At 53.3% G+C, this 42,823-nt stretch carries 31 protein-coding genes; 12 read left to right on the top strand and 19 right to left on the bottom strand.

Features of this window, described 5'->3' with window-relative positions:
• Positions 1–292: 292 nt before the first annotated feature.
• Positions 293–1,321, top strand: a complete 1,029-nt coding sequence (locus H6F91_RS11865; RefSeq protein WP_199307774.1) for a GNAT family N-acetyltransferase — start codon at positions 293–295, stop codon at positions 1,319–1,321.
• Between the two features lie 87 nt (positions 1,322–1,408).
• Here H6F91_RS11865 and H6F91_RS11860 read toward each other — a convergent pair whose 3' ends face one another.
• Positions 1,409–4,648 (bottom strand): glycoside hydrolase family 15 protein, encoded by a 3,240-nt coding sequence (locus H6F91_RS11860; protein WP_190772356.1) that lies wholly within the window; start codon positions 4,646–4,648, stop codon positions 1,409–1,411.
• An 827-nt stretch (positions 4,649–5,475) separates the two neighbouring features.
• Here H6F91_RS11860 and H6F91_RS11855 point away from each other — a divergent pair.
• Together H6F91_RS11855 and H6F91_RS11850 are read left to right on the top strand one after the other, a co-directional pair.
• Positions 5,476–7,455 (top strand): hypothetical protein, encoded by a 1,980-nt coding sequence (locus H6F91_RS11855; protein WP_190772348.1) that lies wholly within the window; start codon positions 5,476–5,478, stop codon positions 7,453–7,455.
• Positions 7,456–7,644: 189 nt separating this feature from the next.
• A complete protein-coding gene (locus tag H6F91_RS11850) occupies positions 7,645–8,487 on the top strand; it encodes a prohibitin family protein (protein WP_190772347.1) in 843 nt (280 codons plus the stop codon).
• A 220-nt stretch (positions 8,488–8,707) separates the two neighbouring features.
• Here H6F91_RS11850 and H6F91_RS11845 read toward each other — a convergent pair whose 3' ends face one another.
• Positions 8,708–9,343 (bottom strand): HAD hydrolase-like protein, encoded by a 636-nt coding sequence (locus H6F91_RS11845; RefSeq protein WP_190772346.1) that lies wholly within the window; start codon positions 9,341–9,343, stop codon positions 8,708–8,710.
• 222 nt (positions 9,344–9,565) lie between these two features.
• On the opposite strand from H6F91_RS11845, the gene H6F91_RS11840 reads away from it, so the two are divergent.
• The 3 genes from H6F91_RS11840 to H6F91_RS11830 all read left to right on the top strand — a co-directional run bounded on the left by H6F91_RS11840 (position 9,566) and on the right by H6F91_RS11830 (position 11,439).
• Positions 9,566–10,687, top strand: coding sequence for a site-2 protease family protein (locus tag H6F91_RS11840; RefSeq protein WP_190772345.1), 1,122 nt, complete (start codon positions 9,566–9,568; stop codon positions 10,685–10,687).
• 150 nt (positions 10,688–10,837) lie between these two features.
• Complete coding sequence (gene moaD / locus H6F91_RS11835) at positions 10,838–11,095, top strand: molybdopterin converting factor subunit 1 (RefSeq protein ID WP_190772344.1); 258 nt, start codon at positions 10,838–10,840, stop codon at positions 11,093–11,095.
• A gap of 2 nt (positions 11,096–11,097) precedes the next feature.
• Positions 11,098–11,439 carry a hypothetical protein gene (locus H6F91_RS11830; protein ID WP_190772343.1) on the top strand — a complete coding sequence of 114 codons (342 nt, stop codon included), beginning with the start codon at positions 11,098–11,100 and terminating at the stop codon, positions 11,437–11,439.
• Positions 11,440–11,509: 70 nt separating this feature from the next.
• Here the strand turns inward: H6F91_RS11830 and H6F91_RS11825 are convergent, their stop codons facing one another.
• From H6F91_RS11825 to rpsF, 3 genes are all read right to left on the bottom strand, one after another.
• Complete coding sequence (locus tag H6F91_RS11825) at positions 11,510–12,037, bottom strand: Npun_F5560 family protein (protein WP_190772355.1); 528 nt, start codon at positions 12,035–12,037, stop codon at positions 11,510–11,512.
• A gap of 14 nt (positions 12,038–12,051) precedes the next feature.
• Positions 12,052–13,065, bottom strand: a complete 1,014-nt coding sequence (locus H6F91_RS11820) for an NAD(P)/FAD-dependent oxidoreductase (RefSeq protein WP_190772342.1) — start codon at positions 13,063–13,065, stop codon at positions 12,052–12,054.
• Between the two features lie 182 nt (positions 13,066–13,247).
• Positions 13,248–13,562: a 30S ribosomal protein S6 gene (gene rpsF, locus H6F91_RS11815; RefSeq protein WP_190772341.1), complete on the bottom strand. Its 315-nt coding sequence runs from the start codon at positions 13,560–13,562 to the stop codon at positions 13,248–13,250.
• Between the two features lie 95 nt (positions 13,563–13,657).
• Here rpsF and H6F91_RS11810 point away from each other — a divergent pair, with 95 nt between their 5' ends.
• Complete coding sequence (locus tag H6F91_RS11810; protein ID WP_190772340.1) at positions 13,658–14,458, top strand: fumarylacetoacetate hydrolase family protein; 801 nt, start codon at positions 13,658–13,660, stop codon at positions 14,456–14,458.
• 326 nt (positions 14,459–14,784) lie between these two features.
• Here H6F91_RS11810 and H6F91_RS11805 read toward each other — a convergent pair whose 3' ends face one another.
• The 6 genes from H6F91_RS11805 to H6F91_RS11780 all read right to left on the bottom strand — a co-directional run bounded on the left by H6F91_RS11805 (position 14,785) and on the right by H6F91_RS11780 (position 21,893).
• On the bottom strand, positions 14,785–14,955 hold the full coding sequence (locus H6F91_RS11805) for a hypothetical protein (RefSeq protein ID WP_190772339.1): 171 nt from the start codon (positions 14,953–14,955) through the stop codon (positions 14,785–14,787).
• Positions 14,956–15,477: 522 nt separating this feature from the next.
• The gene (locus H6F91_RS11800) at positions 15,478–16,011 is read right to left on the bottom strand and encodes a GAF domain-containing protein (protein WP_190772338.1); all 534 of its coding nucleotides are present in this window, start codon (positions 16,009–16,011) and stop codon (positions 15,478–15,480) included.
• Between the two features lie 85 nt (positions 16,012–16,096).
• Positions 16,097–16,732: a pentapeptide repeat-containing protein gene (locus H6F91_RS11795; RefSeq protein ID WP_190772337.1), complete on the bottom strand. Its 636-nt coding sequence runs from the start codon at positions 16,730–16,732 to the stop codon at positions 16,097–16,099.
• Positions 16,733–16,793: 61 nt separating this feature from the next.
• Complete coding sequence (locus H6F91_RS11790; protein ID WP_190772336.1) at positions 16,794–18,257, bottom strand: DICT sensory domain-containing protein; 1,464 nt, start codon at positions 18,255–18,257, stop codon at positions 16,794–16,796.
• 181 nt (positions 18,258–18,438) lie between these two features.
• Positions 18,439–20,964 (bottom strand): type I secretion system permease/ATPase, encoded by a 2,526-nt coding sequence (locus H6F91_RS11785; protein ID WP_190772335.1) that lies wholly within the window; start codon positions 20,962–20,964, stop codon positions 18,439–18,441.
• A gap of 143 nt (positions 20,965–21,107) precedes the next feature.
• Positions 21,108–21,893 carry a peptidylprolyl isomerase gene (locus H6F91_RS11780; RefSeq protein ID WP_190772334.1) on the bottom strand — a complete coding sequence of 262 codons (786 nt, stop codon included), beginning with the start codon at positions 21,891–21,893 and terminating at the stop codon, positions 21,108–21,110.
• Between the two features lie 258 nt (positions 21,894–22,151).
• Between H6F91_RS11780 and H6F91_RS11775 the strand changes: the two genes are divergently transcribed.
• On the top strand, positions 22,152–23,561 hold the full coding sequence (locus H6F91_RS11775; RefSeq protein ID WP_190772354.1) for an amidase: 1,410 nt from the start codon (positions 22,152–22,154) through the stop codon (positions 23,559–23,561).
• Between the two features lie 136 nt (positions 23,562–23,697).
• On the opposite strand, the gene H6F91_RS11770 is transcribed toward H6F91_RS11775, so the two are convergent.
• The 3 genes from H6F91_RS11770 to H6F91_RS11760 form a co-directional block, all read right to left on the bottom strand.
• The gene (locus H6F91_RS11770) at positions 23,698–24,579 is read right to left on the bottom strand and encodes a tetratricopeptide repeat protein (RefSeq protein WP_190772333.1); all 882 of its coding nucleotides are present in this window, start codon (positions 24,577–24,579) and stop codon (positions 23,698–23,700) included.
• 224 nt (positions 24,580–24,803) lie between these two features.
• Positions 24,804–25,370, bottom strand: coding sequence for a GNAT family N-acetyltransferase (locus tag H6F91_RS11765; RefSeq protein WP_190772332.1), 567 nt, complete (start codon positions 25,368–25,370; stop codon positions 24,804–24,806).
• A 150-nt stretch (positions 25,371–25,520) separates the two neighbouring features.
• Positions 25,521–27,332: an aspartate kinase gene (locus H6F91_RS11760; RefSeq protein WP_190772331.1), complete on the bottom strand. Its 1,812-nt coding sequence runs from the start codon at positions 27,330–27,332 to the stop codon at positions 25,521–25,523.
• Between the two features lie 453 nt (positions 27,333–27,785).
• Here H6F91_RS11760 and H6F91_RS11755 point away from each other — a divergent pair, with 453 nt between their 5' ends.
• Complete coding sequence (locus H6F91_RS11755) at positions 27,786–28,112, top strand: hypothetical protein (RefSeq protein ID WP_190772330.1); 327 nt, start codon at positions 27,786–27,788, stop codon at positions 28,110–28,112.
• 324 nt (positions 28,113–28,436) lie between these two features.
• Here H6F91_RS11755 and H6F91_RS11750 read toward each other — a convergent pair whose 3' ends face one another.
• A complete protein-coding gene (locus H6F91_RS11750; RefSeq protein ID WP_190772329.1) occupies positions 28,437–28,751 on the bottom strand; it encodes a hypothetical protein in 315 nt (104 codons plus the stop codon).
• 239 nt (positions 28,752–28,990) lie between these two features.
• Between H6F91_RS11750 and H6F91_RS11745 the strand changes: the two genes are divergently transcribed.
• Together H6F91_RS11745 and H6F91_RS11740 are read left to right on the top strand one after the other, a co-directional pair.
• Entirely contained in the window at positions 28,991–35,704 is a 6,714-nt protein-coding gene (locus tag H6F91_RS11745) for a HAMP domain-containing protein (RefSeq protein ID WP_190772353.1), read from the top strand.
• Between the two features lie 97 nt (positions 35,705–35,801).
• Positions 35,802–37,496, top strand: coding sequence for a response regulator (locus H6F91_RS11740; RefSeq protein ID WP_190772328.1), 1,695 nt, complete (start codon positions 35,802–35,804; stop codon positions 37,494–37,496).
• A gap of 252 nt (positions 37,497–37,748) precedes the next feature.
• Here H6F91_RS11740 and H6F91_RS11735 read toward each other — a convergent pair whose 3' ends face one another.
• Both H6F91_RS11735 and H6F91_RS11730 read right to left on the bottom strand, forming a co-directional pair.
• On the bottom strand, positions 37,749–39,164 hold the full coding sequence (locus H6F91_RS11735) for a HAMP domain-containing sensor histidine kinase (protein WP_190772352.1): 1,416 nt from the start codon (positions 39,162–39,164) through the stop codon (positions 37,749–37,751).
• Between the two features lies 1 nt (position 39,165).
• Positions 39,166–39,540: a response regulator gene (locus tag H6F91_RS11730; RefSeq protein WP_190772327.1), complete on the bottom strand. Its 375-nt coding sequence runs from the start codon at positions 39,538–39,540 to the stop codon at positions 39,166–39,168.
• Positions 39,541–39,902: 362 nt separating this feature from the next.
• On the opposite strand from H6F91_RS11730, the gene H6F91_RS11725 reads away from it, so the two are divergent.
• On the top strand, positions 39,903–40,541 hold the full coding sequence (locus tag H6F91_RS11725) for a histidine phosphatase family protein (protein WP_190772326.1): 639 nt from the start codon (positions 39,903–39,905) through the stop codon (positions 40,539–40,541).
• Between the two features lie 179 nt (positions 40,542–40,720).
• On the opposite strand, the gene H6F91_RS11720 is transcribed toward H6F91_RS11725, so the two are convergent.
• Together H6F91_RS11720 and thrC are read right to left on the bottom strand one after the other, a co-directional pair.
• The gene (locus H6F91_RS11720; protein WP_190772325.1) at positions 40,721–40,996 is read right to left on the bottom strand and encodes a MoaD/ThiS family protein; all 276 of its coding nucleotides are present in this window, start codon (positions 40,994–40,996) and stop codon (positions 40,721–40,723) included.
• 307 nt (positions 40,997–41,303) lie between these two features.
• Positions 41,304–42,620 (bottom strand): threonine synthase, encoded by a 1,317-nt coding sequence (gene thrC / locus H6F91_RS11715; RefSeq protein ID WP_190772324.1) that lies wholly within the window; start codon positions 42,618–42,620, stop codon positions 41,304–41,306.
• Positions 42,621–42,823: the final 203 nt, after the last annotated feature.

Below are 42,823 nucleotides of genomic sequence, written 5' to 3'. Positions count from 1 at the left end.
AATGGTGTGTGGGACGCGTAGCGTCCCACACACCATTCTGCGCAGCTTTATATAGAAACGGTATCAGTCAGGTTTGAGACTCAGTAAGTGGGTGTAATCAAATATAAAAAAAACAGCGCTGATTTTTTATATTTGATTGAGTTGAGCGATTGATATGCCCTGTTTTGAACGTATGGTTAGTGTAGTGAAAAGGGCAAGGTGCATCCCACTTTTGTAAGTGATGCGGGCGAAGCCCGCATCACTTACAAAAGTGGGTTTCTAAATCTGCAAAAGTGGGATGCACCCAAAGGGCATGACGTATCCTGCCATCACATCCAAGAGCTACATGATGCTAAGCCAGATTGAAACACTGGAGCAACTGACGGAGTTGCAACCGTTTGAGGGAGTTGAACCATTGGCGATCGCCCCCTTTCAACACCATGCTCCTGATGCCCACTGGGTCGTTCATACCCAACATCGGATGCAAGCTCGTGCATCCCTCTGGTGGCAACAGACCCCACACTATCCCGAGCACCGTTTAGGGGTCATCGGTCACTATGCCGCCTGTGATGAAGCCACAGGGGTGCTCGTGTTGCAGAAGGCGATCGCTGAACTTCAGGCTCAGGGCTGCACTCTCATCGTCGGCCCGATGGATGGTAATACCTGGCGGCGATATCGATGGGTGAGCGATCGCGGGACTGAACCCCCCTTTTTTCTAGAGCCCGATAACCCCGACGAATGGAACCAGCATTTTCTTGCCGCTGGCTTCCAAGCCTTTGCTACCTACAGTTCCGCCCTCAATGCTGATCTGACCCAGCGAGATGAACGAATGGTAGCTGTCGGAGACCGGTTGAAGCAGCAAGGGGTCAGGGTACGATCGCTCGACCTCAATCACTTTGAAATTGAGCTTCAGCGCATCTTTCACCTTTCTCTTACCAGCTTTCAACAAAACCTGCTCTACAGCCCCATTTCAGAGGCCGAATTCCTGGCTCAATACACCCCCATCAAACCCTACATACAGCCGGATTTAGTCTTGCTAGCTGAACAGGACGATGCTCTCATCGGCTACCTATTCGCTATTCCTGACCTCGCACAAGCGAAACGGGGAGAAGCGATCACCACGGCCATTATTAAAACGGTTGCGGTACTGCCAGGGCGAACTCGTGCCGGGTTAGGGGGGTATCTGGTAGATCAGGGGCAGGCGATCGCGCAAAGCTTGGGCTACACTCGCGTCATTCACGCCCTCATGCACGACAGCAACACCTCCCGCAATATCAGTGGGCGCTTTGCGCAAACGATTCGTCGCTATACCCTATACGGCTTCCACGAACAACACAGCTAAATGGAGCAGGATTGACGCATGCTTTTTGTGAGAGGGCGCTTAGCGCCCTCTCACAAAAAGCAACTGCGGAGAGCGCCCTGCAATGCGTCAGGTCGCTTCTGCTGGTTGCGGTTGTTGGGCTAAAGCGCCCTCATCCTCCGATTGATTAAGCTCCGTCAAGAAGCGTAGGGCTTCGGCCATAAAGCGGGCGCAATCGTAAGGAGAAACTTCATAGAAAGCACTCCAGGCATTGGCTTTACGCTCATCGTAGCGATCGCCATCCTCGGGATGCTGATCCAACCAGGCTAGGCGCACCGCATGACCGATAAACACATCCAGCACAATCGATTGCTCAATCTGGAAGTCAGGGTTTTGCTCAAATAGCGCTGCCAGCTCCATCAGAGCTTCAATATTGATCTGGCGGTATTCCGGAGCCTGAATTTTGTTCAGCAGGTGTTCCACGCGCAGGGCAAATTTCTTCTCACCGGGGGTCATTTCCAGGGTAAGTTCCTGTTCCAATCGGTTGCGGCGATCGAGTTTATCCCCAATCACCAGGCCACCACAATGCTTCAGGACTTGCCATACTTTTGGATAAAAGTTCTTGGGAACCCGGTTGAGGGAGCCTTCCCGCTGGCGCTTTTGTCGCCAACTGCTGATGTCTGTAGGAATAGTCGCCTCCGCCTCGGAGGTCACAACCCATTGAACATCCTGCTGCTGTCGCGCCGTCAGGGATTCTTGTTGTACCAGCATTTGGTTTATGGTTTCGTATCCTGCCAGCACCTTGTAAAGGCGAGACTTCACCTCGAAGGGGCTGAGTTGCATCAGGTGCTCGTAGGCCTCGTCCTGGGTAACGTTAAGTTCCTGGGCCAGGTCGCTGGTGATGAGCAGAATCAGGTAGCCGACGCGCAGCGTCAGGAAACCGCGGAAGAGGTGGGGGTCGGTCTTAATCAGGATGCTCAGGTAAACGAGGATTTCCTGGGTGAGGGGGCGATCGCGGATATCCTGCCGCACGAACTCCTCAATCTTGTTGACGATTTCCACCGTGGACATGGGATCGGTGATCAGCGAATTCTCGCTGTAAGACTTGCCCACAGCAATCTGTTTCTGCCGCACCAGAATATCCGTAACAGCATCGGACAAGTTCACATCGACTTTGCGCAGCAAACCGGCCGCCCGCCGAATCACAGCCCACAGACGCAACTGGCTGGCTTTGAGGTAAACCTCCTGCAATAGGTTGCCAACTGTCACCTTTTTGCCCGGTCCACCAAAGCCCGTGTCAAAGGAGAGGCTTTCCAGACGCAGCAACGCTTCTAACACTTCGATTTGTTCGTACAGGTTGACCGATCGCCGCAACCGCTCCAGCAAAGAAGCGGGGTCGGTTTCCAGCTCCAGCGTAAATTCCTGAGAAAGGGTTAGTTGCTGAGTGGAATCTGGGAAGAAGGGTAGGTAATAGGGCTGCTTACGGGCATCGGAGAGGGGAGATTGGGGGAACTCGAAATCGTGGATAAAGTCAATACGCTCCATCCCCGACATCAGGAGCAATTCCTGCAAACGGCCCAGACGTACCGGCACATTGCCACACTTGCCACCCTGCATCTCCTTAAACAGTTCCAGCAGCGAAGACTGGTCCTGCATCATGTCGTGGGTGAGCAGCAGGGTCATAGTAGGACGGCCTAACTGATTCCAATGTCGCCAAATGTAGGCCAACTCGCCTCGAATTTGATCCACTAAGAAGTGGTAATCGAAGGTGAGGTAGAACTGAGACTGATCCAGAAAAGAGGGAAGGACGGCGATGGTTTCGCCCCGCACCCGGAAGATACGCGACGTGGTGAGGCCACGTAAACGCCGGATCGGGCGACCGCTAAGATTTAACTTGTCGTTGCGCCCAATCTGTTCGTAGACCTGCGATAGCTCCTTGGAGCGACGGATTTGCACAGGAGCGACCTGGCTGGGCGTTTGGGTCGCAATCCCAAAGGCTGCCAGTTGAGCCTGAAGTTCCTCATCTTCTGCCAGCAGGCATACTTGCACCTGGGGCCGGGGAGACTGGCCTAACTTCAAATGTCGGCTTAGGGGATCAAGGTCACCCGGCGCGATCCAGCCATCCTGCAATAAGCGTCCCAGCAAATAGAGGCTCTGTGCCCACACCAGGGGGATGTTGTCATTGGGGAGCCGGGTTTGACTGTGAGGGGTAGCCCGTTCAGCGGCGATCGCCTCTTCCGGCACATAGTACAACTCAGGCAACAACTTGTGCCCCCCCTGCTCAACGCGCAAGGCATCCAGGCGCAGACGATAATCTTCAGCTTGGGTGCGATCGCCTCGAAACAATGAATTCAGCAGCAAATAGGTGAAAAATAGCGGCCACTCACACTCGATGTGCTCAAACTTTTTGAGTTCTGTTGGCTCATAGTGCAGCCGTGTGATGTCTTCCAGTACGGTCTGGTGCCCATCCCGCAAGAACCGCTTGCAGCCATAATGGCCCTGAAGCTTGCTAACAATTTGCTGATGGGTGCGTTCTACCAGGGTTAAGTCTTCTACCGCAAAGGCCGGAAAGCCAATCACGCTCAGTACCGCCGCATCCACTTCTTTAGAAGCCGATTCCCTGGGGAGCAGAGATTCCAACGTCATCCGGGCTCGGGCGATTTCATCTGGCAGCACATGGATGACGGACGCCTGGCTACCCCGTACACCAAATAAATCCAACCCACTGATGGCTTCTAGTGCCGCTTTTGCCATACCAACAGAACTGGCGTTCAGCTCCGGGTTGCCGTGGTTAATTTTCTCGCCTCGCTCCCAAATGCCGTAATCCGGTGTCCGGTAAGCCCGGCCGATATAATAGACAAGGTTTTGAATAAAGTTGACCTCGTCCAGGGTATAGACGATGGGCAAGCCCGATGCCGTCATTTGGGCCAGGATCAGAATATAGATAGATGTGGCATCCAGTTGCAGATGCCCCCATTCGGTATCATCTACCACGGTGTCGCCTGTTTTCAGGTCATACTTTGCGTGGAGCGCATCCAGGGGGTGTTGTGTCTGCTTAAATTTTTCGACCTTGGGGGCCTGTCGCATCATGGCAAACAGCAAGCCCCGCATCAACTTTACGACGCTGTGCTCCAGTTCATAGGCTCGGCCATCATCGATCCCTGCTTTGCGATAGGCCAGAGCCAATCCCCATACTGCCAAAATGCTATAGACGTTATCCCGCACCCAAGCGTCCGTGTAGTTGCCATGGACGGTAACAGCGGTACTGGCTGGGATCAACCCAGAAATTGGGTTCTGGCGCGCCAGAATAATGTCTTTAATTTCCTGGTAGTAATGGTTTAGCGGCTCAGGGGTCAGCGTAGGGAGCATAGAGATTGCCTTAGCAGTTGATTGCGATAATAGCGTGTTCAGCTGTACCAGCCCAATGGCTGGGGCCGATTTTTGAGCAGGACCTTTTTCATGGAGCTGAGCCATGCTCAGGACAGCTCTGAGACGAATACAGAGCTACATTCCTCGCTCTGCATCCGGAAGTTCTGAGAATTTCAGGTATTCCTCATATCCAGAGTTCCCTGTTGAGCTTTACGAGGATAAGTCCAATCTCTCATGCTGCTGAGGGTCTACCTTCTCGCACCTGCTCTAAACCTGATGGCTTAAAGCAACCTCAGTTCGGGATAAGCTGAAGTGCTCATTTTGGCGTGCGCAAAGCGCACTCGAAAACGCCCTTAACCCGAACTCAGGTTAAAGCATTTCATTGGGAGAGGTACAGATTAGCCATACCTTCTACAAAATCTGAGTTTTATTTTGTACGAGATATTAAAACTAAACAGATGGAATACATAGCGTATTTAAGGGAATTTGCTCTTTCGCAAGACTGCTTGGAGTGCTGAGGGATACAGAATGCTAGTTTTCACGGTTTACAAATTTATCCCGGTCCTTGAGGGTGTGAGTTGGAACAATACAATACAGCTCCAAAGGGCTGAAATTGCTCGTTGAAGCTATCGCAGAAATAGAATTAGGCCGTAGGATTACAGTAGACAACCGTTGCATTTTCAGCAGTATCGCCACATGCTTAGCTGGCAGGGCAATAACGGCTCAACTTGCTCTTCGTTTCACCGTTTTATCTTCATCGCGACATCGTATAGCGGTTGGCAATCAGATATGTATCTGCCAGTTGTGTGAGTAGGGTAGGCAGACCGATGGGAAGACCAGACAATCAACATGAATTGGCACTGGGGCAGGCAGGTGCAGGTGCCCCCGTGCCGGCAGTAGAAAATACTGTGGCGATAGGATCTGGGGCTATGCGCTCCAAATCCTGGAAATGGATATTGGTGGGGCTGAACCTTTGTGCCCTACTGAGTGGAGTGGCGGCCGCCGCCTTTCTCTGGTTGATGGCCTTGCCTCCTGCTCCGGAGTGCGACAAGCTATCATCTCTTTCCCCAGACATTGATCGGCTTTCCTGTGCAGAGGTTGCGGTGCAATCGGGAGAGCTGGATGATTTGCTGAGCGGGTTGGCTTTACTCGAAGCCTGGACGCCCGATCGCCCTTTATATCAAGAGGCCCAACGGCTCAAAAACGACTGGTCACAGCAGTTGCTCTACCGGGCCCGGCGGCACATGAGTGAAGGTCGACTGGATGATGCCCGCCGTTTGGTGAAGCAGATTCCTCGCTCTACCCCGGCCTATGCTGAAGGCCAGGAAATCGTTGGCCAGTGGGAAAACCTTTGGAAGAAAGGCCAGACCATTGCCACCCAAATTCAAGCAGATCTCAAAGCCCAAAATTGGGGGGCAGCTTCCGCTGGAATTCGTGAGTTAGAGCAGATTCCTCATCCTTATTGGCGATCGCAACAATCTATCCAGTTCTCTCAACGCGTCTGGCAGGAGCGCAAAGACCGTAAGCTGCAGCAGGATGTGCTAAAGCAAGCCCGCTCTGGCCGACCTGAAGATCTGGCAAAGGCGATGACCGTGGCCAGCCAGATGCACTCCAATAGCTTTGCTCAACAGGAAATTCAACCTCTGCTGAACGAGTGGAGCATTGTCTTGCTGGAGACGGGGCGGCAGCACTGGAAGGATGGCACGATGGATCAGGCGATCGCTCTGGCCCAACAGGCTAAAGTGAACCCAGCCCTGGCCAAGCATGCAGATCACCTGATTCGTCTGAGTGAAGCGCGCAAACTGGCCTTAGCCAGCAACACCAATTGGGAAACCGCCCCACAGGATGTTTATCGGCTAGAGGAAGCGATCGCCGCGGCTCAAACCATCCCCTCCGATAGCCGCTTTTATGCCCAGGCCCGAGACAGCATAACGAGTTGGGGCCAGCAGGTAAATGACCTCAAGCGCTTGCAAATGGCTCAGTTAATGGCCAATCTGGGAACGATAGAAACCTATCGGGCGGCGATCGCCCAGGCTGAAACGATTGGCCCCAAGCATATGCGCCGTCGTCAGGCTCAAACCTTAGCGGCCCATTGGCGGCGGGAAATTGAGCGAATCGAGGATGGCAGTATTCTGGTACGGGCGCGGCAGTTGGCCCAGCCGGGAACGATTCAAGCCTGGCGGAAGGCGATCGCAGAAGCCGCTCAGATCCCGATGGGTCGTGCGCTACGGGGAGAAGCCCAGGCGCTGATGTATGAATGGACTGCTCAGATTCAAAGCATCGAAGACGAACCCCTGCTGACTCTAGCGAGAACTCAGGCCCGTCAGGGTAAGCTTCAAGATGCCATCCGTACGGCATCGGCTATTCAACCCGGTCGATTTCTTCATCGCACTGCCCAGGCGTCAGTCCGCGAATGGCAGAGACAGATTCAACAAGCTGAACTTCGTCGTCGCCGTGCTGTGGAAGCACAACGAGCCCGCGCTTCTGAGCCTGACAGCGAGACACCTTCCGGTAAAGATCCTGCCCTGTCAGCTCCAGAGCCTGCCCCAGCAGCTCCAGAGCCCGCTGAAACCCCTCGTACCTTCAGGCAACCAGCCCCTCGGCGAGCAGAGCCGTCCGCTCGGCGAGTCAATCGGGCTCCTCGTCGGGCAGAGCCGGCTTCTCCTGCAGCGGCTCCGGCTCCGCCTGCCCCTCGAGAGCTGGTGCAACCCCTATACGCTCCTATGCAAGCACCAGCGGAACCGGCTCCACCTGCGGCGACAGAACCGGCTCCCCCGGAGCCTGCTGCGATTCCGGCTTCACCTTAGGTGGAGTAACTGGGCAATCAGGGCAATAGTTCGGCAGGATAGATTGGAGGTTCCCCTCCAATCTATAGAAACTATTTTTTAGGCTATGTTGAGGGGATATAACCCCCTCAACATAGCCTGGACAGGCCACTAGGCGAGAACCGCTATATAAAATGAGGCTGTGTAAGATCTCGTCACCGCACCGCTGTAATGAATTCTTTCTTTCGTAGTGTTTCCGGTTCCCTGCTCGGCATTCTGGCTCTGATATTACTGGTATTGGGCCTCAATTCCTTCATTATCATCAACCCGGGTGAAGCAGGCGTTCTCAGTATCCTCGGTAAGGCTCAAGATGGCCCCTTACTGGAGGGCCTGCACCTCAAGCCACCCCTCATTTCCCGTATCGACGTTTACGACGTGACGGTACAGAAGTTTGAAGTGCCCGGCCAAAGCTCGACCAAAGACTTGCAATATCTCTCCGCCCAATTTGCTATTAACTTCCGCCTCGATCCCGAACGAGTGGTAGACATTCGGCGTAAACAGGGCAGCCTGCAAAACATCGTTTCAAAGGTAATCGCTCCCCAAACCCAGGAAGCTTTTAAGATTGCTGCGGCCAAACGCACCGCTGAAGAATCCATCACGTTGCGGGAGGAACTGAAGCAGGATTTTGACTCAGCATTGGGCGATCGCCTCCAAAAGTACGGCATCATCGTCCTCGACACCAGCGTCATCGATCTGCAATTCTCCGACGAGTTTGCCCATGCTGTTGAGGAAAAGCAAATTGCTGAACAACGGGCCCAACGCGCCGTTTACATCGCCCAACAAGCTCAGCAAGAAGCTCAAGCCGAGATCAACCGGGCACAAGGTAAGGCAGAAGCTCAGCGGTTACTGGCCGAAACGTTGAAGGCGGCTGGAGGCCAATTAGTCTTACAGAAGGAAGCGATTGAAGCTTGGCGTGAAGGCGGCTCTCAAATGCCTAAGGTGCTAATTATGGGCGATAAAGGCGGTACTGTTCCGTTTTTGTTTAATTTGAGTGGGTTGGACAACCAGGAGTAAAGTTGGTGGGGCGATCGCCCAGCCCCAACACTTATTTTTTGCCGCTCTGCGATAAAACAATGGTTCTAGTACTTTGTCAAGGAGTTTTTGAGGGGTCTACGGCCCCTCAAAAACTCCTCAAATTTCATGTTCAAGTGTAGGGTTACTCCACATTTGGACATTGACAGACCACTAGGTTTTGCTTTTAGAAAGTTGCAAGACGTCATGCCTGCTGGTGAGTTTAGCCTGCGAGTTGGGCGATCGCCCTCACCAACTCCTCCGGTTTCTGCACGAGTAGATCGGGTTGAACCTCTGCCAGTGCCTGTCCAGAATTAAATCCCCAACCCACTGCAATAACCTTAATCTGAGTTTTGCGGGCAGCCTCCACATCCCGCGTCTCATCTCCGACATAAATAATGGATTCTCGGGGAACAGGGTATTCTTTCAGTAATTGATTAATCACCCGCGCTTTACCAAACAACGTCACCCCTGTACGCACAAACTGAAACAGCTCTATTAGGTGATGCTGTTTTATAAAAAAGCTGACATTGTCATGGCTATTCGACGTCACAATCCCCAAGGCGTAGCCAGTGGCGTGGAGTTGCAACAATGCTTCTCGGATACCGGGAAACGGCTTGATCTGTGAGATGTCGTGATTCATCTCTACCTGCAAGCGGCGCAAGAAGTAGGGCAGTTTGTAAATGGGGATATTAGCTCGACGGATGATTTCCCGAGGGCTAAGATTTTGAAATTCTTTAACATCTTCTGAGGTAATGGGTTTTAGGCCAAACTCCTGAGCTAGCCGATGGCTAACGGCCAGAATCGTCTCAAACGAATCCGCAATCGTTCCATCAAAATCAAAAATAATAGTGTTCACAGACGCAGCACATGCAGATGGCAGTATTACGGATTTCAACCCATGGGACAACGGGACCATTCGCTACGATGAAAAGGTACGAACAGAACAGCGGTTTCCTGAGAGTATATTTGAAAAGTTGATTTTTTCTGGTCTTTGCCCATGAAGAATCAACATTGCCAGTTCTTTTCACAACACCCTTAATATCACCCTTAATATAAATATGGCTTGAGGCGCAGCATTATGTTTGAAAGTTTACGGGTTGGTACGCTATTTAACATTCCTATCTACATTAATCCCTCCTGGTTCCTGGTGCTGGGGCTGGTGACCTGGAGCGATGCCCAATGGCTGGTCTACCAGTTTCCGCAGTTGGAGATGTGGGCCTGGGCCCTGGGCCTGGTGACAGCGCTGCTGTTGTTTGCCTCAGTGCTGGCTCATGAGCTGGGGCATAGTCTGATTGCGCTCCGTCAGGGTACAGAGGTGAAATCCATTACCTTATTTATCTTTGGCGGGCTGGCGAGTTTAGGGGATGAAGCGAAGACTCCAGGCGAGTCCTTTCGGGTGGCGATCGCCGGCCCCCTCGTCAGTTTCAGCCTATTTGGGATTTTGAATGCGATCGGCTACTTCAGCCCCATTAGTGGGCCTCTGGCCGCAATGCTGGCTCTGCTCGCTTCTGTCAACCTGGCCCTCGGTATCTTCAATCTGATTCCTGGCCTGCCGTTGGATGGGGGCAACGTCCTCAAAGCACTGGTCTGGAAGATCACGGGCAAGCCCTATCGTGGATTGGCCTTTGCCAGCCGGGTCGGCCAGGTCTTTGGTTGGATTGGTGTATCTCTGGGGCTGGCTTCGGTGCTGGGCCTGAGCAATATTGGTAGCGTGTGGACGTTGCTGGTGGGCTGGTTTCTGCTGCAAAATGCCGGGCAGTCGGCTCAAGCCGCGAATGTGCAAAAACTGATGAGTAACCTGACCGCAGCGGATGCTGTTGTCCCGAATAGCCCGCTGGTGAAAGCTTCGGAGTCTCTCCGTGAACTGGCAAACAACCACATTATTGGGAATCCAGTGCAGTGGAAAAAGTATCTGGTTACGGACGACGAGGGCAAGTTGACGGGTGAGATTACCGTCGAAGCGATGAACAAAGTTCCCACGAATGATTGGTGGGACATTACGGTACAAAACCTGTTACAACCGCCCTCGGTCGCGACTATTGCGGCAGCAACCCCTCTGCTTGAGGTAATCAATCACCTGGAAGAAGCTAATTCAACGCTGGGTGTTGTGCAAGAAGATGGAACCCTGTTGGGGCTGCTGGAAAAAAGTTCAGTGATTCAGCGGTTACAGCAAGAATCTGTGGCAGAAGCCCAGTCCTAGTTAGAATCCTTGTTTCACTAAGTACTAGCAGTTGTATGGGTGGATAGGAGCGGGTTTAGGAGATTATCTCGGCTGTGCTTTAACCTTCGACCTCTGTGCTCTACCGTCTGTCATATTCATTTCGCCTTGGAACAATAACTCAATAAACCTGTGAGCGATATCGTCCAAATTACGGTTAAACTTTTTGCTGCCTACCAGGAAGCCTATGGAGTTCCGGAGCTATCCCTGGACTTCCCCGTGGGAACGACTGCTGCGGCTGTACGCGATCGCCTGCTCCAGGAGCACCCCGAACTGGAAGCCCTCCGTGACGTGACCCGCTTTGGCGTCAACCTCGACTTTGTTGACCCTGACACGTCGTTGCAGGATGGTGATGAAGTGGTATTGATTCCCCCCGTGAGTGGAGGCTAAGTGTGAACTACGAAATTCCAGTGCATTTGCTAGGGCCATTGCAGGCGATCGCTCAAAACACAGGTCTTTCCCTTGAGGACGTGATGGAGAAGGCGATCGCTTTCTACCTCAACCGCTTCTCCTCCCTGCCCCCCTCCATGTCTGCTGGGTTAAGTTACGAAGACCTGGAGAGCGAACCCGACGAGATTCTATCGGATTTTCTGGATGTTGGGTCGAGCCGTGTCTTGCCCACCATACCCAGCTCCACCGATCCGGACTTTTCCGTAACAAAACGTCCCCCAACCTACGAGTCAGAGGACGATGATGAACCCTACGAAATTTTGCCAGGCTTCTTAGAGCCCTAGCAGCGCCATGGCATAACTTGCGGATCGACCATCCGCTAAGTTCTGCCTAAACCAAGGATTAGCCAGGAGCTTACCCCAGAGAGGGTAGAGCCGCATTGCCCATACCACGAGGGAAGCTAGGCAGGTCAATGTGGGTAACGCGACGGTTGCGAACGGCGAGGCGATAGCTAACGCTCTGCAACTCGGCGTGGAGGCGACGGTTTTCTTGCTGAATCAGAGCGACTTTCTCCTTAATGGGAGCAATACGCTCTGCAAACTTTTGGCGGTAGACGTTGGGCATTTCTTGAACGACTTGCTCCAGCATGCGGGAGCGATCGCCCAATTCCCGGACGGTCTGGCGCAGTTGATGAATTTCAGAATCGCGAGACGCAATTTGCTCCTGATAGAAGCCGACCTGCTGCTCTACACCCTGTAACTGTTCACGCAGAATCCGCACTTCTTCCGCCGATTCTGCCGAAGCTTGCGCCGTCGTGGGCGCTACAGCTTTTCCTTTTACCAATCGAAAGAGTTCCTGCGACAGTTGTTGTACCAACTGATCGCGAACGTGTAATTCGTCCCGCAGGCGGGCCACTTCAGCCTGAAGCTCAGCAAAGGTCATAGGGGTTGACACGGTCACGATACGACTCCAATTCCAATGGGTTCAACGATGTTTTCTTCCCAGCGCCGGGGCGGGCTCGCTCGACGAATTTCTCGCCAAATAGCGGTTGCTGCCAATGTACCATCTGCCACGGCAATAGACACCTGATTGAGCCCTTGCTTTAGGTCGCCGAGGGCAAAGATCCGGGGGTGAGAGGTGCGGCACATGGAATCGGTGACCAAATTACCGCCTTGACGCTCCAGATCAATCTCACTCAGGTAATGACTATGGTGCTGGGAGCCCATAGCCACCAGGCCAGTTTCGAGTTCCACTAGAGTACCATCGACTAGCTCCACACCGGATAGTTGATGGTTCTGCCCCAGGAACCGTTTGATCGGTTGTTCATACAAAGGATAACCATGCTCTTTGAGTTTGTGGCGCATTTCTTCGCTAACTTCACAAAGACCATGGGTAAACACCGAAATATAGGGGGTAAACCAGTTCATCACGAAGGCCGTGTTGATATTTCCTTCGGAATTAACAAAGAGGCCCGCCTTCAGGTCGTTCATCTCATAGCCATCGCAAATCATGCAAACGTGCAGGGTATAGCCCGCATAGTCGTAGACGTTCTGCATGTCTGCTAAGTGGGGCAGATGGTCAATCAACCCACTGGCGGCAATTAAGTACTTAGAGCGAAAGACGGGGTAAAGGCTATCCGTTTTGCCAACTTTTACCTTCACTGCAAAAGTTTCACCCTCATCGCTCACCTGCTCCACAAAGCCCCGCAAATGGTCAGCTCCCAGCTCCACAATGCGGTCTTGACCGTGCTGCAACAAATCGCGCCCAGGAGTATCGGGAGGCAATCCCAGATAGTTCCGCAGATCTTGCATCCAGAAGGAGCGCCCACGCCCTTTTTCAATCACCAGGCAATTTAAGTTGTAGCGTTGGAGGTAAAGCGCGGCTGAAAGCCCTCCTGCACCCCCACCAACAATAATCACGTCATAGAGAAAATGCTGGCGTTCGGTGAGGTTTTTCTTGGACAGTTTCATGGAAAGATCCAGTTGCGAACAAAAAAGCTGCTAGCTCTATTGTGGCTAACAGCTTAGTGAAAGATCCGTCACTCGAGTGATCTTTTTTTACAGGACTTCAGGATTTGTAATCCATGGCAATGGCTTTGAAGGTTGGATGGTCGAACGTGCATCCGACCCATCACAACCTTCTCGACAAACTATTAAGCCTGAGCTGCAGCAGGTTCAGCTGCTTCAGTTTCCGGTTTAATAGTGAGATAGCGAATCACTTCTTCACTCAAACGCATGGCCCGCTCCATGGAGGAAACCGCAGATCCAGCTGCCGCATAGTTCATCTGGATGTAGATTCCTTCCCGGTGACGCTTGATTTCGTAAGCCAAGCGACGGCGACCCCGATGGGTAACTTCAATGTCGGTTGCGCCTTGCTCTTTCAGGAAGTTCTGGTATTTTGTGATTGCTTGCTCAACTTGCTCATCCCCCATATCAGGACGGAGGATATACATGGTTTCGTAATTCATCCAGTGGTCTCCTTGTGGACAAATGGCTTCTGCGTTACAGAAGCAAGGATCTTTAATACTATCATTTTCTTGATTATTAAACCGAGATAATTTCTATGGCACAACGCTATGTGCGGGTGCAAACCCCATCGGGACAACTGCGCTATGGCTTACTCTTATTGGATCGAAAGGTTCAACTCCTGGATGCTCCCCCCTGGCTTAAAGGGCAAGCGACAGATCTGGAATTGAACCCCGAGGACTACCAAATTTTGTCCCCGTGCGCGCCCTCCAAGATTGTGGCCGTAGGTAAAAACTACATTAAGCATGCAGCCGAGATGGGTACAGAAGCTCCGGCCGAGCCGTTGCTATTCCTCAAGCCAACCACTACGATTCTGCCGCCCGATGCGCCGATCCTTTATCCGCCGCAATCGCAACGGGTTGATTATGAAGGGGAGTTGGCTTTAGTGATTGGCGATCGCTGCACCGACATCTCTCCCGAAGAAGCCCAGTCAAAAATCTGGGGCTACACCATTGCTAACGATGTCACCGCCCGAGATCTTCAGAAGAAAGATGGGCAATGGACGCGCGCGAAGGGTTTTGATACCTTTTGCCCTCTTGGTCCCTGGGTTGTGCGGGAGATTAGCTCGGCGGCGATGCTTCAGACCTTTATTAACGATGACCCTAACCCCGTCCAATCGGCTCCTATCAGTGAGATGACCTTTTCTCCCGAAGTGCTGGTGTCTTACATCAGCCAGGTGATGACGCTGCTACCCGGGGATGTGGTGCTGACCGGGACGCCGCAAGGAATCGGGGCATTGAACGTGGGCGATCGCGTCCGAGTTGAAATCGAAGGCATTGGCTGTCTGGAAAATCCTGTTGAATCGAGGGTAGCCCAAGAAAAAACGAAGATTGGGTAACTCAGAGCTTGTACCAAACCCCAGAACCCTTATTTTTCGTCGTGTTACGAAAAATAAGGGTTCTGGGGTTTGGTTTTAGAGAGAAAGACGTGAGGTGACGGATTTCCCTTGCTTATAACAACGATGGGGTGTGGCACACTTGCCACACCCCACTGCATCTAGTCAATGCGCCCAGCGCTATAAAGACACAATATATTTCGCTTTTTCTCCTGCTGTTCAAGCCGGTCGCTATGGCCGTCTTGAATCGTTAGAAGCGATCGCCCTACACCGATGACCTTACGGATTGCGAATCGCCAATTTTAGCGGTTAGGAGTTCGACGTACTACCTAACCTTGGGTGATCAGAAAATCTAGTACTTCCTCTAAAGTCTTGAAGACGCCGACAGGATGCTTTCCATGCAACCGACCTAATGCATAGCCACTCCCATTATCTGCGCCTCCCAGCAACTGATAGCCAGCGCTGGCTGCAATCTCTAAAACCCTCTCAAGGGTAGTCATTGTTATTGAGTCTCCTTATCTGTACCTGAGTATCCTAATCAAATCGTTTCTGCCTCCAATTTTGAATATTTACCCAGGCATATTTTTTTGCCGGGTTTTACCCAAGGGATCGCTGCAAGAGTCTTTCTAAAGGGGTATGGCAATGCTCCCTATGGCTGTACTTGCTTCTTTGAGCAGACTGCGAAAGGTTCCTTTTGATTAATTTCGATCTGGGATAAGCGGCAGTACGTATTCTTGTGTACGCTGCGCTCGTAGGAATGGGCGTTGTCGAGTGCTGCGTGACGCGTGGCACTCGACAACGCGCTTAACCCGAACTGTGGTTAAGCCCGAACGGCTGTAAAAAGCAGCGCTGGGTGCCAAAACGTCAGGGCAGTGTTTTTCAATAACAGAAGAGGTAAGGATCGCGTATTTATTAACCTGTAATTCTTGTGAGAGGGGCGGCTTTGCCGCCCCTCTCACAAGAATTACAGGTTATTTTGTTCGTGATCCTAAGCGAGTGTATACGTTCCCTTACCTCTTCTGTTATTGAATCGAAGGGGCCGTTGCGATCGCCCCTGCCGCTTTCCGGATTAGCTCCTTATCGGCTTCTGACCAGGGCCGGACGGATTGGCAGTGATGGGCCAGTAATAGCCCCCATAACCCTTGATTGGTCACAATGGGCGCTACCAGATTGGCGCGTACTCGCATGCTCCGCAGATAGCCGCGGTGGCAGTCTTGAATGGGCTCGGTTTCGATGTCAGCGATCGCCCGTACGCGGCCACCCAGATACAGCGCTGCATACTCTCCGTTAAAGCATTGGTCTGGTCCGGTACAGCCAATAATTGAGTATTCTTCAGAACTTAAGGCTTCAAAGGTAACCCGGCCTTCCCAGTGACGGTAGAAGTAATACAGCACAACCCGGTCAACCTGAAAGGAGTTTTGTAGGGAGTGCGTCATCTGTTGAACGAGGGCGTCGCGCGATAGGCTGCTGCTTAGGCGATCGAGCACCCTCTTGAGACTGCGATGGTAGGGTTCTACCAGTTCTGGGTTAGGTGGGTATTCAGGGGAAATGGACATCTTGCGTCAATCGTTGGCCTGCTTCGTATGGAAGCAGTGGGTTGATGAGTTGATGCGTACCAGGATGCATACACGATCAACGGTGTCAGGATACCTTAAAGTCTGTTCCCACCAGACAGGCTCCAGATAGATTTGTGCCCTCGACTAAAGCATCAGCCAGGGCTGCACAAAGCAGATTTGCTTGGCTTAAATTGGCCCCCGACAGATTGGCCTGACGTAGATTGGCTTCCTCCAGGTTAGTGTTGATGAGCTGCGCCCCTTGCAGGTCTGCCTGGGCCAGGTTGGCTCCCTCCAAGTTGGCACTGTTCAGAATTGCCCCTCGCAAGTCAGCACCACGCAAATCTGCCCCTTGAAGGTTGGCACCGCTGAGGTTCGCTCCACTTAAGAAGGCCCCTGCCATGCCAGCCTGTACTAAATTGACCTGCATCAAATTAGCTCCTCGGAGGTTAGCCCCCCGCAGATCCGTTTCAGACAGATCAGATTGAACGAGCCGCGCTCCCTGGAAAGTGGCACGCAGGTCGGCTCCAACCATGCGACAACCACTCAAGTTGGTTCCGTCCAGGCAAGCCCCATTGAGCTGGGCCTGGCGCAGATCAGCCCCACATAAGTTGGCCCCTGCCAGATTGACGTTTTTGAGGTCAGCTTCGACTAAATCCTCGTCTTCCAAATTGGCTCCGGCCAGTTGCTTCAGTTTTCCGGTACGAAGGGCGACGAGATCCATAGGTTTTAGAGATGTCTGTTAAAAACGATTGAATGGTTTGTAGGCAATGCGTACCAATTGCTTAAAGCGGGTTGGCTGGCATCGGAGATGGGGGCGCGAGCAAGTCTTCATCCGAGTGAGAGTCAAGGAGCCAGAGTCCAGAGGCCACTTGGGGCATGGATACCGAAAGGCTCAAACCCTGCTGAAGAGCACTGACGAGCAGGGTCAGGGCTTCCATCAGTTTGGGATCCCAACGGTGATTGGTTTCGGCTTCGCAGGCGGCGAGGACAGCCGCGTAGGCTTCAGGGGTAGCATTGGGTAGGGCACCAACATGCTCTCCGTCTCTACGGATTGCTCCCATTTGTGACAGGCGTTGTTGGAAGCAAGACACCAATCCTAAAATTCGCGACTCTAAAGGAATTTCATCTCCTGATAGCCTGGCTGGGAAACCAGAACCATCCCAGGCTTCACCCATGTGATTCAGGATGGTGGCGATCGCCTTCATTCGGTTCATGCGGCGTAGCATCTGCGTACCAGGGATGAGCGGACAGCACAAGGGCTTCACCTCAGCCTCTGACTGGCCTGCATCAGAAGGGGCAGAAGGTAAAGGTAATTCCGTAGAGGACAGAGACGCAATCCGATGGAGTAGCCCTGCCAGGCGCAGGCGATTCAATTGCCAGGCGGGAAGGTCGAGGAGTTGCCCGAGAGTTTCGGCCAGAGTTGCAACCTCGGCAGCCGCCATCGGGTTCTTCAGGTCTGTCTGGTCAATCAGTTGAGCAATCCGCAGAAAAGCCTGAAGCTCATTGGAAATAAGGTTTTTGTCTAACCGGAAAGGATAGGCGTCAAACCCCATGGAATCGTGCTGGAACAGCCCTTCCTGGCTGGTCTGCATATAGTGCACAACCCGCGTCACAATATCCCCAATATGATTGGAGTTGGGCAGCCCATCCGAATGGTCGCTGGCCTCAATGTTGGCCAGGTGTGCCCGCAGGCGATCGGCGAGTTCGGTGTTGTAGCGACTGATATGGGCGATCGCAATATTGGCCGCTGCATGGACAAGGGATGGATCAAACGTCCACAGTCCGTAAAACTTGCGCTCCAGGTCATGTTGAGGCATGCCCGCAGCACCGTAATCTTCATCCGATAGTTCCTGACACAGCACCATGGCTGTGTACTCGGGTCCAACGATGATTAAGTGCCATTCCTGAGTGACGGGGTCGCCATCGTCCAGACCGACTAGCGACACGTTGGGAAGCTGGCCCGTGGGGTGATCCTGGAACCCGGCATCGGGGGACGCCATGATGGTGACGTGGCGCGATCGCTGAGCAATGTCTTGATAGCGCTCCGCTTCTTGCAGGTACCACTTGCCGCGCTGGAAAGCCGTAATCAGCAGGGGGGCGTCCTCCTGCTCTAATACAGCATCTTCTAGAGCGTGACATAGGGCCACCAGGGTGTTTTTGAAATACACGCCTAGGCTGAGCGATCGCCCGGTGTCCCCGATGGCGAAGCTTTCCTTAAGTTTGTGGAGAATGGATCCCGGTAACATTCGGCACCGTTAAGGAGTTTATATGAGTTCTATTAATACCATCTATCTTTACAGAGGAGGAAGAATCAAGCCAGGGTTCGCCAAAGTTTTTTAGATATAGCCAGTATCCATTCAGCAACACCCATAAAAGAGGGGGGAGGTGTGGAACACCTCCCCCCTCTTTTATGGATACTGGATAAACCTACACCGATGATTGTTGGCGCTGGTAGAGCGACCAGTAAAGCCCTTTATTGTTCAGTAAAGAATCATGGGTGCCTCGTTCTACAACGATGCCATCTTCCATTACAAGGATGAGATCAGCGCGCTTTAAGGGAGCGAAGCGGTGGGCAATCAGAAACACGGTTCGGTTCTGAGATACCTGTTGCAGGTTTGCCAGTACTTGCTGCTCCGTCTCTGCATCCAGGTTGCTGGTGGATTCGTCGAGAATGATCAAGGGGGCATCCGACAGGAACATGCGGGCCAGGGTAATGCGCTGGCGCTGTCCGCCCGAAAGAGCGGTTCCCCGTTCTCCCACGTTTGTTTCGTAGCCATGGGGCAGGTCGCAAATGAAGTCATGGGCGACGGCTAACCGGGCAGCTTCCACAACATCCTCAGCACGCGCATCCGGATTTCCTAAGGTGATGTTTTCGAGAATGGTACCGTTGAACAAAAAATCTTCCTGTAGCACCACGGCAATTTGAGGCCGCAATGAGGAAAGGTCGGCACTCTTGATATCGAAACCATCCACTAAAATGCGTCCACTCTCCGGTAAATAAAGCCGTTGAATTAGCTTGGATAGCGTGCTTTTGCCGGAGCCACTGCGTCCAACAATGCCCACAAACATACCGGGCTGCACATCAAAGGAAACCCCCCGCAAAATGGGCTCCTGCTCGCTGTGGTAACGGAAGAACACCTGATCAAAGCCGACTTGACCCTGAAGTTTTGGCAACACTAACCCGGTGCCTGGTTCTGTCTCAGGGGCCGTATTGAGGATGTCGCCAATGCGATCGACCGCCAGCAGCACTTCTTGCAAGGTTTGCCAGAGCTGAACGAGACGCAACAATGGCCCTGTAACTCGACCCGAAAGCATTTGAAATGCCACCAGTTGCCCAATCGTTAGCTCTTGTTTAATGACCAGACGGGCACCGACCCAGAGAATCAGGAGAGCGGAGAAGCTGGTGAGAAAATCTCCCAGATGGTTGCTGATGTTAGCGGTAGTGGTTGCACGGAAGCCGGTGCGAACGAATCGGGCATAGAGCCCTTCCCAGCGATCGCGCGCCGGTTTCTCTGCTGCATGAGCCTTCACGGAGTGAATCCCAGTCATGGTTTCTACCAGGAAGGCCTGACTATCTGCACTACGGTTAAAGGTTTCGTTCAACCAGTTGCGCAAAACGGGTGTACTGACCAGGGTGAGGATGGCGAATAGTGGCAACACTGCCAGGGCTACGCCCGTGAGGAGCAGGTTGTAGTAGGCCATCATCCCCAGGTACACCACGGAGAAAATGCTATCCAGAATGACAGTAAGGGCCGTGCTGGTCAGGAATTGGCGGATCTGCTCCAACTCCTGCACCCGTGCTACGGTATCCCCAACTCGCCGCGCCTCAAAATAGGACAGGGGTAGCCGCAGCAAATGCCGGAATAGCTGCGCTGACAGCGCCATGTCCAGCCGATTGGTGGTGTGGGTGAAGATAAACATCCGCAGCATCCCCAACACCGCCTCAAAGGTGGCGATGAAGAGGAGCGCAACCCCCATCACATCCAGGGTGGGGATGCTTTCTTGCACCATCACCTTGTCGATGATGACCTGAGTAATCACCGGAGTTCCCAACCCCAGCAATTGCAGGGTTGTGGATGCAATCAGGACTTCCGTCAGCAAGTTGCGGTATTTCCAGATCGCAGGCAGGAACCACTTGAGGTTGAATTTCTCCTGCTTCTGAACCAGGTCGGCCTGCCAGAGTTGACCATCCCAGGCAGGTTCTACCAGATCACGTGGTAGGCTTTCGCAGGTGCGGTTAGAACTGAGGGGGTCGCTGACGAGAAGGCGATCGCCCCGCATTCCATAGGCCACTACCCAATGCTGCTGATTCCATTGCATCAACACCGGGTAGTTGAGGTTTCGCAGGTCACTCCACTCTGTAATCACCAGGCGACGTAGCTGAATTCCTAGCTTTTCGGCACCGTCTGCAACGTGCTTAGGCTTGTTGCCGCGTAACTGACGCTGTACCCATTCCAGTTGGGTGGGAACATCCAGGTGCTGGGCCAGCATGGTGAGGCTGGCAGCGGCAGTGTTGACCCCTGCTACAAAGGGATAGCCCGTGACCGGTTGAGGTGCCGTGGAGAAATTGGGTTGGTAGCGCGATCGCACCCCGACCCAAAACTGCTGAACGTCTCCCTGAGACAAGTCTTTCCAGAGTGTTGAGGGCCAGGCCAGTACCAACACGTTTTTGCTAGCCGCCCGGGCTTTCCAACTATCCATCAATTGGGGATAGTCGCCAAACCAATCCCCCGACTTCAGAAGTTGGGGTTTGCCCTCATCGGGCACCAGCCGAACATTGCCATCCAACAGCAAAAACTGCTCGCCTGGGCTCTGGGTTGACCAGATCACATCTCCCAGGCGGAATTGTCGGGGTGTAGCCTGCTGCTTGACCTGAAGCTGCTGCTCTGGCGTGAGCCAGCATAGAGGGGCCTGATCCCAGGGGATTTGAGTGGAATACTCGGTGCTAATCATTGACAGATGCTAGGGGGGACTGGCAAAAGGGCATGGGTCGTGGATGGGCGTCCACAATAGTCTTAGAAATGCCCCAGGGCTTGGTTTAAGACTGCCGAAGTTTTTTGTGCGAAGCGCACGAAAAATAACTTTTAAAGCAGGCCCTAAGGGATTTGTGCAGGTTCAGGCTGGGGTTCGCCTATTTGAATTCGAATTGGTAATTGTTGCATCCGCTCGTTCAACCATTGCTCAAACAGCTCATCCCGTAGGGTCTGCTGTAGTTGAGGATTCTCTAGGGAAGCGGGTAAAAAGTCTTCAATTCGGAAAAGCCCCCAACGCCCTTCCAATTCTAATGGGCCGATCACGTCACCGGGTTTGGCTAAATCGATGGCCGCTCGCAGAACATCTGGCATACTGCCCCGGCTGACAGGGCCTAACATGCCATTCATCACCCGATCGTCTGTAACGGAATACTCCCGCACCAATTGCTCAAAGGATGCTCCTTCCGCTAATTGGCTTTTCAGTTCATCAGCTAGTTCTGCATTATCAACAATCAGCCGCGACAATACTACGCGATCGAGATATATCTTCCGCTCGATAAAATAGTCTTGCAATCGCGGTTCTGACGAAATTTCCTTCAGTTTTTGCAGCCGAAAATTGTTGGCAATCTGAGCATAAAAGGCTTCAAATGTGGTGTTGTTTTCCGTGAGCCAATTCTGAAATTGTTGCGGCTCAACCAACTTTTGTTGTAAGCGAAAATCAATCACGGCTTGCTCTACAGCCGCAGGGCTAATCTGCAAATCCTGCCGCTGGAGCTCCCGCTCAAGAACAAACTGCCGCACCAGATCCCCAATAAATGGTTCTAATTTACGGCTTGCTTGTAGGTAACGAAAAATCTGGGAAATGGTAATAGGGGTGTCATCAATGGTCAGAAAAGTTTCGGAAGTCATGAATTCGCTGTGGAGGATATCAGCACGTTTATTATGCCCAAAGTTAACGGGGGAGCGTCTGGATCTTTGTAAAAGCTATTGTTCAAAGTCTGCCGTAACTTGAGCTCGAGTGAAGGGCATTTTTGAGTGCTGCGTCACGGGCAGCAGCCAAAAACAATCATTTTGGCGTGTGCAAAGCGCACGCCAAAATAGGCACTTCAGCTAATCCCGAACTGAGGTTACCGTAGGATGGGAGAGTTGTGGTTCAAATGGCACGGCATGGATCCGGTTGATTTGGCGTTTACCCCAGCCCTAGAGCAGGCACAGTTGATTCGGCGGGGGGAGATTTCTCCGTTGGAATTGACAGAGATTTACCTGGAGCGAATTGCTCGGTTGGATCCGAAGATTGGAAGCTTTTTTACGGTGTTGGGCGATCGCGCCCGTCAAGAAGCCCAGGCCAAAACTGAACAGTTAACCCAGTCCCGGCCTGAGGACTTGCCCCCCTTCTTCGGCGTCCCCATCAGCGTGAAGGATCTGATACCGATGGCGGGAGTGCCCTGTAGTTATGGGGTAGGGGTGTTGCGCGATCGCCTGGCCGACGTGAATGCCGGGGTGATCGATCGCTTGCGAGATGCCGGGTTTATTATCTTGGGAAAAACAGCCACAGCCGAACTGGGTTCAACCCCTTACACAGAACCACGGGGGTTTCCTCCAGCCCGTAATCCCTGGCATTTGGATTACACGCCCGGTGGGTCGAGTGGTGGTGCTTCGGCGTCAGTAGCAGCGGGACTCTGTCCTGTGGCTCTAGCAACCGATGGGGCCGGATCGATTCGCGGCCCCGCCTATTGCTGTGGATTGGTCGGGATTAAGCCCTCACGGGGACGGATTTCCCAGGCTCCTCTTGGGGACAAGCTGAGTGGACTGGTCACGGATGGCCCCATGGCTCGGACAGTAGCGGATGCCGCTGCTCTGCTGGATGTGTTGTCAGGTTATCTCCCAGGAGATCCTTATTGGTTACCTGACCCCGAAATTCCTTTTCTGGAAGCAACGCAGAAACCTCTGGGCCAACTGCGGGTGGGATATTTGACGGAGATTCTCCCCATGGGAGCAGCAGACGCAGTGTGTTCAGATGCCGTTCTGCAGACCGTACAACGCCTGGAAGCGCTGGGTTATACTCCCGAACCCATTGCCTTTGACTGCACCGCTCTGGTGGAACCGTTGATTACACTCTGGCGATCTGGGGTGGATATGGGGGTGCCCTGGTTGGTACTAGGCAAATTAAATCGTTGGTTGTTAAGGCGAGCGCGACGCATTTCAGGGGGGATGTATCTGCGGGCGGTGATGCAGGTGCAGACAGTGGCGCGGCGACTGGCCATGCAGCTAGAGCCCTACGATGTGGTGGTGATGCCGGTGTACTTGCATCACACCATCAAGGTGGGGGAATGGGCTAAATTACCCCCCGCAAAAATATTTGATCACATTGTTCAATGGGTGGCTCCGGCTCCAGCCATCAATGCGATGGGGGCACCTGCGATCGCCCTTCCTACAGGCTTTGCTCCCAATGGCCTGCCGACAGGGGTGCAGCTTGTGGGGCGCATAGCAGACGAGGCCACGTTAATATCCCTCGCTGCTCAGTTGGAGGCCGCTCACCCCTGGCATCAATATCGGCCAGCGATCGCCGTGGAGTAAACCTCTAATTGTTCAAGGTCGTTCAGATTGCGTAGGCTAAGTTTACGCAAAGAAGGGCGATAGCGTGTTCAGAGGCAGGTCTTAGCCCTGTCTCTGAATAAGCTTTGTGTTCACGGCGGTAACAGCTAAAACACGTTTAGCGCTGAGCCTGTTGCAGCATTTGATTGGCACTATTTGCCCAGGTGCTATTCCCCTGAGCGTTAAAGAGGTCACGGGCATATTGGAAAACCCGTTGTGCTTCGCTGTACTTCTGCTGTTGCAAAAAGACGAGCCCTGCTCCGTAGTAAGCGTTGGCATAGTTGGGGTTGGACTGAGCAGAGCGCCGGAAGAAGCCCAATGCCGTTTCCAGGTCGCCTTGCTGAAACTGAAGACTGCCCAGGCTATAGAGGGCTTCTGCATAGTTTGAGTTGAGCTGAACCGCCCGCTGAAATGTGTTTATAGCCCGTTCGGTCTGACCCTGCTCCTGATAAATCAGACCAATGTGATAGAAGGATTCGGGGGCATTAGGGCTGAGGCGAGCGGCTTCTAAAAATTCTCCCAAAGCAGCATCACGGTTGCCCTGAAGTCGATACACCAGGCCCAGATTATAGCGAGCCAGGCCCATGTTGGGGTCTAACTGGGCGGCGCGTTGTAAATACTGGCGGGATAGATCCAGGTTATTGCCTTCTAGCAAAGCGGCCCCCAGATTAGCGAAGGCCAGCGCAAAGGTCGGGTCCGCCTGGGTGGCCTGGTAAAAGGCATCTGCGGAAGCTTGCAGGTCTCCCCGCTGGCGTAGGGCCAGACCCAGGTTGTAGTGGGCAGGTGCCAGGCTGGGATTAAGTTGCGTGGCCTGGCGAAAGGTGGCGATCGCCGTGTCTAATTGCTGCTGCTGAACTTGCCGAATCCCCTGATTGAGCAGTTGCTCGGCGGTTGCGGGTTGAGCCTGGGCCAGAGTGATAGGCAGAGGTGCAGCCAAAGTTGGCAGGCCAGCAATCATCACGACCGAACTCAACAGCCACGTCCACAGCGGGCGAACCATACCTTGTGCTCCATTGCATCGGGCGATAGAAACTGATTACCAAGGATAGCGTAATCAAGCCCTGACAGATTGCTAAGAATACTAAATGTAGCCAATAGACTTCTTGTATGAATTGTTGCGCGGCTTCGTCGTGCAACAATCCATGGCCCAAAAAACGGTTTATGCAGGAGGTCTGATGTTGAAGAGCGTGGGAGTAAAATCTTTACCCTCTTTGGATGTTGTGATTATGGACGACGGGGACGACGTTGACGAACGCGCTCGGCCTTGCTGCGCTCGTAGGCGATTAACCGACCATAGAATTCGTGTTTGCTCAAGTTCATTGACAGATAAACGTGGCGGCGCGGATGCCCAAATCCTTTACGCCGGAAGAACTTGATGGCAGGCTCATTGGCTGGATCGGTGTCCACCAGCATGAACCGTACCCCTTCCTCGATCATGCGTTCGACTAAGCCATCCACCAGGCGATCGGCAATGCCCTGACGCTGAAACCGAGGGTCTACCCCCAGCCAGATGATATAGCCGTAAACCCAGGTGGCCTTGCTGATGATGGTGCCCAGTATGAAGCCAGCGAGATGCCCCTCTACCTCGGCTACCAGGCAATATTCTGGATCGGTATTAAACTGCCCTACCACTTCCCATTCATCCCAGGTGCGGTAGAGGGTTGGGTAGAGGTTGCTGGTAAAAAGGGCATCTCCCAGGTGATAAACCGGGGCAAGGTCGTCGATCGCCATCTCCCGGATCATCACTTCTAGAGGTGATTCGGGAGGCGGGCCAGAGGTGTCAGACGACATAGAGAGTAACGAGTCCGTGGATAGAGGGAGTAAGGCACAACAAGCATCTTACTCTCTTCCATTATTCAGGACGGATACGGTTTTGTTTTTGATAGGGCGACAGCTTGCACCTGGCACAACCAAAATCCTGGTTTAACCGCCATCTCTCGATTAAGCGGGCACTTCTACACGATCGCTTCCCGCCAGGCCAAATGCAGCATGCACGGTTTGCAATGCCCGCACCCCATCCTCCTCGGAAACCAGGCAACTCACCTTAATCTCAGAGGTGGCAATCATTTGAATGTTGATACTTTCGCGGGCGATCGCCTCAAACATATGAGCCGCGACCCCAGGGCGACCGACCATGCCGATGCCGACAATGCTAACTTTGGCGATCGCCGTATCCACGGTCACTTCCCCAAAGCCCATATCTTTGGCGGCGGCTTCGAGTAGTTCGCGAGCCATTTCTGCATCCAGTCGCGCGACGGTAAAGGCAATATCGCGGGTGACGATGCCATTCACCCAACGGCACCGCTGGGATTGAATGATCATGTCAACGCTGATGTTATGTTGTGCCAGCAGCGCGAAGATGCGAGCGGCGAGGCCGGGGCGGTCGGGCACATGGCGAATAGCCAGACGAGCCTGGTTGCGATCGAGCGCGGCTCCCCGTACAGGAGGTTGGTTTGGGTCGTGATGGGCATAGCCCAGGTTAGAGGGGGACGAGGTCAGCTCAAAGGCATTGCAGAGGGCAACGATCGCGCGATCGCAATCCGACTCAGGAATAGCACAGCTCACCTGCACTTCAGAGGTGGAGATCATTTCAATGTTCACCCCGGCGGCTGCCAGGGTTTCGAACATCCGTGCGGCTACCCCCGGACGGCCGATCATCCCGGCACCAGAAATACTCACCTTCGCCATGTCCCGATCAACCATTACTTCTGCTTCACCCGAGGCTGGGTCGGGGTCGTAGCGGAGGGCAGGGGCGATCGCCTGAGCGACTGCTTCAGCTCGGTTCAGCGAAGGCTTGGTAACCGTAAAGGCAATATCGTTGAGGTTGCCTTCGTGAACCGATTGAATAATCAGATCGACGTCCAAATCCTGCTGAGCGATTTCGCGGAACAGACGAGCGGCGATGCCGGGGCGATCGGGTACCCGCAGCATGGCGACCTTGGCCTGATCGGTGTCAAAGGCGACTGCATCAACGGGCTGAGCAATTTCGAGGCCATCGAGCGATCGCGGCTTTGGCGCGGGGGATACTACCCGCGTGCCGGGGTCATCCGTCCAACTGGAACGTACCACTAACATGACGCCGTAGTTGCGGGCAATTTCCACAGAGCGCGGATGGAGTACCTTGGCCCCCAGGCTGGCCAGTTCCAGCATTTCGTCAGCAGTAATTTCATCCATTAATTGGGCGTCAGGCACCAATCGAGGATCCGCCGTCAAAATGCCAGGCACATCCGTGTAGATCTCGCAGGCGTCTGCTTTCAGGGCAGCGGCCAGGGCTACGGCAGAGGTATCGGAACCACCGCGCCCTAGAGTCGTAATCTCAAAGTTCTCCAGGCTGCTAATGCCCTGGAAGCCAGCTACTACTACAACCTCACCATTATTTAGATGACGTTCCAGGCGATCGGTTTCAATGCTCAAAATGCGGGCGCGGGTGTGGGTAGCTTCGGTTACAATTCCCACCTGTGCTCCAGTGAGGGAAACGGCGGGCTGCCCCAACTCGTGAAGGGCCATGCTCAGAAGGGCGATCGTCACCTGCTCCCCGGTGGAGAGCAGCATATCCATTTCGCGGCGACTGGGGTTACTAGAAATATCGTGGGCTAGCTTCACCAGGCCATCTGTTGTTTTACCCATGGCCGAAACGACCACCACAACGGAGTTTCCTGCCTTCGCCGTATCAACCACCCGTTGGGCGACCGCCTGAATGCGCTCGACCGACCCAACGGAGGTACCCCCGTATTTCTGAACTATCAGTGCCATAGCTTTGAATAAAAATGCCTCCGATCACGTTATCAGATCCCGGAGGGTTTATGGGGGTAATTTATAGGGTGTCAGCAATTCTCAGTATAGGCATCAAAGCCAAGAGTTCACGCCCGTAGGGCGTGAACTCTTGGCTTTGATGCCCGAAAACCGCGCGCCTTTGGCGCGCGGTTTTCGGGCCTGATTTCAAAATGAGAATTGCTGATAGGGTGTGAAGCGCAGGACATTGCAATAACCTGAAGCGCCCATCTTTAGCGTGCGGTTCACATACGCAAAAACGAGCATTTTCGGGCCGTGTAAGGCGTCATCCTCAAGAATGCTGTTCATCCAAACTGAGGTTGAATAGGACGGTGAAGCTGAACCGCTCTAAAGGATGAGCTTTTATCTACACTATCCCGGTTTAAAAGGGGGTGTTGTATGGTATGGGAAATCAATGTTTCGTCGATAGCCCCCATGAACGCTAACAAACTAAACTTCCTTAATAATCAGCAGTCTGTGGCGATGGTTATTACCAATCTCCATGAGCTTTTCAAGGATAATTACTCCCATTACAAAATTGAGCGTAGCCGCCTGGTAAGTCAGTTGGAAACAGCCGAGGCTGAAGAGCAAGGGCGCATTCAGCAAGCGTTGAAAGACATCGAAGGAGAAATTGCCATCTACGGTGTTTTGCAGGATGCTCTCTCCATCGCCGATCGCGTCATCCACACGCGCACCGTTATGGGTGAATTAGGCCCTGACAGCGATGTTTATCGCGTTCATCACAATACGCCAGTGTCCTAACAAAGCGAATACCCCTAGCCCTTTTGCTTGGAGCACAAGAAAAGGTTTAGTGCAAAACACCAACCTTTTTCTACGTCCTGCCTAAAAGGGCTACACCCCTATCTTGTACTAAGGAGGTTTCTGCATAAGAATCTGCCCAGGATGTTGGTGCTTTGCCCGCTTCGCGGGCAAAGCACCAACATCCTGGGGGTAATTTCATTGTTGGAAATCTCCTAAGCCTCACGGCTCAGTGCTTATGTTTCTAAGTGAATAGGGTGGGGTGAAAGGGGCACGAAGTCCCCTTTCACCCCACCCTATTCACCTGTCTAGGACATTACTTAATACTTATCTGCCGCTTTGACTGCTTTCTTGTAAATCGGCAATGAGCACATTAATCCGTTCCGCTACATCTGCCCGGGCTTCGGGTTCCGTGTCATGCAGAAATACTTCTAGTACAAACCAGCGACATAGCTCAGGATTTACCAGCACCAATCGCAAAATAATCTGGTTGAGTATCTCCGTCACCAACGCGTCGGGTAGGCGACGAATCTGGTCACGAATCACCAGTCCATCAGCCATGTCACGGGTCTCGCCCACCTTCACGACCGCCTGAAAAACAGCTTCGACCAGGGTTTGAAATTCGTCTGTTTGTGAGGTCAAAAATGGACATCCATCATACAAACAATACCTCATCATCGAATAAAACGGAACGCTCCGGTATCTATCTTTAGAGAGAGGTGTGGGTGTACGAATTTTGAGGAAGGTATGTCTGGAGACTGAGGCGGGTGATCGCCTTAAGGGCGGATGATCCCCTCAGGGGGGTTGTATACAGCCCTATCTTTGGGCATGGCTCGACTCTCCCGGCAACCGCACCCGTCACCGCTCTTTGCGACACCCTTATGCCAACTGCACAAGCCTCCAGCGACTCCACTATTGATCTCAAGCAACTTCTGAGCGTCTTAACGGAAGTTAAAAAGGGCAATTTCGCCATACGAATGCCGGTTGATCAAACCGGAATCGCCGGAAAGATAGCAGATACTCTCAACGACATTATTGAAAAGAATGAGCAGATGACGACGGAGCTGGAACGCATCAGCACCGTTGTGGGTAAAGAGGGAAAAATCAACGAGCGGGCATCGCTGGGTCAAGCGCGGGGTTCCTGGAAAGCTTGTGAGAAATCCATCAACACTCTAATTGTTGACCTTGTTCAACCGATGGCGGAGATTACCCGAGTCATTCGAGCGGTGGCGAACGGGAATTTGACGCAATCTATTCCGACCGAGCTGGAGGGGCGATCGCTTCAGGGGGAATTCCTCCAAACCGCCCAGATCGTTAACACGATGGTGGATCAGCTCCAGTCCTTCGCCTCTGAGGTAACGCGGGTTGCGCGGGAAGTGGGAACGGAAGGAAAGCTGGGTGTGCAAGCGGAAGTCCGCGGGGTGGCGGGTACGTGGAAGGACTTGACGGACTCGGTAAACTCCATGGCGGGCAACTTGACAGCCCAGGTGCGGAACATTGCCGAGGTGACGACGGCGGTGGCGAACGGTGACCTCTCTAAGAAAATTACCGTAGATGTAAAAGGCGAGATCCTAGAGCTGAAGAACACGATCAACGTGATGGTGGACCAGCTCAACTCCTTCGCGTCTGAGGTAACCCGGGTTGCGCGGGAAGTAGGGACGGAAGGAAAACTGGGTGTGCAGGCCCAGGTGCCCGGAGTGGCTGGAACCTGGAAAGACTTGACGGATTCGGTAAACCTGATGGCGGGCAACCTGACCGCCCAGGTGCGGAACATTGCCGAAGTAACGACGGCGGTAGCGAACGGTGACCTCTCCAAGAAAATTACGGTAGACGTAAAAGGCGAAATTCTTGAGCTGAAGAACACGGTCAACATCATGGTGGACCAGCTCAACTCCTTCGCCTCGGAGGTAACGCGGGTTGCGCGGGAAGTAGGGGCAGACGGGAAGCTGGGCGGCCAAGCGGAAGTGCGGGGTGTTGCAGGTACGTGGAAAGACCTCACGGACTCGGTAAACTTCATGGCGGGTTCGTTGACAGCGCAAGTACGAAACATCGCCGAGGTGACGACGGCGGTGGCGAACGGCGACCTCTCCAAGAAGATTACGGTAGATGTAAAAGGTGAAATTCTGGAGCTGAAGAACACGATCAACACGATGGTGGACCAGCTCAACTCCTTTGCGTCTGAGGTAACGCGGGTTGCGCGGGAAGTAGGAACGGAAGGAAAACTGGGGGTACAAGCCGAAGTACCGGGAGTTGCCGGAACCTGGAAGGACTTGACGGATAACGTGAACCTGATGGCCGGTAACCTGACCGGACAGGTGCGAAACATTGCCGAAGTTGCGACGGCGATCGCCAACGGCGACCTCTCCAAGAAGATTACGGTAGACGTAAAAGGCGAGATTTTCGAACTGAAGAACACCATCAACATCATGGTGGACCAGCTCAACTCCTTCGCCTCGGAGGTAACGCGGGTGGCCCGAGAAGTAGGTGCCGAAGGAAAGCTGGGGGGTCAAGCGGAAGTACGCGGGGTGGCCGGTACGTGGAAAGACCTGACGGACTCGGTAAACTTCATGGCCGGTTCGCTGACAGCCCAGGTGCGGAACATCGCGGAAGTAACGACGGCGGTGGCGAACGGCGACCTCTCTAAGAAAATCACCGTAGATGTAAAAGGCGAGATTCTGGAGCTGAAGAACACGATCAACGTGATGGTGGACCAGCTCAACTCCTTCGCCTCTGAGGTAACGCGGGTTGCCCGAGAGGTGGGAACGGAAGGAAAGCTGGGGGTACAAGCGGAGGTACGCGGGGTTGCGGGTACGTGGAAAGACCTCACGGACTCGGTAAACTCCATGGCCGGAAACCTGACGGCCCAGGTGCGGAACATTGCCGAAGTAACGACGGCGGTGGCGAACGGCGACCTCTCCAAGAAAATTACGGTAGATGTAAAAGGCGAGATTCTGGAGCTGAAGAACACGATCAACACGATGGTGGATCAGCTCAGCTCCTTCGCCTCTGAGGTAACCCGAGTCGCTCGTGAGGTAGGAACGGAAGGAAAACTCGGTGTACAAGCGGAAGTACGCGGGGTGGCCGGAACCTGGAAAGACCTCACGGATAACGTGAACTCGATGGCGGGCAACCTGACGGCCCAGGTACGGAACATCGCAGAAGTTGCGACGGCGATCGCCAACGGCGACCTCTCCAAGAAGATTACCGTGCAGGTAAAAGGCGAAATCTTCGAGCTGAAGAACACCATCAACATCATGGTGGACCAGCTCAGCTCCTTTGCTTCTGAGGTAACGCGGGTTGCCCGAGAAGTAGGTGCGGAAGGAAAACTCGGTGTGCAAGCCGATGTACGCGGTGTAGCCGGAACCTGGAAAGACCTCACGGACTCGGTGAACTTCATGGCGGGTTCGCTAACAGCCCAGGTACGAAACATCGCAGCGGTGACGACGGCGGTGGCGAATGGCGACTTATCTAAGAAGATTACGGTCGACGTAAAAGGTGAAATTCTGGAGCTGAAAAACACGGTCAACACGATGGTGGACCAGCTCAACTCCTTTGCTTCTGAGGTGACAAGGGTTGCCCGAGAAGTAGGTGCCGAAGGAAAACTGGGTGTGCAAGCGGAAGTGCGAGGGGTGGCCGGAACGTGGAAAGACCTCACGGACTCGGTGAACTTCATGGCGGGTTCGCTAACAGCCCAGGTGCGGAACATCGCGGAAGTGACGACGGCGGTGGCGAACGGCGACTTGTCCAAGAAGATCACCGTGGATGTAAAAGGGGAGATTTTGGAGCTGAAGAACACCATCAATATCATGGTGGACCAGCTCAACTCCTTCGCCTCCGAGGTAACCCGGGTTGCCCGAGAAGTGGGAACGGAAGGAAAACTGGGGGTACAGGCGCAGGTACCCGGAGTAGCCGGAACCTGGAAAGACCTGACGGACTCGGTAAACTCCATGGCCGGCAACCTGACAGCCCAGGTACGGAACATCGCGGAGGTGGCAACGGCGATCGCCAACGGCGACCTCTCCAAGAAGATTACGGTAGATGTGCGCGGTGAGATTTACGAGCTGAAAAACACCATCAACATCATGGTGGACCAGCTCAGCTCCTTCGCCTCAGAGGTAACGCGGGTTGCGCGGGAAGTAGGTACCGAAGGGAAACTGGGTGGACAGGCGTTAGTGACCGGGGTTGCGGGTATCTGGAAAGACCTCACGGACAACGTGAACTCCATGGCCGGTAACCTCACCGCCCAGGTACGAGGCATCGCGAAAGTGGTAACGGCGGTGGCGAACGGTGACCTGAAGCGGAAGCTGATGCTCGACGCGAAGGGTGAAATCGAAACCCTGGCTGACACGATCAACGAGATGATCGATACGCTGGCGACCTTTGCCGACCAGGTAACCACCGTGGCCCGCGAGGTGGGAATCGAAGGAAAACTGGGAGGTCAGGCGAAGGTACCGGGTGCGTCGGGAACCTGGCGTGACTTGACGGACAACGTAAACGAACTGGCGGCGAATCTAACCACCCAGGTACGAGCGATCGCCGAGGTGGCAACCGCGGTAACCAAGGGTGACCTGACCCGATCCATTGCGGTGGAAGCCCAGGGCGAGGTGGCGATCCTGAAGGACAACGTGAACCTGATGATCGCCAACCTGCGCGAAACAACGCAGAAGAACACCGAGCAGGACTGGCTCAAAACCAACCTGGCGAAGTTCACCCGAATGCTGCAAGGCCAACGGGATTTGGAAACGGTGTCGAAGCTCATCCTGTCGGAACTGGCTCCACTGGTATCCGCTCAGCATGGCGTGTTCTACTTACTGGAAACCAGCGAAATCCATCCTCCCTTCCTGAAGCTGTTGAGCACCTATGCTTACCGCGAACGGAAGAATTTAGCCAACCGCTTCTATCTGGGCGAAGGTTTAGTCGGGCAGTGTGCCCTGGAAAAAGAGCGGATTCTGATTACCGAAGTTCCAGCCGACTACATCAGAATCAGCTCGGGTCTGGGCGAAGCACCGCCGATGAACGTGGTCGTACTGCCTGTACTGTTTGAAGGTCAGGTCACGGCGGTCATAGAGCTAGCTTCCTTCAACCGCTTCAACGAAATCCACCTGACGTTCTTCGACCAACTAACGGAAAGTATCGCCATCGTTCTAAACACGATCGCCGCCAGCATGAGAACGGAGGAGCTGCTGAAGCAATCCCAATCTCTGGCGGAAGAGCTACAAAGTCAGCAGTCAGAGTTAACCGAAACCAACAAGCGACTGGAGCAACAGGCCCAATCCCTGAAGGCGTCGGAAGAACTGCTGAAGAACCAGCAGGAGCAATTGCAACAAACCAACGAAGAGTTGCAAGAAAAAGCCGAACTGCTGGCCCTCCAGAACCGTGAGGTGGAACGGAAGAACAGTGAGATTGAGCAGGCGCGGCGATCGCTCGAAGAGAAAGCCGAACAGCTCGCTCTTACCTCCAAGTACAAGTCCGAGTTTCTGGCCAATATGTCCCACGAACTTCGGACACCGCTCAACAGCTTGCTCATCCTGGCCCGGCTGCTGTCCGATAACAGTGACGGCAACCTCACCATTAAGCAGGTGGAGTACAGCCAGACCATCTACTCCGCCGGTAACGACCTGTTAGGGCTAATCAACGACATCTTAGACCTGGCGAAGATCGAGTCCGGCACCATTTCGGTGGAAGCCGAGCAGATGCTGTTTACCGACCTGCACATTCACCTGGAGCGCACCTTCCGTCAGGTGGCGATCGATCGCAAGCTGGAGTTTCACTTACGCTTCGACGAGTACCTGCCCCGCACCATGCACACCGACGCGAAGCGGCTGCAACAGGTGTTGAAGAATTTGCTGGCGAATGCCTTCAAGTTTACGGAACGAGGCCATGTCGCCTTGGAGATCAGCGCCGTCAAGCAGGGCTGGAGCCCCGAGAACGACATTCTCAACCGGGCAGGCCAGGTGATTGCCTTTGCTGTTACCGATACGGGTATTGGCATCGCCACCGAAAAGCAGCAAATCATTTTCGAGGCCTTCCAGCAGGAGGATGGCACCACCAGCCGTCGCTATGGTGGCACCGGGTTGGGGCTCTCCATCAGCCGAGAAATTGCTCAGTTGCTTGGGGGTGAAATTCGCCTCCATAGCGAACTAGGTCAGGGCAGCACCTTCACCCTTTACCTACCGCTGGTCTACCCTGGAATGCCTGAGCAATCTCATGGAAGCGATAACGGCATGGCCAACGGAAACGGGTCGGGCCGACGGTTAGACGGTGACTCCCGACGGTTCTCATCCATGGGAACTCTGCCGATCGCCCCAGCGCCGACGGCTCCTCCGGAAATACTGCCCCCGTTGCCTACAAATCTCAGCGTCCCCAGTTCAGACCCGTTGATTGATGACGATCGCATTTCCATCGAACCCGAGGATAGCGTTCTGTTAATCATCGAAGACGACCTCAACTTTGCCCGTATCCTTTTGGATCTGTCGCGACAGCAAGGGTTTAAGGGGCTCGTTGCAACCCGAGGGGATGTGGGTCTGGAAATGGCACGGGAATTCCAACCCACGGCCATCATGCTCGACATTCGCCTGCCCATTCTGGATGGCTGGACGGTGTTGAACTACCTCAAGCACGATCCGGCTACCCGCCATATCCCTGTCCACATCATGACGGTGGAGGATGGCTGCGATCGCGGTCTGCGTCAGGGGGCGATCGCCTACCTGCAAAAGCCCATCAGCAGTGATTCTCTACACAATGCCCTGGCGAACCTGAAGGAATTTGTGGAGCGCCCTGTGAAGCAGTTGTTGATTGTCGAGGATGACGACATTCAACGTCAGAGCTTGGTGGATTTGATCGGCCATGGTGACGTTGTAACCACCGCCGTTAGTAATGGGGCCGAAACCCTGGAAGCCCTCCGCTCCCAAGCCTTCGACTGCCTCGTGCTGGATCTGATGCTGCCAGATATGAATGGCTTTGAGCTAATCGAGCAGATCAAGCGAGAACCCATTGCCGGACGGATGCCCATTATTATCTACACCGGCAAAGAGTTAAGCCCTCAGGAGGAAACCGAATTACGTAGACTTTCCGATACTTTAATACTGAAGGGAGTGCGATCGCCTGAACGTTTGCTAGATGAAACCGCACTCTTCCTCCATCGGGTACAGTCCAAACTGCCCGAACCACAACGGCAAATGCTGGAACAGTTGCGTCGTAATGACCCCGTATTGGCCGGTAAGAAAGTGCTGATCGTCGACGACGACGTGCGCAACATCTTCGCCCTCACCAGTATGTTGGAACGCCATCAAATGGAGGTAATCTACGCCGAAAACGGGCGAGATGGTATCGCCGCTCTCCAAAGCAACCCCGATGTGGACGTGGTGTTGATGGACATCATGATGCCGGAAATGGATGGCTACGAAACCATGCGATCCATTCGAGACATGAGCCAGTTTTCAGATCTCCCCATGATTGCCTTGACCGCTAAAGCAATGAAGGGCGATCGCGAAAAATGCATCGAGGCTGGAGCCACGGACTACATCCCCAAACCCGTGGAAATTGAGCAACTGCTCTCTCTCCTCCGCATCTGGCTCTGCCAATCCGTCAAATAACTCCCCGCAGGGGGCAGGGAGTTCCCTCACTCCCGCGCCCCCTTGCGCCCCGGCCCTGACCCATCCGCTGCCAACGACCACTTTATTCCCGCCTATTATGGTTTCTGACTCCAAGGTCAACATTCTCTTAGTGGACGATCACAACGAAAACCTGATCGCCCTGGAGGCCATCCTTTCGGGGATGGGGCAGAATCTGGTGAAAGCTCATTCCGGGGAAGAAGCCTTTCGGTGTCTACTCAAGCAAGACTTTGCGGTGATTCTGCTGGATGTGCAGATGCCGGGGATGGATGGGTTTGAAACAGCGTCGTTGATTCGCCAGCGGGAGCGATCGCAACACACCCCTATCATTTTCATCACTGCGTTTAATACCAACGATATGTGGCAGATGAAGGGCTACTCCCTGGGAGCGGTAGATTACCTTCTGAAGCCCATCGATCCGGTCATTCTGGTTTCCAAAGTGACTGTCTTTGTAGAACTGTTTAAGAAGACTCAGGAAGTAGAACGGCAGGCGGCTGAGCTATCTGCCCAAAAGATTGAAATTATCCGCGAGCAATTAGCGCGACAACAAGCCGAAGCCGCTAACCGCTTGAAAGATGAGTTTTTGGCGATCGTCTCTCACGAACTGCGCACCCCCCTCAATTCCATTCTGGGCTGGGCTAAGCTGTTAGAAACCAAACAGTTTGATCCAGAGACGACTCAGCGGGCTCTGGAAGTTATCAGCCGCAATGCCCAGTCTCAGGCTCAATTGGTGGAAGATATTCTGGATGTGGCTCGGCTGATGCGAGGCAAGCTATGTTTGTCCCGCAAACCCCTCGATCTGAATATCCTGGTTTCTGCGGAAATTGAGTCGATGCGGGTATTGGCCGAAGCTAAAGGCGTTCAGATTAAAAAACAATTTCCTTCCTCCCCTTGCAAGGTGTCGGGTGACATAGAGCGGCTTCAGCAAATTGTGCGCAATCTGGTGTCTAATGCCATTAAGTTCACACCCGAGGGCGGAATTATTGAGGTCGTGCTGTCTGTTCTCCCCAACCAAGCTGGGTCGAACACCCCCTTACTTCTGGGTCCACAGCCCGATCAAGAGGCGATCTCTGCCGTGGCTCAAATTACGGTCAAAGATAATGGTGTGGGCATTCAGCCAGAATTTCTACCCTACATCTTTGAGTACTTCCGGCAGGCTGATTCGTCTTCCACTCGTTCTCACGGTGGTCTGGGATTAGGGTTGGCGATTGTCCGTCAGTTAGTCGACTTGCACAATGGACGGATTGAGGTCGCCAGCGGTGGATCGGGCAAAGGCTCAACCTTTACGGTTTACTTACCGATGGCTGCCTCGGTTCAGGATGTGACTCCAGATTCGCCAGTTCCTACTTACCACTACAATTCGGTTGATGTACCGACCCTCGAACGCGTTTCTGTATTAGTGGTTGATGATAACGGTGACAACCGCGCATTTCTGATAGCGGTACTTGAACAAGCCAAAGCTCAAGTGACGGCCGTTGCTTCCGCTCAGGACGCCATCGACTACCTGCAAGACCATCGCCCCGATATCCTGTTGAGTGACATCGCCATGCCCGAAGAGGATGGCCTCAGCCTGATCCAGCGTATTCGCCAGTGGGAACAGGGTCAGGGGTACAACATCCCAGCGATCGCCCTCAGTGCCTATACCAAACAAGAAGACCAGCGCGAAGCGATCGCTGCCGGATTCCATCACTTTCTTCCCAAACCTGTCGAACCCAAAGATCTGATTCAGGCGATCGGTCAACTAACCACCCTTAAAACCCTGCCGCAACGATAGAAACTATTGAGGGTCTACGCTTCATTGTATGAGGGAGGCGCTGCACACCCCTCTTTTGGAGCATCTATAGCAATGTGCAAGTGCGTTAAGTACAGCAACGGTGGTGTGGGGCACGAAGTGCCCCACACCACCGTACTTAATCAACGTGCATAGCGCTATATAGCCTTACATGGGGTTAGGACAGTATTTTTTTGAAAAGCCCTGCGGAGCGGAGCTTTTCAGGTTCTAAGCGCGTAGCGCTATACAACACCGTTAAAGCGGCAGGGTAATCGTAAACGTTGCTCCTTCACCGGCCTTGCTACTGGCTGTAATGCGGCCACCTTGGGCCTCTACAATACGTTTTGCGATCGCCAATCCCAGTCCTGTACTGTTGCCATTTCGAGAAGCATTGGTCGTATAAAACTGCTCAAAAATATGCGGCAAGTGCTTCCGGGGAATTCCCGGTCCTTGATCTCGAACAATGAGCACAGCCGAATTTTTACCGCGTCGTCCTGCAATAAAAATTTCTGTCCCTGTCTGCGAATGTTTAATCGCGTTATCCAGCACATTCAGAAGTGCTTGAAGGAGCCGCTCAGGGTCACCCATAAATTGCACATCTGTTACATCCACTTGGACGGATAGTTGCTTGGCATCCATCCGCAACTCCATCGCCCGCACAGCACGGTTCACCAGGCCCTCCAGAGACATCATTTGCTGGTCGAGCTGCACAACCCCAGCTTCCAGGCGGCCCAAATCCAATAAGTCGTAGATCAAACTGGATAATCGTTTAGTCTCATCCTTGATGGTTTGGAAGAAGCGATCGCGCAACTCAATTTCTTCAACAGCCCCATTCTCCAGAGCTTCTACGGTCACCTGTACGTTACTAACGGGAGTACGTAGCTCGTGGGATACATTCGCAAGAAATGCGCGCCGTTCTTCATCCAGAGAGGCCAGTCGTTCACTCATGCGGTTGAGTTCTGCAGCCAGTTGGTCAAGTTCCTGGCTGGTACGAATGGAGAGGCGATCGCCAAAATGCCCCATCCCTACCCGCATGGCAAAACTCCGCATCGTCTCAATGGGCTTGGAGAGACTGCGGGCAAAGCGATCGCTGATCAACGCGCAGAGGAAGATGGTCAGAGCAAGGCTACCTAAGATTGTCCAGATGATCCGAGCAAACTGCCGCTGGAATTGCCCGAGGGTAATCGAAATTCGCAGCATTCCTATCAGCTCGTTATTCCGCACGATAGGCTTATTCGAGTAAAGGCGATCCTCCCGTGTCAGGACCCCTTTGGCAACTCCCTGACTAGGCTGTCCCTTTAGCGCTTGAGCAATACCCGGTATGGCCAGCCAGTCAGTGACTTGCCGATCGATCTCTGGGGTAGAGGTCGATAGCAACGTACCTTCTGGGCTGAACACTCGGACCGTAACGCTTTCAGGAGCCCCATAGCGTTGAGTAATGACGCGCACCTGCTCAATATTGCCACTCTCCAACGCATCTGCAACGCTTTCACTTAAGGCGGCTGCCAAATTATTCAGGTCTGTCTGCCTGGTATCCATAAAGTAGGCATAAAATGACCACAAAATGTAGCCAGACATAAGCGACGTGCCCAGGGTCGCTAGAAGTAGGTAGCTAGCTAAGAGCCGAGTATGAATTGAATTCCAGTTAATGCGTCGAGGCGACCAGCCCATGTTACGTGCGCTCTCCACCATGGCGGCGCAGGGCTGCCTTCATGCGAGCTAATAACTCTCGGGTGTTAAAGGGTTTTGTGATGTAGTCATCAGCTCCTGCTTCCAAACCCCGGATCTTATCAATATCCTGATCCTTCGCTGTCAACATCACAATAGGAACATTGGAAAAAGCCCGAATTCGCCAACAAATTTCCATTCCATCTACTTCGGGCAACATCAAATCCAACAGTACAATGTCTGGCCCAAGCTTATGAAACTGTTTAATCGCACTGTGTCCATCCACTGCGGTCGAAACTTCATATCCTTCTTTTCGCAGTGTGTAGGTGAGGCTTTCCCTCAGGGGAGCTTCATCATCTACCAATAGAACGTGAGTCATGGTACCCAGGTATTAAACATCTACACGAGCTTCACAAAAAAATAACTCGGTGGGCATCTCTCTATCGGTACAGATGAGCCAACTTTTATACAAAGGAATTTTTGGTCGCGTTTTTTAATATGGGCCTGGTTATTGTGGCAGGAGTGTTTAGCGTCCTTCCGATAATTCGACAGTACCTAATTTTGGCGTGTTGTTGAGGCGAATGAAATGGAACGCTAAGCGATCGCACGTCGTTCCATTTCATTCCCTCACAATACTAATTTTCATGCGTGAGACCTTTGAGACATGGCTGATAAATTTCTTTTCGGTACGATAGGTGCGAAGACGTGATCTCTCAATCATTTGCCCCTACGGACTGTGTCATGAGCCTAATCCTCTACTTATTGCGCCACGGCGAAACTCCTTACAGTCAAACCGGAGGATATTGCGGCAGCATTGACCCCGAATTGACGCCTGAAGGCCATACCATGGCCCAGGAATTTGCAGAAGCTTACGCGGCTTTGCCCTGGAATGCAGTTTATGCCAGTCCTATGAGGCGCACTATTGCGACCGCGAAGCCTCTTTGTGATGCGATCGCCCAGGATATGCACCTCCGCGACGGCCTGAAGGAAATCCATTACGGCGAGTGGGAGGGGCAAACCCCTGAGTATGTGAAAGAACACTACAACGACGACTATGTACGGTGGCTCACAGAACCCGCATGGAATCCTCCTACAGGCGGTGAAACCTCGGTACAAATTGCCAGCCGCGCCAATCTAGTTCTGGCCGAAATTGAACAGAAATATACTTCCGGTAATGTGCTTGTGGTATCCCACAAAGCCACCATTCGGATTATGTTGTGTAGCCTACTGGGAATTGATATCGGGCGGTATCGCGATCGCATCGACGTACCCGCCGCATCCCTCACGGTTGTGAAGTTCGACGTCCATGGCCCCTTGCTACAACGGCTGGGCGATCGCTCCTACATGAGCCCTGAGCTTTTCAGCCGCATCGGCACCTGATGTCCTAAAGTCGTGTGTGATGAGCTGTGTTCTAGATATGTGAATGGGATGGAGTGAAAGAGGCACGAAGTGCCTCTTTCACTCCATCCCATTCACATGTTTGACTAAATCTTGATCTAAAAAGAATCGTGCGTGGTGCCCGGCACCACGCACGATTCTTTTTAGATCTCTACAGAGGTTCAACCGCCAGCTACAGCCGGAACAATGCTAACCTCATCGCCATCCTTCAGAGCTGTGCTCTGCCCTTCCAAAAAGCGAATGTCTTCACTGTTGACGTAAAAGTTGATAAAGCGCCGCAGGTTCCCAGCATCATCGCATAGACGTGCCTTAATGCCTGGGAATTGAGTTTCCAGTTCGTTCATCAGGTCATCGATCGTTGCACCGCTGCACTCGACGGTTGCCTGATCTTTCGTAAACTTCTGTAGGGGGGTGGGAATCAAAACTTTGATAGCCATGATCAGCTTGAAGTGGTGAAAATAGGGGGAATACGCTCTAAGTAGAGCAGAAATTAGGGCTAAAAGGTCGGTTCCCTTTAGTAAAAAACAGTTCTTGATGAAACGGGCTCTAGGTAAAGCCTAGCGGATCATCTTGAAGAAGAACGTGTCCTTAACAAGATCTCATGGCTTTTCCGTCAAATCTTTATAAACATTATCCGGATAAAGATTATTCAGGTAAGGCCTTTCAGTTACTCTGTAACCTCGTCGTGGGCCAGAACTGGGTTTTCGCGGAGATAGTCCACGAAAACCCAATCCTTCGACCGTATTAAACGATGGTTTGCTGCCATTCCAGACGATCCAGGGTCTTAGCCCGCTCCAGAGCCCGCTCGAAGCTTTCTAGCTTAGGCTCAATGGTGAGGGGCTCACCCACATAACCTTGTACTGCCTCCTGGGTCTTGAGGCCATTGCCGGTGATGTAGGCTACCGTGACTTCATCGGGGTCAATCTTTCCGGCTTCTACCAGCTTCTTCAGAGTGGCGATAGTGGTACCTCCAGCCGTCTCGGTGAACACGCCTTCCGTTTCTGCTAGCAGCTTAATCCCTTCTACAATCTCCGCATCGGTAACAGATTCAATGTTGCCGTTTGTTTTGCGAGCGATTTCTAGAGCATAAACACCATCAGCAGGGTTGCCGATCGCAATGGATTTTGCAATGGTATTTGGTTTCACAGGTGAGATGAAGTCGCGCTCTTCGCGGAAGGCTTGAGCAATGGGGGAGCAACCTTCGGCCTGGGCACCACTGAAACGTACTGCCTTTTCTTCTACCAGGCCAATCTTGGCAAACTCATTGAAGCCTTTGTAGATCTTGGTGAACAAGGAACCAGAAGCCAGCGGAGCGACAACGTGGTCAGGCAGTTGCCATCCCAACTGCTCAGCGACTTCATAACCCAGGGTCTTAGAACCCTCAGAGTAGTAGGGGCGCAGGTTGATGTTGACAAAGCCCCAGCCGTGGGTGTTAGCGACTTCCGAGCAGAGGCGGTTGACCTGGTCGTAGTTGCCATGAACAGCCATCACTGTGGGAGCATAAATCAGAGTGCCGAGCACTTTCCCGGCTTCCAAATCGGAAGGAATGAAGACGCAGCACTCCAAACCAGCATGAGCGGCGATCGCTGCAGTCGAGTTCGCCAGGTTTCCGGTACTGGCACAGGAAACGGTGGTGAAGCCCAATTCACGGGCGCGAGTCAGAGCCACAGACACCACCCGATCCTTGAAGCTCAGGGTGGGCATGTTGACTGCATCGTTTTTGATGTAGAGGTTTTTGATTCCCAGGCGGCGAGCCAGACGATTGGCTTTGAGCAGAGGAGTCATCCCGGTGCCCACATCAATGGGGTTGTCGGTCGCAACGGGGAGAAAGGAACGGTAGCGCCAGATCGAGTTGGGGCCAGCTTCAATGGTTTGGCGGGTAACGGTGCGAGCCAGGGCGCTGTAGTCGTAGGCAACTTCTAGGGGGCCAAAGCAACTTTCACAAACATGGATTGCCTTCGGTTCATATTCGGCACCACACTCTTTACACTGCAGAGCTGTAAAGGTGGCCGCTGTAGCAGGGGTACGGTTCAGAGTGGTGGGGTCGATAGCCTGAGTCATGTTGTAAAAAGTTCCTTGGTACGCTGAAAACTTTAAAGGGTTTATGGAGTGGGCATTTCACCCGTTTCTCGAACAAGTTGAGCTGATAGTAACACGGGCTACAAACCCCGTCAAACATACCCGATAAAAAAAGTCGGGTATGCTCTTCTGATGTATTGGCGAGGGTTTCAGGGCATACTGGTGTCGCGTTCCCTGGAAAGCGT

Source organism: Leptolyngbya sp. FACHB-8 (genome assembly GCF_014695575.1).
Lineage (GTDB): Bacteria > Cyanobacteriota > Cyanobacteriia > Elainellales > Elainellaceae > Vacuolonema.
The sequence above is the reverse complement of the archived record's forward strand: the minus strand, read 5'-3'. Positions and strand labels throughout refer to the sequence as shown.

What these genes read in the sequence shown, in the direction of transcription:
- H6F91_RS11865 (WP_199307774.1), top strand. Translation starts at nt 293, where the DNA reads ATGACGTATCCTGCCATCACATCCAAGAGCTACATGATGCTAAGCCAG.
- H6F91_RS11860 (WP_190772356.1), bottom strand. Translation starts at nt 4,648, where the DNA reads ATGCTCCCTACGCTGACCCCTGAGCCGCTAAACCATTACTACCAGGAA.
- H6F91_RS11855 (WP_190772348.1), top strand. Translation starts at nt 5,476, where the DNA reads ATGGGAAGACCAGACAATCAACATGAATTGGCACTGGGGCAGGCAGGT.
- H6F91_RS11850 (WP_190772347.1), top strand. Translation starts at nt 7,645, where the DNA reads ATGAATTCTTTCTTTCGTAGTGTTTCCGGTTCCCTGCTCGGCATTCTG.
- H6F91_RS11840 (WP_190772345.1), top strand. Translation starts at nt 9,566, where the DNA reads ATGTTTGAAAGTTTACGGGTTGGTACGCTATTTAACATTCCTATCTAC.
- H6F91_RS11825 (WP_190772355.1), bottom strand. Translation starts at nt 12,037, where the DNA reads ATGACCTTTGCTGAGCTTCAGGCTGAAGTGGCCCGCCTGCGGGACGAA.
- H6F91_RS11820 (WP_190772342.1), bottom strand. Translation starts at nt 13,065, where the DNA reads ATGAAACTGTCCAAGAAAAACCTCACCGAACGCCAGCATTTTCTCTAT.
- rpsF (WP_190772341.1), bottom strand. Translation starts at nt 13,562, where the DNA reads ATGAATTACGAAACCATGTATATCCTCCGTCCTGATATGGGGGATGAG.
- H6F91_RS11810 (WP_190772340.1), top strand. Translation starts at nt 13,658, where the DNA reads ATGGCACAACGCTATGTGCGGGTGCAAACCCCATCGGGACAACTGCGC.
- H6F91_RS11805 (WP_190772339.1), bottom strand. Translation starts at nt 14,955, where the DNA reads ATGACTACCCTTGAGAGGGTTTTAGAGATTGCAGCCAGCGCTGGCTAT.
- H6F91_RS11800 (WP_190772338.1), bottom strand. Translation starts at nt 16,011, where the DNA reads ATGTCCATTTCCCCTGAATACCCACCTAACCCAGAACTGGTAGAACCC.
- H6F91_RS11795 (WP_190772337.1), bottom strand. Translation starts at nt 16,732, where the DNA reads ATGGATCTCGTCGCCCTTCGTACCGGAAAACTGAAGCAACTGGCCGGA.
- H6F91_RS11790 (WP_190772336.1), bottom strand. Translation starts at nt 18,257, where the DNA reads ATGTTACCGGGATCCATTCTCCACAAACTTAAGGAAAGCTTCGCCATC.
- H6F91_RS11785 (WP_190772335.1), bottom strand. Translation starts at nt 20,964, where the DNA reads ATGATTAGCACCGAGTATTCCACTCAAATCCCCTGGGATCAGGCCCCT.
- H6F91_RS11780 (WP_190772334.1), bottom strand. Translation starts at nt 21,893, where the DNA reads ATGACTTCCGAAACTTTTCTGACCATTGATGACACCCCTATTACCATT.
- H6F91_RS11775 (WP_190772354.1), top strand. Translation starts at nt 22,152, where the DNA reads ATGGATCCGGTTGATTTGGCGTTTACCCCAGCCCTAGAGCAGGCACAG.
- H6F91_RS11770 (WP_190772333.1), bottom strand. Translation starts at nt 24,579, where the DNA reads ATGGTTCGCCCGCTGTGGACGTGGCTGTTGAGTTCGGTCGTGATGATT.
- H6F91_RS11765 (WP_190772332.1), bottom strand. Translation starts at nt 25,370, where the DNA reads ATGTCGTCTGACACCTCTGGCCCGCCTCCCGAATCACCTCTAGAAGTG.
- H6F91_RS11760 (WP_190772331.1), bottom strand. Translation starts at nt 27,332, where the DNA reads ATGGCACTGATAGTTCAGAAATACGGGGGTACCTCCGTTGGGTCGGTC.
- H6F91_RS11755 (WP_190772330.1), top strand. Translation starts at nt 27,786, where the DNA reads ATGAACGCTAACAAACTAAACTTCCTTAATAATCAGCAGTCTGTGGCG.
- H6F91_RS11745 (WP_190772353.1), top strand. Translation starts at nt 28,991, where the DNA reads ATGCCAACTGCACAAGCCTCCAGCGACTCCACTATTGATCTCAAGCAA.
- H6F91_RS11740 (WP_190772328.1), top strand. Translation starts at nt 35,802, where the DNA reads ATGGTTTCTGACTCCAAGGTCAACATTCTCTTAGTGGACGATCACAAC.
- H6F91_RS11735 (WP_190772352.1), bottom strand. Translation starts at nt 39,164, where the DNA reads ATGGGCTGGTCGCCTCGACGCATTAACTGGAATTCAATTCATACTCGG.
- H6F91_RS11730 (WP_190772327.1), bottom strand. Translation starts at nt 39,540, where the DNA reads ATGACTCACGTTCTATTGGTAGATGATGAAGCTCCCCTGAGGGAAAGC.
- H6F91_RS11725 (WP_190772326.1), top strand. Translation starts at nt 39,903, where the DNA reads ATGAGCCTAATCCTCTACTTATTGCGCCACGGCGAAACTCCTTACAGT.
- H6F91_RS11720 (WP_190772325.1), bottom strand. Translation starts at nt 40,996, where the DNA reads ATGGCTATCAAAGTTTTGATTCCCACCCCCCTACAGAAGTTTACGAAA.
- thrC (WP_190772324.1), bottom strand. Translation starts at nt 42,620, where the DNA reads ATGACTCAGGCTATCGACCCCACCACTCTGAACCGTACCCCTGCTACA.